Genomic DNA, 57671 nt, shown 5'->3' with positions numbered 1-57671 from the left:
AGCACGTAGTCGTAGTGGAAATCGAAAAAGCGGATCACGCCATCATCGCTGCCGTCGGCGGGGCGGGGCAGGTGTTGCGAGGCGACCATGTGGACCTCGTCGAAGTGATGCGATGCGAGATCGGCGAAATACTTGAGAGCATTCAGGCTGTGGCCATATTCCATGGCACAGACCGGGTCGATTATGAAAACGCGGGCCAAGGGTCGTCCTTAAAGTCTGGTGCGGGGCAGATGCTGCATTTTCAGGCAACACCGGTCACGCGTCGTGTTCAAATGACACCCCTGGCGGGATGCGGTGCTTAAATAATGATGTTCCGTGCCCTTTGGCATGGTCGCTATGGTGTTGTAAAACTTCATACACAGCCCCGTTCGGTCAACATCTGCAATGCGGCATAGTAGAATTGTGTATCAATCTCAATGTGCGGTTTGAGAGCAAGGCGGATTTTGTCCGTTACTTCGAGCGGGGGCGCCGGAGAGAACCAGGTGCCTGTATTTTCATCAGTTCTGTTGTCATGTGGCAGCGCAGGCGGCGGAGTCAGTCCGAGTGCCGTAAAAAGTGGCGGAATTGTGGCAGGATGCTCGAGCAGTGCCACGCCGCTGATCGCTTTGAGATGGGCGCAGGCGCGGGGCAGGGCGGTCGCGTCTTCGGCCAGCGGTCGGGCGCCGTCGGGGGCAGGGTGGCTTTCCCAGGATTTCAGCCCCAGCGCACCGGCCATTTGCCGGGTCTGCGCGTTGTCGATGCTGGGATGGGCGACCAGATCGGGATGGGCGAAAAAGACCTCTGCGTCATGGGCGCGGGCCAGCCGAATCAGGTTCATGTTGCGCTTTTGCGCGCGGGCCGCATTGGGATCAACCGAGCGCAGATAGCGGTAAAGCGACACGAGCCGTGCCGTCGGATCACGCAGCATGGTGACCACACGGACCGCGCGGCCCGGGATCAGGGCCAGCGTGGCGCTGTCGAAATGGCCCGAAAAGAATTGCGCCTGTGCCAGCATCGCCGTCGGCCAGTTGCCCAGCCCATTGCGCCGTTCGGGAAACAGCGGCACGTCCAGCGCGGCGGCCAGCGCCGTGTGCAGGCTGGTGCCGCCCGCCTTTGGGACGTGCTGAAACACCGTGACCGGGCGGTCCATGTCTGCCGGTGCGGCCAGCGCGCGGTTGTCCCGTGTGGCCAGCCGTTGGCGGAAGGTGTCGGTGCGCATCAGGTGCAGGCCCAAGGCCTCGATATCGGCAAAATTGCGATGCCGCTCCAGCAGCGGCTGGGGCAGATTCGTACGTCCCATCAGCAAGGCAAAGGCGCTGCGTATTTCGTTGTCTTTCAGCATCATGTCCTCTTGCATCGGGCCAAATCAGGGCCAGTTTCAACATATTCAGGTTGCAAAGTCTTGGCGTTTCGAGATCGGGCAGGTATTGACGAACGACCAAAAGCATAACATCGCGTACAACGGGAAGAGTAACAGGCACATAATGAGCGGATCTCCGATCAAGTTATCATCACCGGATCAGTTTGATCCCAAAACCATGCAACTGGTTTTTGTTCATATCCCGAAATCGGGCGGCACGTCGTTTCATGCGGCCCTCGAAGATATGTCGGGCGGTGGTTACCTGCATCTTGTCCCCGGTCAGAACGACCCCGAGGACATCAACACGTTGTGGGGCATCGGCGGGCATTTCAATTATGAATCGGCGCTGGTGCAGTCCACCAAGAAAGACCGCGTTTACGTGACCTTGTTGCGTGATCCGGTGGAACGGTTCGTGTCCTTCTTTCACCATGTGCAGGCGCGTCCCTATCACCACCTGGCGCAGGCCGACCCCGAGCTTTTGGAAATGGGGCCCGGCGATTTTGCGCGCCGGCTGGCGGCAATCGGCAACCGCGAGGTGTCGAACCTGCAGTGCAAGATGGTCACCGGACGCGGCGGCATCACCGGGATCAAGGCGGCGAACCACGCCCGCGCGCAGTTCACCATTTGCGCGCCCCTGACCAAACAGCCGCAGATCGTGGCATGGCTGGCCCGTGCGGCCGGAGCCGAAGAGGCCCCCGAAGTGCAGCGGCTGAACACCTCGAAGGCCAAGGCGCCGGTGGCGTTGAGCGACACGGACCGCGCCTTTGTCGAAGGGCTGAACGCTGACGATATGGTGCTGTTCGAGCGGGCCAGCGCCAAGGGCTGGGACGGGTTCGAAGACTAGTGTGGAACGTCGCGTACCTTTGACCTGAACCGGACCTTTGGTGTGGTTTTGGTCAAAGTCCGCTGTGCGGGACATTCCTGCTGTTTGAAAAGGAACGCGAAGCCGCGCATCGTCGGGCCGTGGTGCGGCGATCCGACCTCAGTGTCTGCCACTTAATAGCAGCCAAACACATCCTACCTGTCCGTCACACGCAACAGCAACCAAATCGCCGTGCCGGCGGACGGCCCGGCGATGCGCGGCGGCCTGCGGCCTTGTCTCAGACTTTCCGTGGCTCTTCTGCGAAGGTGGGGCCGGTGCCAGCCACCTTTTGGATGGCAGGCACCGGCGGCGGGTGGATCGTCTGCAGCCAGGTCTTTGAGGACCGTAATCAAGTGAGATCGCCCGCCGTCTTCGCATGAGGCCTGAACGGATACGCAGCAGCTCACAGGCTCTGCACGACAAGCAAAGGACATGACGAAGATGATCAACGATACCATCGGCATCGATATCTCGAAAGCGCATCTTGACGCGCACCGGCTCAGCACCGCAACCCACGCCCGGTTCGACAATACCGCGGCAGGCCTGCGCGCCTTCGAGCGCTGGTTGGGGCAGACATCGCCGGAGCGCGTGGTCTTCGAGCCCACCGGCCCCTACCACCGACGCTTCGAGAGCCATTTCTCCGGCCGCCTGCCGCTCGTCAAGGTGAACCCGCTGCAGGCCCGCCGCTTCGCGCAGGCCCACGGCACACGCGCCAAGACCGACGCGGTCGATGCCCGCATGCTCGCGCTCATGGGGCGCGCGCTGGAGCTGGTGCCGGACCAGCCCACCGACCCCAAACAGCGTGAACTCAAGGAGTTGCATGTCGCCCGCACCGGGCTGGTGCGGGATCGTACCGCGCTGATGAACCGCCTTGGCACGCAACAGCTCGACGTGACCCGCCGCCTGACCCGGGCACGCCTGCGCCAGGTCAACCACCAGATCGACAGGCTCAACGCCGAAATCGAACGGCGAAACCGCGATTGCCCGAAGCGCGCCAGGGCAATCGGCATTCTCACCTCGATCCCCGGGATCGGTGCCATCACCGCACGGGCGCTGCTCAGCGAATGCCCCGAGATCGGCACTCTGGGGTCAAAGCAGATCGCGGCGCTCGCAGGTCTCGCGCCGATCATCCGTCAGTCCGGTCAGTGGAGCGGAAAGGCCCACATCCAGGGCGGGCGCAGGCTCCTGCGCGAGAGCCTGTTCATGCCCGCCCTCGTCGCCATGAAGCGAAACCCCGATCTGAGCCAGAAATACGATGCCCTCAGAGCCGCCGTAAAACCCCACAAGGTCGCGCTCGCCGTCCTCATGCGAAAACACCTGATCCTCGCAAACACCCTCATAAGCGAAAACAGAGAATGGACACCAAAACACCCTTGACCAAGACGGATACTTGATTCCGCGCAGGTGGAATTCGGAAAAGACTCGAACCCCACCTTCGCCGCGATCGGCGGGCAGGTCCGGTTTTCCATTTCGGGTCAGTTGATGACGGGTAGGTCAATTTCGTCTGACGTCTGACGCATGGGCTGCCAGCTACCGCCAGCAGCCCCCGATGTTTTCGCCATCACGTGCGGGCGTAGACATCCTCGTAACGCACGATGTCGTCTTCGCCCAGATAGGTGCCGGTCTGCACCTCGATCAGCACCATCGGCACCTTGCCGGGGTTCTCCATGCGGTGAATAGCGCCCAGGGGGATATAGACCGACTGGTTCTCGCTCAGCAGCTTGACCTCTTCGTCCACGGTGACCCGCGCGGTGCCCGCCACGACGATCCAGTGTTCGGACCGGTGCACGTGGCTTTGCAGGCTCAGCGCCGCGCCGGGGTGCACGTGGATGCGCTTGACCTGGAAGCGATCGGACAGAATCAGCGTTTCGAACCAGCCCCACGGGCGGTGATCCACCGGCAGTTGCACCGCCTGTTTCGCGCCGCGTTTCTTCAGTGTTTCCACGGCCTTTTTGACGTTTTGCGATTCCGACAGATCGGCAACCATGACGGCGTCACGCATCGCCACGGCGACCACGTTTTTCAACCCGATGCCGACCAGCTCGATCTCGCTGGATTCCGACCGCAGCAGGGTGTTTTCACAGTCGAACACGGTGGTGTTTTCCGACCGCGCATTGCCGTTCTTGTCCTTGGTGCTTTCCTGCCAGACGGCTTCCCAGCTGCCCAGGTCCGACCATTGCTCGTCAAAGCTGACGACCGACACATTGGTGGCCTTTTCCATCACCGCATAGTCGATGGATTCCTCGGGGACACCGGCCCAGGCGGTCTCGTCCAGACGGGTGAAATCCAGATCGCTGACGGCGCCGGCCATCGCCGCCTCGACACCGGCAAGGATGTCGGGGGCATGGGTGCGGAATGCGTCGATCAGCACGTCGGCACGGGCCAGGAACACACCGGCATTCCACAGGTATTTCGGATCTGCCAGCAGCTCGACCGCGCGCTCGGCGTTGGGTTTCTCGATGAACCGCTCCAGCTTCATCACGCCCTCGTGGGTCTGGGCACCGCTTTGCAGCCAGCCAAAGCCGGTCTCGGGGCGGGTCGCCTTGATGCCGAAGGTGACGATATTGCCTTCTTCCGCCGAGGCGGCCCCTGCCATCACGGCCTTGCGAAAGGCCGCGCTGTTGGCCACCGCATGGTCCGAAGGCACCAGCAGCAACATGCCGCCCGGCGTGTCCTGCTGAACCTTCAGCGCGGCCAGAATGGCGGCAGGCGCGGTGTTGCGCCCGTCGGGTTCGATTACGATACCGCTGGCCTCGACGCCTGCCTCGTCCAGCTGTTCGGTCACGATAAACCGGAAGCTGTCATTGGTGACCACCAGCGGGTTGCCAAAGCCCTTGCCCAGGAACCGCCGCGCCGACGCCTGGAACAGGCTTTCGTCGCCGACCAGCTGGGCAAACTGCTTGGGAAAGGATTTGCGCGAAAGCGGCCAAAGCCGCGTGCCGGAGCCACCACACAGAAGGACAGGAGTAATCATGTTTTTCAATCCGTTTGCTTGTTATTCTTGCGGGGTCCCCCTCCACCACAATGGTTTAACGAGCGGGTCAAGCGGCGTAAACCACTTGTATGGACTCCGTGCCAGGATCAGGCAGAGCGATTTATTTTTTCAAGCATTTCTATATCCTGAGCAAAGCTATTTGTGATCAGGCTATCCAGCTCTTCATTGAAAAAACAGTGTCGTGCGATGCGTGGCAGATCGTCCAGAACATGTGGTTCCAGCGCGTGAGCATTCGGCAGTTTCATGCCGCCCGACGACCCACTGCCTGTCGAGTTGACTGCCTGACGTGGCAGGGTCACGCCAGTCCAGGCCTCGAGTGCGTCTATCGCTTCATTGATCCGGTCGAAATCGAACAGATGAGTGTATTCAATCCCGCGCAAATACAGAATTTGCGGACGCCAGTGCGGGTCTAGCGTGCGGGGATCAGCCGAAGTGACATAGCGGATGAAATCAGCAAATGAGACCGAGCGGTGAAAATCCGGGCGCGTCTGTTGCTGCACTGCAGCTACCACCGGGCCCGTGTGCATTTGGTTGCCACGCTCGTGCCGATTCAGCAGGAATTTTTCCGTCCATGCGCTCAGCAATCGAGCGTGCACATTGCGCAACACTGCGAATTTCATAAAATCAGGGGCATCCGCATAGGTGCGAGCCTGCTTCTTGGAATAATCGCTCAGCTGCAAACTTGTGTTCACATGGTCGGTCAGTAGATGGACATCTCGCAGGATGTAGTTCTGATCTTCCAGTCCCGAAAGCCGCACCATCTGCGCCTTGAGAAAAGAACAGCCATTCTTGCCGATCGGGCAATAAATTACCCGCGCCTGCGGGACCACAAAGACCTGCCGCAGCGGCCACTGCATGGTGTTTTTCCAGCTGCGGGGGCTGCTCTTGTATTCCTTTGACCCCATGATTGTCGAAAACAGTTGCGACATGTTGGCAAAGGGCGGACGTTTGTCCGCGGGCGGGGTGCGCCCCAGGAAAAACTGGTAGGCGCGGTCGATCTCGGCGGTGTCCAGCGTCATCTTTCTGCCTCCCGCGCTACCCGTCCCAGAATGTCGTCCAGCCGCTCGGAATAGCGCCGTGCGATGGCCTTGTCCGAGAAATGGCTCTGCACAAAATCAAAAGCCGCCTGTGCCTTTTGCGCGCGCAGGGCGTGATCGCCCCATGCCAGCCGCATCTGCTTTGCAGCAGAGGCCACGTCAGGTTCGGCCCATTTCTGGCCCGGCAGCACAAAGATATAATCGTCCTGCTCCAGCTCGACCTCTTCGTAATCCACCAAAAACGCCGTGTCGGGCGAACAGAAATCCATATTGCCGGAATAGCCCGTGGCCACCACCGGCACGCCCAGATGCATCGCCTCGATCATGCCAAAGCCCCAGCCTTCGGACTTGTGCAGCGAAATATAGCAATCACAGCCCGCCTTCAGCGCCAGCAAGTCGGCATAGGCCAGCGTTTCATTCAGCACCGTGATGCGCGGATCGGCGGCGACGGCAGCGTCGACCGCATCCCAGATGCGCGACTGGACCGGGTCCATGATCTTTTCGCGGTTCTGCGTCTTGATCACCAGCCGCACGGGGCCGATTCCCTCGAAGGCCTGTTTGAACGCCTTGAGCACGCCCAGCGGGTTCTTGCGCTGGACAAAGGAAAAGCTGTCGAAGGTGACCAGGAACACGAATGTGCCCGCATCCCAGCCAAAGCGCGCCAGCACGTCCTGCTTGGCGGTGCTGCGGTCGATGGGCGGCAGATCCTCGTAACACATGCCGACGTTGTGCACCGGCGTGTCGGTGTGCGGGCGGTAGATGTCGACGCCATAGTCGGTCGACACCCAGATCTCGTCCAGCATCTCCATCGCGAGGTAGTGACAGGCGGCGGGGCTGTCGAGCTCCCAGTAGAAATAGCCGATGTTATAGGCGTCCGAAAACACGTCCGGCGCATAGGCAAAGACCAGCGGGATCGATTCCGCGTTCAGGTGAATCAGGTTCACCTTTGCGCGTTTGTACTCGGACAGCCGGCCCACTTTGGAAAAACCTTCGGGCGCGGGGTTGTCCAGACCGAAGTTCACCGGGTTCACGCTGTAACCGGTCTGCGCCAGTATCTGCGCCGACAGCCGTGTCGCCTGTCCCAGCCCCGAGGCTTTTTCGAACGGGCCGATCAGTTGCACATCGACCTCTTCGATGTCGGGCGACAGGGCGGGCAGGCGGGCCGCCTCGATCCGGTGGCCGCGCGGGGTGAAGGTGGTGAATTCGAGCCGGTCCAAGTCAAACCCCTGCGCGCGCAGCACGGCGGCATAGCCGGTGCGGTCCAGATCGACCGTTGGCGCGCCGGGCAGGGCGGCCAGCGCGCGTGCCCAGCCCGCCGCATCCTCTGCCAGCAGGCCCGCCACTGCATTCCGCGGCAGATAGCGCAGGAAATCGGGCCGTTGCACCGCCAGCAGCATCAGTGCGGCCAGCAGGCTGCGCCGTCCGTCCTCGGTGCTGCGGTCCAGCAGCCCAAAGGCCGGGTTTTCCAGCACAAACCGTTCCATGAACAGGGTCAGCGGAACCGCGCTGTCTTCGGTGCCCGGCACAGGCGTTGCCAGAAAGTCGATATAGGGTGCGGTCACCAGACAGTCTTCGCAGTGCAGCGCGTGGACCTGATTGATGCTCCACCAATAGACCAGACCCAGCAGCCAGTTGCGGTTCTCGAATTCAAGGCTTTGCATGAACTGCGGCATCTTCACCAGGCTGGACCAGGTGGCGCGGCTGAGGTTGAACTGCACCCCGCCGATGGGCAGCGGCGTGTTCATATGCTCGATGGCCTCGGCGCTCAGCGGCACCCGCAGACCTTTGCGCATCGGGCTGTAGCCCATCAGGTACCAATGCATGAAATGCAGCGCTGCATCGGCATCGCCGCCGAAATCGAACTGGGTGTCCAGCTTGTAGCGATAGCGCGAATAATCGGCATAGCCGTTGACGATCTCGGGCAGGGGGCGGCCGTTGAACGCGCTGTGGTTGGCAAACATCGTCGCATGGGCGCGCAGGCTGGGGCGCGGGGCGTCCAGCACGGCGCGCGCGCCGCCGCGGTTGGCGACATTGGATTTCAGGCGCGCCAGTGTTTCGGTCGCATCACCAAGGCGGGCCGTGACATGGGCGGCGCGGTCTTGTTCCGACACCTGCATGCCCGACGCCGAAGTGGCGCGATCGACCCGCAACTCGCCGATGCGCCCAAGCGGCACGTCCATGACGCGCACTTCGGCCAGCCCGCCACGCGCTTGGATGGCATCGCGCAACATCGACGACAGGCCAAAGACAAAGCCGGCCCAGCCGTCGCCAAGACCTGCGGAATGCAGGTCTGAACGGTACAGGTTCACCGGGGTTTCGGCCAGAAGTTCGCCGCCCGCATAGAGGCCGACGCGCGCAGGCTTTCCGCTGCGCAGCATCACCCAGCCATGCAAGGTTCCGTCATGAATGCCATCCACGTGGCCCCGGATCCCCAGGGCCAGACGTTGAACAAGTTTCCGAAGCGGGGGGACGCCGGTTTTAGCCAAGCGCGTCAAAATCGGACTTGGCCATCATCTGCGCCAGACCGCGCACATCGACCGTCGCCTTCCAGCCGAAAGCTTTCTCGGCCTTGGTCGGGTCGCCCAGCAGCAGATCGACCTCGGCGGGACGGAAGAACTTTTCGGAGATCACGACAACGGTCTTGCCGGTCTTGCGGTCGGTTGCGGTCTCGTTGACGCCTTCGCCGGTGAATTCTAAATCCATGCCCAGAGCTTCGGCGGCAAAGATGATGAAATCGCGGATCGTGGTGGTGACACCGGTGGCCAGAACGTAATCGTCGGCCTTGTCCTGCTGCAGCATGTGCCACATGCCTTCGACGTAATCGCCGGCAAAGCCCCAGTCGCGCTTGGCGTCCAGGTTGCCCAGCACCAGCTGGTCATCCGAGCCGTGAGCGATCTTGGCCAGCGCCAGGGTGATCTTGCGCGTCACGAATTCCTTGCCGCGCAGCGGGCTCTCGTGGTTGAACAGGATGCCGCACGAGGCGTGCATGTCAAAGCTTTCGCGGTAGTTGGTGGTGATGTAGTGGCCATAGACCTTGGCCACGCCATAGGGCGAGCGCGGGTAGAAACGTGTGGTTTCCGACTGCGGCACTTCCTGCACCAGACCGTACATTTCCGAGGTCGAGGCCTGATAGAACCGTGTCTCGGGCGAGAAGGTGCGCAGGCTGTCGAGAATGCGCACAACGCCCACACCGTTCACGTCCGCCGCATAGGCGGGCAGTTCCCAGCTGGATCCGACAAAGCTTTGCGCGGCCAGATTGTAGAATTCGTCGTAATCATTGCCGCGAATGATGCGGTTGATGTTGTTCACCTCGGCCAGATCGAACTCGTGCAGTTCAACATCTTTCTCGATGCCAAGCTGTTCCAGGCGCGGTGTTTCGGGTTGGCTGATGCGGCGTACACCACCGTGAACCTCATAGCCTTTTTCCAAGAGGAGTTTGGACAGATAGGCGCCGTCCTGGCCCGTGATGCCGGTGATAAATGCTTTTTTCATCAAGAGATAACCTTGTCCAAACTGCGTCTACATTTGCGGGGTTGATAGCGGCGAACCACCCCTACTTCAATCCCTGAATCCCCCTCAAGGGGCCTGTCGGCGGGCAGGTGGCGGTGCTGTGCCTATCAGATTAGCACACTGTCTTGAGTCAGCAGCGAAAGGTCGGTGTCAGCCAGCACGATATGCACGCCCGAATGGGTGAATACCACGTCATCACCCTGTTGGGTGAAGGCCGCCAGCGCCTGCGCGGTCGAGGTAAAGCCGAAACCGTCCAGTTCCAGCCAGTCCCAGGCCTCGAAGTCGTGCACGGTGGTGGTGCCGTTGTCTGCGGCCTCAAAGACGAACTTGTCCGCACCGGCGCCGCCATAAAGCGCATTGGTGCCGCGCCCGCCGTTCAGGGTGTCGTCGACACCAAGCCCGCGCATGTAGGCCACCACATCGTCTGCAGTGTTGTTGATGAATTCAACCGATTGGGCAAAGCCGCGCACGACCTGCTGCCGACTCAGCGTACCGCTGTCCAGCGCATCGACCCAACCCTGTGCGCCCGCGCCGGGAGTGCGGCCCAGCACGTTGTCATAGAGCAGCGTTACAAAAGCTTCGTTGTCGGTGGCGCCATAGGTGCGCTGGAACTCGATCGAGGCGACGAAGCCGGTGACCACGTCCAGATAGGCCCGCCCCGAACCCAGCTGTCCCATCCAAGTGGCCAGTCCACCCGCATCCGGGGCGCGGTCCAGTGTTGCCTGATACAAGCGGAACACATCATCGGTCCAGGCCGCTTCTGAGTGCGCCTCGATAAAGTCGCTGGCGGCCCTGCGTGTGCCTGCGATAAATTCAAGGCTGTTAGAAAAGCCCAGGACCACCTCGGCGCGGGTCAGCGCGCCGCTGTCCAGCGCATCAACCCAGCCTTGTGCGCCCGCACCGGGATCGCGGCCCAGCACGTTGTTGAACAACAGCGTCACAAAAGCCGTGCTGTCGGCGGCGCCATATGTGTGCTTGAATTCGGCCGAGGCGAAGAACCCATCCGCCACGTTCTCAAGTGTGTAGCTGCCTTCGACGATTTTCCACGTCCAGCTGTAATGCCCCACCGCGTTGGGACCACGGCCCAGTGTCGCTTGATACAACCGGTAGACTTCTGCAGAAACATCTGTCTGGCCGACGTCGAACGCATCGCCGAACAGCCGGTCGTTGCCTTGTCCGCCGCTCAGCGTGTCGGCGCCGTCCATGCCAAAGAGGATGTCGTTCCCGCGCGCGCCCACCAGGTGGTTGGCGCCTGCATTGCCGGTGATCCGGTCATCGCCGTCACCAGCCACCATGTTTTCGATCTGGCCTGCGCCCAGGGTAACCCAGTCGGTGCCATCCACGCGCAGCACGCCCGATTGCACCAGTTCCACCGATATATCGCCGGTGATCGCGGCCATGTTGATCCAGTCCGCGCCGCCGTCGGTGTCGTCCAGTGCGCGACGGTCGGATTCAAGCCCTGCAAGGGTCAGGAAATCATCGGTAAAGTCCCAGCGCGTGTCGGTGCTGGCGACGTTGCCCACAAACTCGATGTTGAAGCTGTCCAGCCGGCCCGAATAGCTGGACCCGGTATCGGTGAAACGCACGGTCCAGTCGCCAACAGATGACTGTCCCAGGTAGTTGCGCAGCCCGAAGGTCCAGTCATCCGAGAAGTAAATGGGGGTGTTGCCGATAGTGCCCTCGGGAATGTCCCCGTCAAAGATCAGGCTTTCGGTGCCGTCAGGGGCGATCAGGGTGATTTCAACCTGGCGGTTTTCGGCATGATACCAGTCCACGGTCAGGTAGATATGTTCAATGTCCATATCTTCGGTGACCGTGATCGTGCTTTCGACACTTTCATAGTCATAGACATATTTCACCGGATCGTTGTCATAATAGGTGCGCGAGATCTCGTTGCTGCTGGTACGCGCGCCGTCCTGCATCAGACTCCAGAATTCGGCCATGCGCACGGCGGCAAAGGCGTCGATGCTGCCAAAGCCGTAAGACTGGTGAAAGGTCATGCCGCCACCGTTCCAGGTGCCGCTGTCGGTCCAGTCCCAGCGCCCGACCTCGTCGCCAAAGCCGACTGCACTGCCATAGCGCGATCCGGTGTGCGCCGCCGACACCGCCAGAATGTTCTGAACATCGCGCCAGCCCAGCCCGTCATTGGCCTGCAACATCAGCGCCACGACACCCGACACCACCGGCGTGGCCGCCGAGGTGCCACCGAACTGGCTGGTCATGCCCAGATCCTGCAGGGGATCAAAAATTTCAAAGGCCGCTTCGTTGTTGCCGTTGTAGCCGTCGCCCCCCGACCGGTCGGTGGTATAGGCCGCGGCGCCCGCCGAGACCAACAGGTTGTGGCCGTAGTTGGAATAATCCTGCACCCGCCCGAACCGGTCCAGCGCCGACGGTGATCACCGTGTGGGCGCTGTTCAGCCCTTCGCCCTGGGCATTGGCGGCCTCGTTGCCTGCCGCCTTGACCGCGATCGATCCCAGCCCGCCGCGACCGACGTCAATCCCGTTTTGGAAATCGCGGGATTCCCAGTACAGTTGCGAGTTATAGTCGCCAATGTCGCCGTAATCGAGAAAATCCGACCCGTAGCCCCAGCTGTGGTTTGTTACGTCAAAGGCCGAGATATAGGCCAGATCGGCGTAATCATTGATGAAATCCATGCCCGTGATCTGTGCGCCCCAGGCCACGCCCACGCCACCGGTGTCATTGTTGGAGGCCGCGATGATGCCCGCCACCGACGTGCCGTGACCGTCGTATGTGGTGTTCGGCTCGCCGTCGTCGGCGTAATATTCCAGGCTCTCATTGTAATTGTCGCGCAGGTCCACGTGGTCCTGTTCGACCCCGTCGTCAAAGATGCCCACATTCACGCCGGTGCCGTCAAATTCGGCCCAGATGGTTTCGATGTCGCCCAACAGATCGAAATGCCATTGCGAGGAATAATACGGGTCATTGGGGGGTCATGGCAGAGGCCCTTGAATTGGAACAGGAAAGAATCTTACCTCCCTTACAGCGTGTATCGCGCGCGGGGCAATTGCGCCCATACGGCACCGTTTCCGATATTCGGGAAACCGTGGCATTGATGTCTCAAAATCAATTAAATTAACATAATCTTGCTTATAAGATCACTCACAACAACATGGGCACATTCTAAACTGGGTTGCGAAATTTCCCCTATCTTGCTGGAAAGCAAGGAGAACGGAAGATGGCGCATACAGAGCTTAACCTGCGTGAACGTCGCGCGATAGAAGATATGTTGAATGCGAAGATGTCTGTACGTGAGATTGCTGCAGAGATCGGCAGGCATGTTTCCACGGTGTATCGCGAGATCAAACGCAATCACTACGACGATAAAGAGTTGCCAAAACTGAACGGATACTACGGTGTTGTCGCTCAACGCGCAGCAACCCAAAGACGCGCGCGGCGACGCAAACTGGTGCGGCTGGTTGGTTTGCGCAAAGCTGTGATCAAGCAGCTCAAAGAAGGTTGGTCTCCAGAACAGATCGCGGGTCGTTTGCAGTTTGAAGATCAAGCAGTGCGCGTCAGCCACGAGACGATCTACGCGTATGTTTACGGTCCTGATGGCCAATCCAGAGAACTTGCCCGTTATCTGCCGAACCGCCGGAAAAAACGGCGACCACACCACTCGCGCAGGCCCCGTGGCCTTGTATTCCCGCCGGATCGATCCATCCATGAACGTCCTGATTACGTTGATACCCGAGAGACTTTTGGCGAATGGGAGGGTGATCTGATGATCTTCGAACGCGCTCAGGGCAAGATGAACGTCGCTTCGCTGGTCGAGCGCAAAACCCGATTTGCCGTGCTGTTCCGCAACAACGACCGCAGCACAACGCATCTGATGAACCGGCTCATGGGCCTGATGGAACCCCTGCCCCAACCAGCCCGTAAATCGATCACGTTTGACCGTGGGATCGAGTTTAGAAGCTGGCGCAAGTTGAAGCCTGGCATCGGCACTGAGGCATGGTTTTGTGATCCGCAGGCACCTTGGCAAAAGGGTTCTGTCGAGAACCTGAACAAGCGGGCGCGGCGCTACCTACCCCGCGATGCGCCTGTGGCCGCGCTCTCAAATCGAGATATGAAGTCGATTTGTGACCGCTTGAACGGCACGCCAAGAAAGTGCCTGGGATGGCGCACACCAACCGAAGCCTTCAGGGAAGAACTGATGAAACTGAGATAGCGGAAACCGTCGCAACGGCCCTTGAGATTCCATCAGCATCTGTGCCGTGACCACGTCCAGATCGACGTTCAGAAAGGTCACCGTGACCCCTTGATCGTCGAACACCACGTCATCACCGACCTGCTGGAAATGGGTCAGCGCGCTGCCTTTGCCGCCATAGCCGAAGCCCTGCAATTCGATCCTGTCCCAGGCCTCCAGGTCCACCACCCTGTGATTGCCCCCGTCAAAGGCCGCAAAGACAAAGGTGTCGGACAACACCCCGCCATAAAGCACGTCCTCGCCCGCGCCTCCGATCAACCGGTCGTTTTCGCCCAAGCCCCGCAGATAGGCGGTCAGCGCGTCGCCGGTGCTGCGGATGAATTCGCCCGACTGGGCAAAGCCGCGCACCACCTCTTCGCGGCTGCGGGTGCCCTCGCGCAGATGGGTCAGCCAGCTGTCCATGCCCGCGCTGTCTGGGTCGCGGTCCAGCACGTTGTTGTACAAGAGCGTCACGAACTGGCGGTCGGTGGCATCGCCATAGGTGCGCTGGAATTCGCGCGAGCCGACAAAGCCCGCCGCCACCTCCGTATAGGTCCAGTCGCCCGCCATCCGCCCCGACCAGTCCAGCAGCCCGGCCATTTCGGGATCACGGCCCAGCGTCGCGCGGTACAACCGGTAGACATCATCGACCATCGCCGCCTGATAGCCAGCAAAGCTCATGTCGATGCTGTCCAGCGCCGTGCCAGCCTTGAACTCGGAGGATTTCGAAAACCCCCGCACCACTTCGGCGCGGCTGCGGGTGCCGGCCTTAAGATGTCCGGTCCAGAAGGCCAGCCCGCCCGCATCCGGGGCACGGTCCAGCACGTTGCCATACAGCAGCGTGACGAATTCCGCGTCGGTGGTGGCGCCATAGGTGCGCTGGAATTCGGCCGATCCGATAAAGCCCGAAATCACATCCATCAACCCATGCGATCCGTCGGCCAGCGCGTTGGTCCACTGTTTGTGCCCGCCCCGGTCGGGGTCACGGTCCAGCGTCGCGCGGTACAGCCGGAACACCTGGCCCGCCGGATCGTCAAAGCTGGCGCGCACCGCCTCGCCGCGCAGCAGGTCGTTGCCGGTGCCGCCCTGCAACACATCCGCCGCCGCCGTGCCGATCAGGGTCTGGGCCTCTTGCAGCACGGGGCCGGTGTCCACGTGCCACAGCCCCATCAGGTTGGTCAGTTGGAAATCGGACCGGTCCAGCGGCTGTCCGTCATGGCTGAACAGGCGCAGTTCCTCGCCCTGAAAGATGATCTTGATGCCATTGGGGGTGCTCTGGAACTTGAACGCATCCAGAGAATAGGCGCGCCCCATGCCCGACAGGTCGATGGTGTCCACGCCCACCTGAAAATCGGTGATGATGTCACGGCGGCCATCGGCCTCGAAGACAAACAGATCCGCCCCCGCACCGCCGGTCAGCCGGTCCTCGCCCTTGCCGTCGATCAGGATATCGTCGCCGCCCTTGCCGTCCAGCACGTTGGCCGCGCCGTTGCCTTGCAGGATGTCATCGCCATTGGTGCCGGTCAGGTCATTGGCGCTGCCGGTGGCTTTTTGCACCGTGCCCATATCGCCCAGATCGACCGACAGTTCGCTGACCCGCAGCCCGCCCTCGCCCGAGGCAAAGATGCGCAGCACCCCGTCCTGCACCAGCAGGCTCAGGCCCGTGACATTCTCCAGCGCCATCTGGGAGCTGTCGGCGATGGTGTCCAGATGCACCAGCCGCCCGTCCGGCAGCAGCGTCAGCAGCGACAGCCCGTCATCGGCCCCGCCCGCCACGATGAACACCCGGCCCTCCACCGCGACCACTTCCATCTGTGTCAACGACTGGAACCGCGTGTTCAGGTCGTCGTTGACCTGATCGACCAGCGCCAGCGTGCCCGCCGCCTGCACCTGCATCACCGTGATCGACGAGGTTCCCGCCGCCGCCATCAGCACAAAGGTCGCGCCACCCGCCTGCACCACCTCGACCGCGGTGGGATTGGACACCGGCAGCCCGCCGGCCGCGTCCAGACGGTGCGCCAGCGTCACCTGACCGCCCGCGGCGACCTGCAACAGGTTCACCGCATTGTCCTGCGCCGACAGGGTCACCAGCCAGGTCGCGCCATGCGCCGTGACCTGCGCCATGTCCGCCACGTCGCGCGTGCCGATGGCGCCGCCCAGGTCCAGCGTCGCCTCGAACCGCCAGCTGTCATCGGCGCGTTCTTCCCAGCAGGTGATGCCCTCCGCGTCCTGCCCTGCGGTGAACACCAGCACCTTGCCGCCCGCCGCCTCGACACGTTCCAGGCAGGAAATCCGGCCCGTCGCCCCCGGCAGGCTGATGCTTTCGGCCACGCGGCCGTTGGAATTGAGAATATGCGCGGTCACGGGCGCGCCTTGCGGACCAAAGGACAGCAAGGCCAGCGATCCGTCATGCACGCCCAGCTGCAACCGCCCCGGCGCGGTCAGCCCGCCCGCGTCGCCCACGAAGACCCGGTGCATCAACGAAAAATTCCCGTCGGGGTTGCGGATCTCGATCCACTGGCCATCCGCGCTGATCGTGGCGACGCGCGGCCCCTTGTTGCAAGTGTAGGATACAAGATCGCTGATGCCCGACACAAATGCATCAGACCCGCCGGCACCCGTGCCGACATGTGTAAGATAAGCCACCCCCGGCCCCCTTTATGACAGACAGGCCCACCCCTGAGCCGTGCCATTGGTCTAGACCCTCGCCGTTAACGCAGGCCGAACCAACGGTGGCGGAATTGGGGCGCTTGCGTAAAATTCGACAGGTGTAAACGCAGGGGGGTTACGTTCATGTCTTGGCAACCATGATCGCTTGCGCCACCTATGGGGGATGACCGCCCTGCCCGCCTTTACCGTTCTGATGGCCACCCGCAACGGGGCCGCGCATCTGCCTGCGCAGCTGGCCAGCCTTGCCGCGCAAAGCCATGCCGATTGGCGGCTGTGGGTGTCGGACGACGGTTCGACCGATGCCACCCGCACGCTGGTGCAGGATTTTGCCCGCGACCACGACGTGCGGTGGATCGAGGGGCCGCAACGCGGGGCGGCGGCGAATTTCATGCATCTTTTGTGCCACCCCGACCTGCCAGGCGGCCCTGTGGCGCTGTCGGATCAGGACGACATCTGGCTGCCCGACAAGCTGGCCCGTGCAAGCGCCGCACTGGCGCGCACCGATGCACCGGTGCTGTACGGGGCCGGCAGCCTGCATATCGACGAGGACGGCACGCCTCGCGGAACCTCGCCCGACTGGCCACGCGGACCCAGCTTTGAAAACGCGCTGGTGCAGAACGTGGTGTCGGGCCATTCCACCGCGCTGAATGCCGCGGCACTGGACATCGTGCGCCGTGCAGGGGTGCCACAGGGCATCGCCTTTCACGACTGGTGGCTTTACCAGCTGATGACCGGAGCGGGTGCACAGGTGGTGCTGGACGCCCATCCGGTGCTGCACTACCGCCAGCACGCAGGCAACGTCATGGGCAGCTTTCGCGGTCCGCTGGCACGGCTGCGGCGACTGGGGCTGATGCTGGACGGCACATTCGGCGGCTGGATGGCGGCAAACCGTGCCGCGCTGGTCGCCACGGGCGCGCTGACCCCTGCGGCTGAAGCTCTGCTAGAGACTGTTTTCAACGCACCACCCGGTCCTGCACGCAACCGCGCCCTGCGCCGGGCGGGCGTGCATCGCCAAAGCCGCGCGGACACCGCTGCGCTTTATGCGGTGGCGGCTTTGGGGCGGATTTAGGCGTCGTATCAGTCGGCCCGCCGGTCAAGACCCCGCCCCCACTTGCCCCAGCCGGTCGGCGATCAGGCCCAGCGGGTGGCGCATCGGTTCACCGGCGAGCCGCTCTGTCTGGCAGCGGCAGGAAAACCCGGTGGCCACGGCCTCTTGCGACTGTGCGAGCGGTCCGGCCCACGACAGATCGAACAGCTTGCGGGACATCTGCTGATGCCGCTTTTTGTGGCCGAACATCCCCGCCATGCCGCAGCATCCGGTTGCGGGCGTGTCGATCTGCAGACCCAGCGCCGCGAACACGTCCTCCCAGTGCTTGCGCCCCGGTGCTTTAAGTGCAATGGGTGAACAGGCTCAGTCGCCCACCCGAAATCTGCGGCAGCGTGACCCCGCGCCGGATCTCTGCTGCGAGAAATTCCTGCGGCAAGAGCACCTCGGGCACGTCCAGCCCCGCCTTGCGATAGTCCTGCCGCAAGGCCATGACAAAGGCCGGGTCGAGACCGATCATCGGCGCACCGCTGGCCGCCCCGGCCTTGAGAGCCGCCACGAGCCGCGCCGCCATCCTGGCAAATCCTGCAGGGTCGCCGAGGTCGCCCGCCACCTTGCCGACGGGCAGCATCTCGACAAAGAGCGGCGCATAGCCGAGCGCCCTGAGACCTTGATAGACATCCCGCTGTGTTGCGCCGTCAAAGAGCGCCGAAAACCAATCCATCCACACAAGAACCGTACCCTCCTGCAGCGGGCGCTGTCCAAGCTCGGACACCGCGATCCGGGCCGACCGTGGCAGAGGGCGCGCCATTTCATCGGGCAAATCCGCAACGCCCAGCACGGCCTCTGATGCGCGGCGCGCAAGCGGCCACAAGGGGCGCATCAACGGCGCCGACCGCAGCATCAGGGGGCTCAGACGTTCGGCCAGCAGCATCGCGCGGTCAATCAGCGGGCGGGTCTTGCGGGCGTAGACATCGGCATAGAAGGCCGCGCGCATCGCCGGAATGTCCACCTGCACCGGGCAGGTCGAGGCGCAGGCCTTGCAGCCAAGGCAGGTGTCGAGCGTCCCGATCAGGTCCGCCTCGTCAACCGTCGTCACGCCGGTGCGCCGGTCCTGATGCCACGCCCGCAGCGCGTCGGCGCGCCCCTTGGGGGAATGCCGCACGTCTGCTGTCGCCTTGAACGACGGGCACATCGGAACGCGCGCCGCATAGCTGAGGCATTGGGCATTGCCGTTGCAGGCGAAGGCCTTTTCCAACGGGTCGCCTTCGGGTGCATTGAACGGGCGGAATGGGGTTGTGGCGATCCCCATGACCGGCGCGCCTGCGGTGACCAGCTTGCCGGGATTGAAACGCCCCGAAGGATCAAATGCGGCCTTCACCCCCTGCAGCGCGGCATAGGCCTCGGGCCCGATCCAGCCCTCGAGATAGGCACCGCGCACCCCCTTGCCGTGCTCGCCCCAGAAGATGCCGCCGTGGCGGTTCACGAGGTCAAAGATCTCGTCGGAAACCTGCACCAGCCGCGCGCGACCCTCCTGTGTATCAATGTCGATGGCCGGGCGGATGTGCAGACAGCCGACATCCACATGGCCGTAAATGCCAAAGCTGAGCCCGTGCCGGGTGAGAATGTCGAGAAAACCGTCGAGGAATTCCGGCAATGTCTCGGGCGGGACCACGCAATCCTCGACAAAGGCGATGGGACGCGCGCGGCCCTTGGTCTTTCCAAGCAGACCGACACCGGCCGAGCGGACCGCCCAGAGGTCCCAAATTTCATCGCTGCCTGCCGCGACATGCACCGCCCGGATGCCGGGCAAGCCCTGCAACCGCGCCTCGCAGGCGGCAAGGCGTGCCTCGAGTTCCACCGCGTCGTCTCCATTGAATTCGACGAAGGCATAGGCCAGCGTCTCGCCGCCTTTCGGGCGCAGGGTTTCGGGCAGACGGCCAAGCAGACCGGCCTCTTCGGCCAGCGCCTGCACCCGCTCGTCCATCACTTCGATGGCGGTCGGGTTGTCCTGCAGCAGCGGCATGGCGGCGGCCAGCGCGTTGCGGAAGCTGGCAAAGCCCGCGACCACGAGGCGCTTTGCCTTTGGCAACGGGCGGAGCTTTACCCGGATGCGGGTGATCGGCCCAAGCGTGCCTTCGGACCCGGGGAAAAGCCGCCACCACTGAAAACCGCCCTCCTCGGGGCAGGCGCGCTCGAGATCATAGCCGGTAAAGCGGCGGTTGAGCCGCGGTGTGTTCGCGACAAAGGCGGCACGCCCTGCCCGCGCCGCGGTTTCCGCTGCCTTGAGCATCGGCTGAGCCCAGTCCGGCGCGTCGGAAAGGCTGCTGATGCGCCCCTGTCCCCGCGCGATTTCGACACCCAGAAGATTGTCCGAGGTCTTGCCGTAAATCCGCGAGCCTTTGCCGGAGGCATCCGTCGAGACCATACCGCCGACAACGCAACGGGTTGAGGTCGAAGTCTCGGGCGCAAAGAATACTCCCTTGGGCCGCAGTTGCGCATTCAGATCGTCAAGCACGATGCCCGGTTCCACATCGGCCCATTCTTCATCGGGATCGACCTCCAGCAACCGGTGCATATGACGCCGCATGTCGAGGATAATGCCACGGTTCAGGCTCTGGCCATTGGTCCCGGTGCCACCGCCGCGCGCGGTCACCGGGACAGCGGCAAACTCGGGGCGTTCCAGCACCGACATGCAGGTGACCACATCCCGGGCATCGCGCGGAGCGACGATGAGATCGGGCAGGATGCGATAGACCGAGTTGTCCGTGGACATGGCCGCCCTCAGGGCACTGTCACGCTCCACCTCGCCGCGAAAGCCCGCGTCCTTCAGCGCGCGGGGAAGTCGATTGATGGCGTCGGAAAGGCTGAGGTCGGTGGTGGTCATCTGGATCTCCTGTCTGGCGGCATATTGACCGAAGGTCTAAATTCTTTGAAATTGAAATATATGAAGATAGATTCAGAAAATACGAACTTTAACCTGCGCCATCCATGCAATCTGGGCCGAGGGCAGCTTTGTCCGGGCCGCTGACAGGCTTGGCGTTGTGCCCTCGGCGCTGACCGAGACGGTGCGGCAGATCGAGCAGATCGCCGGTGGCGCGCTCTTTGACCGCCGCAGCCGTCCACCGGCCCCGACACCGCTCGGGCTGGACTTTCTGAACGAGACCGCGCCGCTGCTCAAGGCGCTCGACTTCTCGCTTGCCCGTCTGCGCGATCATGCGCGCGGGCTCCGCGGTGTGCTGCGGATCGGGGCCGCGCCCTCGGCGATCACCCCGCTCCTTGCGCCTGCCATCGCTGCCTTTCGCGCGGAACATCCCGAGGTGATGCTGACGCTGCATGACGACGTGGCGGAAACGCTGGCCGAGATGGTCGCGGACGGTCGGCTTGATCTTGCCATCGCCGGCCGCGCCCGCACTGGTCCAGACCGAGATCGCCGCCGATCCCTTCGGCCTTGCCTGCGCGGCGGACCACGCGCTTGCACGCAGCGCACGGGTGCATCTGGCGGACATCGACCCGCGGCAGCTTATCCATCTGGGCACCGGAACGGGGTCTTCGCGGTTGCTTGCCACCCATCCCGGCCTGCCCGAGACGCTGAAGTCCGGCCCGTTGCGTTGCCATTCGACCATCGCGCAGCTTTGCCTTGTGCGGGCGGGCCTTGGCGTTGCGTTGCTGCCGCGCAATGCGGTGCTGTTGTTCAATGATCCGCAGATCACATTTTTGCCCGTTGCCAATCTTATCCTCGAACGAAAGCTGTATTGCGTGCGCGCGGCGCACCGGACTGCAAGTCCGGTGGCGGTCAAGTTTGAACAACACTTCCGGAACCAGCTTGCTTCCATGGAGCAACGTCCATGAATTTCCGAGGTCGTCGGATCATCGCGCTTTCCCGGCCAAGGCGCACGCGGCATAGACGACCGGTCTAATTATGGATATCCTTGGCAGCATGAAAAGCGAATCGAAATCGACCTCTGCAAGCGATCACATCCTCTCCTCCGCCCATGCGATCATGAGCGAGAAGGGGTTTTCCGGTGTTGGTCTTACCGAGTTGCTCAAGGTGGCCAATGTCCCCAAGGGGTCCTTTTACCACTACTTCGCGTCAAAAGAGGCGTTCGGGACGGCCCTGCTGGCGCGGTACTTCGAAGTCTATCTGGCTGCCATGGACGACATCTTTGCCAGAGAGGGCCAGTCGGGGGCCGAGCGGCTCATGACCTATTGGTCGAAATGGCTGGCCAATCAAGCGGCGGACGATCCGCAGAGAAAATGCCTCGTCGTCAAGCTTGCCGCCGAGGTGTCCGATCTGTCGGAAGAAATGCGCGCCATCCTTGTGGATGGAACCGCGCGGGTCACGGCCCGTCTGGCCGAGGCCATCGAGGCCGGTATCGCAGATGGCTCGCTGCGGATTTCGGACGACCCGGCCGCACTGGCCGCGCAGCAGTACCAGATGTGGCTTGGCGCCAGCCTGATGGCAAAGATCACCAGGGACGACACGCCTTTGCAGACCGCGATGGACGTCACCAAACGCCAGCTTCTTTGACCGGCCTGGGTATTGCCATGTGTGGACGGTCCCTGTTTAGCAAGGTTTTTTTGACGTCATGATCATCGCGGGTTGCGGTCATGTGTCCGGCCTTTTCGCGCGGCACCGTTGGCCGCTGGCCCTGATGAAGTCCGCCTGCCAGATCCCTATCAAGTTGTCGGACTTCGTCTGTCCTGGCAATACCTCGGGGTGTTCTGGCTGCGGCTTGCTTTGATCATCATCACGTCTTTTGCCCTTGCATCACAGTGTGCTGCGTAAACAATGCAGCGCTGTTCACTGTTTATGAGGCTCGATAGGTTCCTCCTCTCGCCAAGAGTGCCCATATGATCCGAGCGGTTTTGTTGGCCATTGCGACACTGATCAGTCGAGAGGCCTTGCGTTCTAGCAGGCTGCGGAGCCAATTCGCGGTTCGCGTTTGCGTATCAGCAACACGCCTCAGAATAGCTGTGGCCCCAACCACGAGGAGTTTACGCAAATATCCGTCACCCATTTTGGTAATACGTCCCAATCGCTCTTTGCCGCCGGATGAATTTTGTCGGGGAACCAACCCGAGAAAGGCTGCAAATTGGCGTCCGGATCGGAAGAGCGAGGGGTCCGTAACCGAAGCAGCCATCGCTGTCGCGGTCAGCACTCCAACTCCCGGAATGGTCGATAATCGCTGGCTGGTTTCACTCGAGCGATGCCATGCAAGGATCTTGCGATCAAGTGCGCTGATTTCTTGTGTCAGACTGGTGAGTTGGCCGGCCAGACTCAGCAAAGCAGATCGGGCGACCTCTGTGATGCCGCCATTGCTGTCCTCTTCGAGTTGCTGGATCAACCCGAGAACATTCTGAGGCCTCTGTGGCGCAATGATCCCCAGCTCAGCCATATGCGCGCGCAGTGCATTTATCAGCATTGTGCGCTGCCGTACGAGAAGGTCACGGACCCGGTGCAGCATCATGGCCGCCTGCTGATCGACACTTTTTATGGCCACAAAGTGCATATTCGGGCGCGTAACAGCCTCGTAAATAGCCTCCGCATCAGCCGCATCATTCTTTTGCCGCTTAACGTAGGGTTTTACATAGGCCGGGGGAATGAGCCGCACATCGTGGCCTAGTGCCGTGATCTCACGGGCCCAATGGTGCGACGTCGCACAAGCCTCCATGCCGATCAGGCAAGGGGGCAATTTAGCCAAGGTATCTAGGACTGCACTCCGGCGAAGCTTCTTCTGCAGAACGGTCTGGCCTGCCGCATCGACACCGTGAAATTGAAAAACTGACTTTGCAATGTCGATTCCTATCGTTGTAATTTCCATCTGGGCGGTTCCTTTCAGAGCCGGTTCAAACACCAGCACTTTAGCACATTGCGATGCCGGTGGGTGGAACCGTCCACCTCATCAAGTTGTCGACAGCAGATTGTGCTTCCCTGTGAAAGGCGTGGATCACGCAGTCATCTCAGCGGTGTAATCGGCCCAGAGGCTGAACGCATCGTGGCGGTATGAGGTTGCTATGAGTTGATAGCGCCGGGGACGGAAAATGAGGTTGATCTGGTCGTGCGCAAATAGAAACCTCTGTGCCTGCCGGTGAGACTTGAACCGACCCATTATTTTCTCTCGTTTGCGGGTTGGCCGACGCGAAACTTCTATCGCGTTGCTTGGGCCTTTGCGGGCTCGGTGGTCAGCGTTCGGAGCCTGTGTTTTGACCGGGTTGATATAGCTGTGCAATTTGTCGGTTATGACCACCCCCGGCGCCGACGCTCAGATCCGGCGCGGTTTCGCCATGTTGGCCTGATGCACTTCGATCGCCTCGTCCAGATCGTCGTAATAGGTCAGCTTGCCATCTTCCAGCACCGCGCCTGCGTCACACATCTGACGCACCTGCCCCATCGAGTGACTGACCATCAGCGCCCCCGAGTTGCGCATTCGGTCGGCAAACAGCCGCGCGCTCTTGGCCTTGAACGATGCATCGCCCACCGCCGTCACCTCGTCGATCAGATAGGTGTCAAAGGCGATGCCCATCGAGGTGCCAAAGGTCAGCCGCGATTTCATCCCCGAGGAATAGGATTTGATCGGCATGTGAAAATGCTGCCCCACCTCGGCAAAATCCTGCACGAAATCCACCAGCTCGTCAGTGTCCACCCCATAGATGCGCGCGATAAAGCGCACGTTCTGCGCCCCGGTCAGCTCGTTGTGAAATGACCCTGCAAACCCCACCGGCCACGAGATCGTGCCGTCCGAAACGATCCGCCCCGATGTGGGGTCCATGGTGCCCGCGACCATGCGCAGCAGGCTGGACTTGCCCGCCCCGTTGCGCCCCATCAGCGCCACGGCGCGCCCGGTGGGAAAGGTGGCGTTCAGGTTGTTGGCCACCACGGTGCGGCGGCCCTCCAGCGTATAGATCTTGGTCAGGTTCTCGAAACGGATCATCTCCGGCCGCCTACTTCCGGTCCCGCAGCGCATAGCCCAGCAGCGTGAGGATGCCCCAGGCCAGGAACAAGAACAGCGTGGTCAGGGCCAACAGGATGCCGCGTTCGGGAAAGCGCGAGGTTTCCGCACGGGTCGGCAACACATGCGCCGCCAGATAGCGGCTCTTGCGGCGCGCTTCGGCCTGGCTGGCGTCAAAGGCGGCCAGCGCCGAAATATAGGTGCGTTCGGCAAATTCGCGGTCCACCACCAGACGTTCATATTCGCTGACAAGATTGGCAAAGACCTCGCCCACCTGCGCGTCGCCGCCCAGACCCATTTTCTGCCGTTCGGCGGCAATCCGGTCCTGGATCACCTCGACCCGGCGCTGCGCCTGTGTCAGCCGCGGGTCGTTGTCGCGGGTGGTGTCGCGCAGGATATCAAGGTCGATCAGCGACTCGGCCAGCTGCCCTTGCAAGGTGCCCAGCAGACCGGCCTGCACCTGCGTGTCCTGCGAGGGGTCGACCATCTGGTTCGCATTGCGGAATCGGGTGATCGCCTCGCGGGCCAGCTTCAGCCGCTCGACGGCAGTTTCCAGCTCTTCGCGGGCATAGCGGATCGCATCTTCGCGGGCGATGGCGCTGAGGTTGTTGATCATCTCGCTGGAGCGGTCGAACAGCGCCTCGGAAATGGCAGTGGCGTCATCGGGATCAAAGGCCAGCGCGCGCACATCGATCAGCCCGGCACCGCTGTCATAGGTGATCGTCACCATCCGTTCCCAATAGGCCATCAGATCCTCGATCGAGCCGCCGGGATTCAGCCGGAACCACGGATCATCCGGGGCCTTGCCCCAGATCGCCCACAGGTCGATCTCGTCATTGATGTCGGCCACCAGCCGCTGACTTTGCAGAAACTCGTACAGGATGTCTGTGTCAGATGAACTTGACCCGGACAGCGCAGTGATCCCGCCCAGGATTTCCACGGCCGACCCGACCTCTTCCTTGCGCACCGAAAAGCCCACGCTCGAGGCATATTGATCTGCCGCGCGCGTCCACAGATAGGCGGCAACAATGCCCGCAGGCAGGGCCACACAGATCAGGAACGACAGCAGCACGACCCAATGGCGGCGCTTGGCGCGGGCGGCGGCCACCGGCGGGCGCGGCGCGGGACCGGCAGCGGCGGATTTCGCAGGCTGCGCCGCATCGGGCTGGACCGCAGCGGGGGCGGGGCTGGGCGCTTGTGCCGGCTTTACGGCCTTGGCCTCTGCCTTGGCTTCGGCCTTGGCGGCTTTCTTCTTGGCGTGTTTCTCGGCCTTGGCGGCGCGGGCGGCCTTCATCTCGGGCGAGCGTGGCGGACCCTGCGGTGGGCGAACTCCCGCCGGCTCCAGACCCGTCGCCGGTGGCTCTGCGCCGTCCGACCCCACCGCGGGTGCCGGGTCTGTCTTGGTCCGTACCGCGGGCCCCGCCCCGATCCGGCGCGGCTTTTGCGCAGCCTCGTGGTCCGGGCGCGCCGCCGTTTGCGGGTCGTTTGCGTCAGAAGAAGCCTTGTCAGCGCCATCGGTAAGGCGGGCAGATCGGTCGGATTCAGATTTCGTGGAGTCGGACACGCGGCCCCCCTGCGGGATGATTGTGACTTGGTTGCGATTGGTACATAATATCTGTGTCGAACACCAGAACCGATGCGCCCGGTTCCGCTCTGTCCTCTTCCGTCTCCAGCCATGCAAGGCCACCATGACAACGCTGACCGACCCCACGCCGCCGCAGACCCCGAAAAAGCCGCGCAACAAGACCCTGCGCGCCTTTCCCACCCTGCGCACCGTCGTGGCGCTGATGCTGCGCGAGATGTCCACCACCTATGGCCGCAGCCCGGGCGGCTATCTCTGGGCGATCCTCGAACCGGTGGGCGGCATCGCGATGATGACCCTGGTGTTCTCGCTGGCCTTCCGGTCGCCGGCACTGGGGGTCAACTTTCCGATCTTCTACGCCACCGGCATCGTGCCCTTCATGCTGTTCAACAACATGACCACGAAGCTGGCCCAGTCGCTGACCTTTTCCAAGGCGCTGCTGGCCTATCCCAATGTCACCTTTGCCGATGCGCTGATCGCGCGGTTCCTGGTCAACCTGATCACCCAGCTGATGGTCGGCTATGTCATCTTCATCGGCATCATGACGCTTTTCGAAACCCGCACCCGTCCCGATCTGGTCACCATCGTCGAATGCTACCTGATGGTATCGGTGCTGGCGGTGGGGGTTGGCACCATGAACTGCTACCTGTTCAACGCCTATCCCGCATGGCAACGGACATGGTCGATCCTGACCCGCCCGCTGTTCATCATCTCCTGTATCTTCTTTCTCTACGAAACCATTCCACAGCCCTATCGCGATTACCTGTGGTGGAACCCGATGGTGCACGTGGTCGGGCTGATGCGGCGCGGCTTTTACCCGTCCTACGACGCGCCCTATGTCAGCTTTGTCTATGTCTTTGCCCTGGGCGGCGGGCTGTTTCTGGCCGGGCTGCTGATGCTGCGCAAGCACCACAAGGACATTCTCTACAACTAGGGAAACGCCTGATCAGAGACTGTTTATGCCCGCCTCGCGCAGCACCTGTGCGCGGTAGGCCTGTGCAAACTCGGCATTCAGCGCATCGGCCTGCTTTTTCACCGTCGGCACACGCGGCACCCAGTCGGGGGCCTCGACCCCGCAAAAGCCGAACAGGCGGCGGACATAGGTGGCCGGGTCATGCATCACCTGCTCGTAGCTGATCTGCATCCGCGGCAGCGCCGCGGCCTGTGCCAGCAGGCCAATCATCGTATTGGCCGCCTCATGGGACTGCAGGATGCTTTCGATCAGCTTGGGCTGAAAGGTCGGCGCAGCGCCGTTGCCGGTCTGGTGGCTGGTCCATTTTTCGGTCTGGCGCGCGATCGACAGCGACACCGCCTGGGCCAGCGCATCCTCGCGCAGGATATGCACCACCCGTACGCCGCGAAACATCGCCCCGATGTTCCAGCGCAGCAGCATGGCGATCTGGTCATAGGACCCCTTCAGCCCCAGCGCCTGCCCCCGCAGACAAATGCGCGCCTGCAATCCGGCGATATAGTCGGGAAAGCTGTCATAGCCGTGCTCGGCCGACTGGTTGGCCACAACATCGTGGTTCAGATATTCGCCAAAACCGGCCAATTGCCCGGTCTGGCGCAGATAATCCGCCAACAAATGCGACCCGCATCGGTTTGTAAAAGCCATCAGGATCAACGGCTTGTCGAACACCGGCGCGGTGCCTTCGAAACGGACGCGGCTGCCAAACTGGCGCTTGATCGTGGTTTCGTGCCGGCCGGGCGTGCGCAGGGATTTCAGATAGCTCATGTTACGTCCTCTTTGCGCGGCTCTAGCAGATGCGCGACCACCCTGTCGATATCCGCCCCCGGTTCAATCGGGTGCCCGTTGGCAGCATTCCGCACCGCGTCACCCTGCGCGCCCAGATCAAAGGCAAAGGTCGGAAGACCCGTCGCCAGCGCCTCGTGGGTGGTAAAGGAAAACGTCTCGGGCCAGATCGACGGCACCAGCCAGCAGGTGATGCCATAACGCGCCACCAGATCGGGGATCTCGGAGACGTAATAGGGGCCGTGCTCAATCCCGCCGCGCCCTAGCCGGTGCCCCGGCGCCATGCGCCCGATCACCACCATCTGTCCACGCTTCAGCCTGCGGCTGAGCGCGGTGACCACATCGGCCCCCTTGTGGGCGTTGATATTTCCCAGCACCCCGATCACCGGCGGCCCGTCGGGGGCAGTCACCGGCAGGACCGGATGCACCAGCTGGTGCGGGGCTACGGTGATATTGTGCAGATCGGGATAGGCGCTGCGCAACAGCCGCGCGGCAGCCTCTGAGAACACCTCAACAGTCTCTGATGCGGCCAGAAACGGCCCCCAGACCGCCTGCCAGTCGGCCAGCGACAGGCGGCTGCCGTCAGGACGGCGCAGCCGGTCGAAACGCCCCTCGGCCCCCGGCTGCGGCACGCCGCGAAACATCCCCTGCCCGTCCAGCAGCGTATAGGCGGGGCTGATCGGGAAATAATCGTGCAACAGCACCCGCATCCCCTGCCCCTTCGCAATCTCGCTCAGGAACGCGGGGATCTGCACTGGATCGGGATCACCCACCGCACAGGAATAGATCACCTCACGCTGTGGCAAAATCTGCAAAAGCCGCCGTGTCAGAGCCGAATCCTCGGTGCCACCGCGCACCACGCCATTGGGGGTATAGACCTCGATCTCCCAGCGATAGGCGCTGCCCACGCGCAGCACCACCGCGACCCCGTCTCCGGCAATGCGCCGCTGCAAATCCGCCTCGGCGCCGCCGCCCATGTCATGGGCCAGATAAATCCGCACCCTGCCCTGTTGCCCCGCCCAGGCCAGCGCCAGCGCCAGACGCGGCGCCAACAGCGGATCGCTGCCGATAAAGTCCTGCACATCCTGATCAAAGGTCGGATAGCGTTGCGACAAAATCGCGGAATTGGCCAGCAACAGTCTCTGTTTTTCCTCTGACCCGAACGAAGTGCCGCCGCGATGTTCCACGAACAGCGCAGGCTGCGTCAGATGCCGCGCCCCCATGGCCAAAGCGCGTCTGCACCAATCCACCTCTTCGCCGTAACCCCGGCCAAAGTCTGTATCGAACAACCCGACCCGCTCCAGCCAGTCCGCCGCCAGCGCCATGCAGAACCCCACGCCAGTGGGCAGGTCCGCCTCTTCGGTCGGCGCGGCCAGCGTGCGGGCCACCGCGTCGATGGCATCCCCCTGCCCCTGTGCCAGATCCAGCCGCTGACACAGCACCGGCACCGACATCAGCTCGGCATCGTTGGACATCGGCGTGACCGAGGCCACCGCAGGATCGGCCAGCGGCGCGATCAACCGGCTGGCCCAGCCCTGCGGCACGAAGGCATCCGAATTCAGCAACACCACCGGATTGCCGTATTCCATCGCCAGCGTCAGCCCGCGATTGACCGACCCGATAAAGCCCAGGTTCCGCTCATTCTCCAACAGCGTGACATCATCCCTGTCCGCCGCCCAGTCGCGCAGCCAGGGCCGCACCTGCGGATCGGGCGAGGCGTCCTCGATCAGGATCAGCCGCCACGGCAGATCGGTGTGCCGCTCCACCCGCTCCAGCGCCTCTTGCAGCATGTCAAAGGCGTTGTAGACCGGCAAAACGATGGTGATCCCGCTCTGTGGGTCGGGCGCTGTCCCGGTCGCAAAAAGCGGCGTTTGCAGTTCCAGCGCCGTGGTGGTCGGGGCAAGCCCGAACAGGTTGCGCACGGTGATCCGCGCCGCCGGATCGCGGTCGCGGAACCAGCGCAAGGCAGGCGGCACCGCCCGCACGCCGGTGGTGACAAAGGGCGCCAGCAGCGCAGTGCGCGCGGCGGTGTTCTTCCAGGCGGCAAAGGGGCCAAATGGCAGGGTTATGGTGTCTTCCCCCCGCCGCAGGACTACCGTGCCCCGCGCCCCCGGCACAAATGGCAACTCGGCCCGCAACAGGTCGTCGCGCCTGCGGGCCTGCCGCGTCGCCTTGCCCAGGCTGACCTGCGCGGCCTCGGCATCGCTGTCGATCTCGACAATCATGCGCCCCGCCTGCAGCCGCATCTGCACCGGCCCGTGCCGTTGGCGCAGACGGGTGTGCTTCGCGGCATAGCGGTGAAACAGCGGAATCAACCGGCCCAGCATGACCGCCCCTTGCGCCAGATGTCTGGACCTGCGTTCAGAACGCCACCGGCGTCGGCCTCAGACATAACGGTCAGCACATCCCACAGATTCAAGCCGCACCCCTGTGGCCACGCCCATAGCATTGGGGGCCGCGTCGTTGTTGAAATACAGCCGTTTCAGGGCAGGACGGTTTGCGCACATTTGCTTGCTCGACTTATGTTCGCTGTTTTTTGGCAGGATACAGCAAACCCCCGCAGATGAAAGCAGGATGCACGACTTCCGATCCGCACGCGCAAAGATTGACCCATCGACAGGATTCGTCGCATCGGGCGGCAAACGCCGCCCTCATTGCCTTTGCGAGTCAGCAGCCAGCGCGGCAAGCCTGTAGAACCCGTGCGCCATCTTGGTAAAAGGCGTCAGCAGGAACAGGGCCAGAACCGAACCCAGATGCAGCGCCAGCAAGACAGGCATCGCAGCCGTCTGGCCAAGACCATAAAGAACAAGCCCAGACAGACCGACAAAGCCCAACAGCCCGACAAAAGCGATCTCTCCACCAAAAGCCCCCTGCGCACACAGCGAAGTGTCGGCGCGCAGTTTCAGCCGGACCATCTCGACGCAGCCCACCACCAGCAGCAGCCCGCCGGAAACACCCAACAGCTTGGGCAGGGACCACAACGGATAGGGTGCTGGCATGTTCAGCACATAGTGCATCACGGTCGCCACGCTGGTCGATGCAAAGCACAGCAAGAAGCCGTACATAACCGCCTGATGCGCCATCCTGCGCCCCTGTGAAAACCGGTCCTCGTCCTCGAAATTGCACCCGTCCCCGTGGCCGCCCTTGAGGTTTCTCATGTTGGCCGCCTGACCGAAGGCCCGAACAAGATGCACCGCTTTCAGCCGCTGCGCCCCGACCTGACGCCAGTAACGGCGCAGACTGATTGCGATGCTGAACAGCGGGAACAGAAAGGCGGGCAAAAAGATTGCCACCATGGCGTTGTGCGAAAGCACCGCATAAAACCCTTCGCCGCCCTGGGTTGCCAGCGCCCGCACCGCCCAGAACAAAAGCGCAAAGCCGATGACCGCAGCCAGGGCGATCATGACACCGCTCTTTTGAAAGGCTTTCCCCGCCGCGCGTGGAAACGCCAGGTCTTCCCAGCTGTCCTGCCGGACATTGGCCAGCGCCTGCGGCAGGTTCAGGTTGAACTCATGTGGGGCGGTGTATTGGCAGGCGTAATAACAGCCCCGACAATTGTGGCAGAGGTTCGCCAGTTGCGTCAGGTCGCCATCGGAAAAGGCACGTTCCGCATGAAGCGCCGGAAAGACCGAACAATAGCCTTCGCAGTAGCGGCAGGCGTTGCAGATTTCCGCCTGACGTCTGGCCTCCTGAAGAAGATCAGTTTGCATGGGCTGCGGCCTCCTTGCCTGCGATACGTCCAAAGACGGTGCCAATGGTCATGCCGAAACCGGCAAGATACCCCTGCCCGAGGATCGAACCCGCCATCGTCTCTCCGGCGGCCCACAGGTTCCTGATAGGGCGGTCGCCGATGGCGCATTGCGCGTTTTCGTCGACCTTCAGCCCGAGATAGGTAAAGGTGACGCCCGTCCTCAGCGAATAGCCGTAAAAGGGCGGCTCGGTGATTGGCCGCGCCCAGTTTGTCTTGGGCGGGGTCAGACCCGTGGTCGCCACGCCGTCCAGTTCGGTGGGGTGAAAACCCGACGTGTCTCCGCAGGCGGCATTGAACGTGGCAACGGTCTCAGCCAGCGCCTCGGCGGGCAGGTCCAGCTTACCGGCCAGTTCCTCCAGCGTGTCGGCCTTGATCGGTGGAAAGACCGAGGGCATGAACAGGTTCAGCGATTTCGCGTCAATGATGACATAGCCCACCTGATCGGGCTGCGCGGCCACCAGCCGGCCCCAGATCGCATAGCGCTTGGGCCACACGTCTTCGCCCTCATCATAAAACCGCTCCGCGTCCTTGTTGACCACGATCGAGAAAGGCACGCAGTCCAGCCGCGTGACGATACCGCCGTCGAATTTCGGCGCGCGCCCGTCGATGGCGACCGCATGACATTGCGTCGGGTCGCCTACCTGCGCGATGTCCTGCGCCAGCAGGTCCGCCAGCACGACGCCGCGGTTATAGGGGGTGCCCCGGATCAGGAAATTCCTGGCCGCCGGTCCCCAGGCTCGGGCCAGCCAGTCGGTGTCCGCCTGGAAGCCCCCCGAAGCGACAACGACAGATTTGGGTGTGACACGATGTGTCTGGCCATCGCGGATATAGTCGACATAGTTGATGCGATCCTCGTCCAGCTCAAGGTGCGTCACCAGCGCCTCGTAAACCACTTCGACGCCCAGACGTTCGGCCGTGCGGTAATAGGCATTCACAAGGCCCTTGCCGCCACCAAGGAAAAACGCGTTGGTGCGCGCCAGCGAGAGTGTGCCGGACAGCGACGGCTGAAACCGGACCCCGTGTTCCTCCATCCAGGGTAGGCACGCCTCCGAGGTCCGTATCGCAAGGCGCGCCAGGCCTTCATGCGTCTTTCCCCCCGTCACCTTGAGCAGATCGGCGAGGTATTCTTCTTCGGTATAGCTGTCCACCAACGGGCCCAGCGGACCCTGATGCATACAGCGAAAATTGCGGGTGTGGCGGGAATTTCCCCCCCGATAGGGTTTGGGCGCGGCTTCGAGGATCAGAACCCGCGCGCCTGCCTCCGCGGCGGTGATGGCAGCACAAAGCGCTGCGTTGCCACCACCGATGACGACAACGTCGGGGTTGGTCCCGGCGGGTGTCACAACAGATCTCCGTCAAAGCCGGGCGCGCGGTCGGGCAGCGCGCGCAAGGCCCGCACACGCACCCGTTGCGCGGCCTCGATATGGGCGCGCATCACCGCCTCGGCCAGCGATCCGTCGCGCACCTTGATCGCGTCCAGCACGCCGAAATGTTCCTCCACCGCCTTCTCGGCGCGGTCCGGCTCGGTCAATGTCGTCGGGCCCAGGATCATCAGCGCCTTTTGCAGCGTGTGGATCGACTTTGCGAGAAAACGGTTCTTGGCGGCGTCCAGCAGGGCGGCATGAAACTGTCGGTTCAGCACAAAGGCCTCCGGGCCGTTGCCCGCCACGGCCATCTGCCTGTTCATGTCGATAAGCTCTTCGATCTCGATATCCGACGCCGCCCGCGCCGCCAGTCGCGCGGCGGTGCCTTCCAGGACGGCCCGCATTTCGTACAGCTCCATCACCTCCGCATAATCCAGCGTCCGTATCGTGGCGCCCTGACGCGGGACGTGGGTGACGATCCCGTCCGCTTCAAGCTGGCGGATCGCTTCGCGCACCGGGGTGCGGGACACGCCCAACCGCTCTGCCAGCTCTGTTTCACGCAGCCGGTCGCCGGGGTTCAGGCGCCCCTCGCGCAGTTCGGCCAACAGGCGGACATAGGCGGCATTGCCCTGTGATGTGCTGTCTTCATCCGTGGTCATAAAAGCTTCCCGACTACCTTGTATACATTTGGATACAAGAGTATTCAAGGTGAGGTCAAGAGAGTCGGGAGTCGGTTTTGCGCAAACATTTTTTGAATCAATCCCTGCACCAGCGCGGCCTGACCATCGCATTGGCGGCATTGGGGTCGGCGCTGTTCTGGCTGCTGGACCTGCCCTTGCCGTTCCTGTTCGGACCGATGGCCTTTTGTCTCGCGGGGGCCTTGGCGCATTTTCCGCTCAGGGGGTTCGGGCAGGTCTCCGTGGCGGCCCGAACCATCCTCGGCGTCGCCGTGGGCGCCTCGATCACGCCGCAGGTCATTGCCGAACTGCCCCGGATGGCGGCATCCGTTGCCCTGATCCCCCTCTTCATCGCGCTGATCGCACTGGTCGGCGTGCCGTTCTTCCGCAAGCTCTGGGGATTCGATGCTCCCACGGCCTATTACGCCGCCATGCCCGGCGGCCTGCAGGACATGGTGATCTTTGGCACCGAGGCGGGGGCAAACCCGCGCACGCTGTCGCTGGTCCATGGCACGCGGGTGCTGATCATCGTGACCGTCGCCCCCTTTATCCTCAGCCATTTCTACGGCGTCGGCCTGACCAACCCGATCGGCGCGCCGCTCAGCGACCTGCCCCTGCATGAGCTGCTGATCATGGTGGCCGCGGCCTGGATCGGCTGGAAAGGCGGAGAGCGCATCGGCCTCTTTGGGGCGTCGATCCTGGGCCCGATGATTCTCACCGCGATCCTGTCCCTGACCGACGTGATCCACGCCCGCCCTCCGGCCGAAGCGATCCTGGTTGCCCAGTTTTTCATCGGCAGCGCCATCGGCGTCCAGTTTCTGGGCGTGACATGGGGCGAACTGACCCGCGTTGTGGCCGCTGGCGTCACCTATGTGCTGGTGCTGGCGGTGCTTTCGGCGGTCTTTGCCGGCATCGTCACGGCCTTGGGCCTGGGAAACCCGGTCGCGGCCTTCCTTGCTTTTGCCCCCGGTGGGCAGGCTGAAATGACGGTTCTGGCCATCGTGACCGGCGCGGACCTCGGCTTTGTCATCACGCACCACCTGACGCGGATCGTCATCGTCATCGTTGGCGCACCGGTGCTGGCCGCGGTTATCGCCCGTAGACGGAGGGGTTGACCATGTGGATCGGCGCGCCCGCTGCATAGGCGTTCACCTGCTCGAAGATATCAGCGAACTGCTTGTCGAATTCGTCTTCGGTCACGAAACCGATATGCGGCGTTGCAATCAGGTTTGGATGCGACAGCAGCGGATCAGCCGGATCCAGCAGCGGCTCGGTGTCGAAGACGTCAATCGCCGCCATGCCGGGGTGACCTTTGTTCAGGCCGTCCAGCAATGCCCCCGGCGCGATCAATCCCGCGCGCGACGTGTTCACAAGAACCGAACGGGCCGACATCTGCGCCAGGTCCCGGGCGCTGACAATGCCCCGCGTCGCAGGTGTCAGGCGCAGGTGCAGCGACACGACATCGCTCTGTGCGAAAAAGGCGGCCCGGCTGTCTGCCACCTGCCTGCCATCGGCGGCGGCCTTTGCCCGCCCTGCGTCCGAACCCCACCACTGAACTTGCATCCCGAAGGCGCGGGCATAGTCCGCCACCACCTGACCGATGCGCCCGTAGCCATAAAGCCCAAGCGTGCGGCCCCGCAATGTGCGCCCCACGCCCATCTGCCAGTTTCCGGCCTTGGCGCTGGCCATCTGCTGCGGCAGTTGGCGCATGGCCGCAAGGATCAGGGCAAAGGTCAGCTCGGCCGCAGCAAAATTCGCCCCGTCCGCGCCTGTGCTCGAACACAAAAGAACGCCCTGATCGGTGCACGCCTCCACATCAACATGCGGCCAGACCCCGCGCTGCGAAATCAATTGCAGCTTTGGCAGCCGTTCCAGCAATCCCCGCGAAACCCTTGTCCGCTCACGAAACAGCACGACGCATTCCGCCTCGGACAGGCGCGCGGCCAGGGCGTCCTCGTCCGGTTCGTGATCGGTCCAGACCGTGACATCATGCCCCTCCAAAAGCCGGAAACAGGGCAGGCTTCGCAGCGTGTCGAACCAGTCATCAAGAATGTGAACCTTCATGCGCCGCATCCCGCTAACCTAGAGCCGATAGCGCCTTGATCGCCCGGCTGACCCGCTCATGCAATATCTTCAGGTCGCCATTGTCTATCGTGTCACAGTCAATGCGCTGTGACAGATCCTTGCGGATATCTTCCAGTTCACGCCGCAGGTGGCTGATTTTTTCGTAATCGCTCATTCGATATTCCTAGTGAGACAACAAAACGGGGATGTCGATCTGTGACAGGACATCCGAAGTGACACCGCCAAGCAGGTCTTCGCGGAACTTGGAATGTTCAAACGCGCCGAGCACCAGGAGCGACGGCCGGTTCCTCTTGCACCAATTGACAAGAGTTGTCGCAACGGGTTGCGATTTGGGCCACTCGTGATGAATGGCCTCGACCCCGTGACGGGCAAGATGCGTCAGCAGATCGTCAATCGGCCAGCCCGAGCGCGGTCCGACGGTCAGGACATCAACCCGCCCGGCCTCTTCAAACAGTCGCAGGCTGTCCGACAATGCACGGGCCGCTGAACGGCCACCGTCCCAGGCCAGCGCGGCGTGGTTCAACCCGCCGCCGCCGTCATAGTCCGCGGGCACCACCGTCACCGGACGCCCCGACAACAGCGCAATCCGGTCCGGGTGCAGTGTAACATGCGCGTCGTCCGTATCCGCATGGCTGCCGACAATCAGCATGTCATAGTGGCGGGCCGCCTCGGACAACACAGAGTCCACGCGCCCCGTCACCTCTTTGAGCTGCAACGCATTGGTCAGCCTGAGCGCGGTCCGCTCTGCCTCGAATTTCGCCTCGATCTCACGCAGGATATCCGTGTTCGCGGCCTCAAGCAGCGCCAGCGCCTCTCTTGGAATCCAACGTGAACGCTTGTCGATCACCTCGTGCGAGCTATGGGCCAGCATCGCCGTGACATGCGCACCCAGCCGATCCGCAAGCGACGCCGCATATCGAAGCGCCGCGACAGAGCCGTCAGAGCCATTGAAGGCCACCAGAAGATTCATCATGGGCATGTCAGTGACCTTTCATGACTGAGGCGGGAACATAGAGGTGTCCGTCCGCCAGCTTGCGCGCCGTACGCAGCAGCCCGGCGGAATTGAGCGTGAACCGGTCGGTCAAATCGAAATCCACCAACACTTCGATGGTGCCCGACGCGTGCTCCAGAACCACATTGGCCGGACCTTTTATGGGTCGTTCCAGCAGGCCATCGGCCACGGTGCCAGGGGTCAGCGCGCAGGATGCGAGGCATTGCGACCCGGTGACCGCCATCGAGGGATGGGTCGTCCACGGCATGAAATAGCGGGTGCAGATCGTTCCGCCCTCTCGCGCAGGGGCGAGCAGGCCGAACTTTGGTGTCACGGATTGCGAAACATCGCCCATGCCCATTGCCGCCCCCGCCTTCAGCCGCACCGCTTCCATCCGCGCAAAGAAATCGCGGTTTGCGTCCAGTTCCTCGACGGTTTCATAGCCGGTCAGACCAAAATCCCCGGCACGGGCAATAACCATCGGCATTGCGACGTCCATGCAGGTGACCTCGATCCCGTCGAATGTATCGCGCAGGTGTCCCGTCGGAAGGAAGGCACCTGTCGACGACCCGACCACGCCCATGAAGCTAAGCGAAATGGGCGCTGCCGCACCGGGAACGCCTGCGATTTCGGTGTCACCGTCATAGCGCAGGACGCCCCCCGGCGTCTGGACGCGTGCCACCACCCTTGCCCCGGTGTTGACGGCACGGATTTTCACCTCGGTCTCATCCCCCGTCGGGGTGATCAGACCCATTTCAATCGCGGCCGGGCCGACACCCGCCAGGATGTTGCCGCAGGTCGGCTTGAAGTCCACCAACCGGTCCGCGACCGAGACCTGGGCAAAGAAATAATCCACATCCGCCCAGTTGTCCTCGGAGGGTGAGAGCATGGCGACCTTGGTGGTCACCGCCACGCCCCCGCCGATGCCGTCGATGTTGATCGCATGGCCTGCACCGATGGCGGCCATCAGCACTTCGGCCAATGTCTCGCGGTCCCCGGGCAGGTCGGCCCGGTTGAAATAGGGACCGCGCGAAGTGCCACCACGCATGAAGATGAAGGGAATACCTGTCTGTGTCATAGCTTGTCCCTCGCGATCATTTCAGCGGCCAGGGCAGATCAACGGCGTCCTGCAACAGGCCCGGCGGAAAATCGCGGTTCAGAGAACCCGCCATGACGCACATCAGCGCGATACCGCAGGCTGTCAGGATCAGCGTTTTGGGCCACGGCGCCTGTGCCCGGACTCGCAGGAAGGTCACGAGGAAGCCGAACAGCGCCAGAATGAAACCCAGCACATAGGTCGCGGCGATCAGGCCGACGAACCAGGCAAGCGTGCTCCAGAGCCCATAGGGCGCATCCGCGTCTTCACCGGCCGATTCCTTGTCGGAAAAGATCGCGTCGTTCTCGTTCCGCAGGATCATCTGCATCAAAAGCACCAGCAAGGCGGCCAGCGTGACGCCTCCGATCACCAAGGGTACGATCTTGTCGGTCATGTTGAAATTGGGGATCAGGCTGGCGTTGATCAGCGCCGTCACGACATAGGCCGTGATGACCAGCAGAAAGACAACCGGCGCCCGTTTGGAACCGGACTGCACATCACCCTCGGCCATGATGGTCTTGGCCTGCCGCAGCCCCATGACAACGGACACCACGGTAACCACCAGCAGAACGATCACGATGGGCGAGAAGATATAGCTCAGACCTTCCTCAAAGGACTGGCGGAACCGGAAGGATGCGATCTGATAGGCCTGGTTCGAGAATTTCTCGACCGGGTCGGACAGCACGAAACCGATCAGGAAGGCAGGCCGCGACCAGTCAAAGCGCCGCAGGAAGATGCCGATAAGCCCGATGGCGAAAAGCGCGAGGATGTCCTCGAAGTTCTGCCCCGACTGGAACGCCGCAAAAGAGATCAGCATGAACAGGAATGGCGCAAGATAGGTAAAGCGGATGGTGGTCAGGCGGGCAATGCCACCCGAAATGCCAATGCACAGCAACGTGCCCACCACATTGGCCAGCGCCAGCAACCAGACGATGGAATAGGTGATGTCCAGATTGTCACGCAGCATCGACGGTCCGACCTCGATATCGCCGGACCCCAAAAGTGCTATGGCACCGATGAAAATCGCCATGGACCCCGAACCGGGAATACCAAAAAGCAGCGTCGGGACGAGCCCGCCACCCTCCTTGGCGTTGTTCGAGCTTTCCGGCCCGATCACGCCGCGGATTTCGCCTTTGCCAAAGTTTGATTTGTCCTTGGTGGTCTGCACCGCATGGCCATAGGCGATCCAGTCCACGACCGAACCACCCAGACCGGGAATCACGCCGACCAGCACGCCAATCAGCGAACAGCGCACGGACAACCACTTGTTGTCTATCCAGTCGCGCACACCGTCCATCCAGCCCGCACCGAGCGAGGCATCCTTCGAGATGGACCGGTCCTGCCGCAGCAGCGACACAATCTCAGGCACGGCAAAGATACCCAAGCCCACGATGACCAGCTGAAACCCATCCATGAGATAGGGGAAATCATAGCTCGCCATGCGCAGCGACCCGCCCGCATCGGCAACGCCAATGGTGCCGATCAACATGCCCAGGCCCGCTGCCGCAAGGCCTTTCAACGCAACCCGTCCGGCAAGAACCGCAACCATCGACAGGCCAAGGATCGAAATCATCAGCATTTCGGGCAGGCCGAAAGCCAGTACCAGCGGCCGCGCGACGACAATGAAAAGCGTCAGGAAACAGGCACCGACCAGCCCCCCGAAAAGTGAGGCCGTGAACGCCGCCGACAGGGCTCGTGCAGCTTGGCCCTTGCGGGCCAGCGGAAAGCCGTCAAGCACCGTCGCCTGGGAGGCGGAAGAGCCGGGAATGCCCATGAGCACGGAAGAAAACGTGTCCGACGTCGGAACCACGGCGACCATCCCGATCATCAGCGCCAACCCGTAAACCGGCTCCATGCCAAACATGAACGGCAGCAGCAGCGACAGACCAGCGATGCCGCCGAGGCCAGGAAAGACACCCACGGCAAGTCCCATGACGACGCCAAGGACAAGGTAGCCGAGGACGACAGGTTGCAAAATCAGAGCCCATGCGTCGGCAAGCGCCGGCAGGGCGGTCGCGAAGAGTTCCATCGCACCGTTCTTTCTGTTGAGTTTTCAGTAAGAAGGAAGTGAGCGGGACCCGACCTGAAAGGTAGGTCCCGCGGGGGCGTCGATCAGTTGATCGTTACGCCGTACGCTTCCTTGAGCCAGTTAATGACATAGGCCTTTGCGCCGTCCGAAACGGTGGTCGCTTCCTTGGTCGCTTTCGCAGCGCCTGCGCCAACGAACATCGGGTACTGTCCGACCTCATTCTTCGAGATCTTGGCAAAATCGGGATGCGACCGAACCGCCTCGAACGCAGCGACATAGGTGTCGGTCACCTCTTGCGATGTCCCCTTGGGCAGGAAAGCGATCTTTTGCGACGGGAAACCGGCAATAAAGAAGGCTTTCCAGGAATCCCAGGCCTCGCCGCTGGTTTCGCAACCCTCGGTCGCTTCGCAGACTTCCTTGAAAGTCGGGATGTCCGGGAAGGTCGGATCACGCACGATGTTGCCGTCCTCATCCAATGCGCCCCAGGTCATCATCGCGACGGCTTTTCCCTGTTCAACCAGATCTGCCGAGGCCCCGATATAGCTTGACGAGGTCTGGTAATCGATCGTCGCCTCGCCACGCTCGAACATCAGGCGTCCGTCACCGCGTCCCTTGATGCCAAAGACCGGCTCGACGTTCATGCCAAGCATTTTCCATGCCAGCAGCGGCACGATGTCCAGACGGGTCGCACCTTGCGAACCAAAGATAAAATCAATGTCCTTGAGGTTGTTGGCAGAACCGTCAAATTTCGCGCCATCCGTGGGGTTCAGATAGGCGACGCCGCCGGTGCCGGACGCCATGACGGGCACCCAGTCGGCATATTCATAACGCACGCGCGGATCATCCAGCAAGTAAGGAAACTGTGTGGACCCCGAGGTACCGAACAACAGCGTACCGTCCCCGTCTTCCTGCTCCTGGAACCAGTTGGCGCCCTTGGTCGATCCCGCGCCCGGCATGAATTTCACCACAACCGTGGGATTGCCTGGCAATTCCTTGGACAAAAGCGGCGCAAAGAAGTTCGCCCATTTCGCCGAACCACCGGTTTCCGAGAACGGAATGACCCATTCGACTGTCTTGCCGGACAGATCGACTTCGGCCAGCGTCGGCCCTGTCATGAGGGCGATTGCGGCAGCCGAGGCTGCGAGTGTCTTGATGGTCATTGGTATCCTCCCCGAGACCTTTTCACGCCAGCCATTCGATCGGCGCGATAGATGTTACTTATCAAAGGGACTGATTCCCTCCTCCAACCATGGCAACATGCCGTTCCAACCTTGCGTGAAACTTGCGCAATATGACAAAGAAGTAATCATGCGCATTGCAGTGATCGAAGATAACGAGGCCCTCGCGCACGGAATTGCATTCCGCCTGCGGGACCGGGGGCATTCTGTCGATCTGTTGCGCGACGGGGCCGAAGCTGACGCGTTTCTCGCACAAGAAGGTGCGGACCTCGTCGTTCTGGACCTGAACCTGCCCGGCCTCGACGGGATCGAAGTGCTGCGCGCCATGCGCCGCCGTGGCGACGGAACGCCTGTGATCCTGCTGACCGCGCGGTCGGAAACGGCGGAACGGGTGGCGGGGCTGGACGCCGGTGCGGACGATTACCTGACCAAGCCGTTTGAAATGGACGAACTCGAGGCGCGGCTGCGCGCCATGGCGCGGCGCAAGAACCTCGACTTCACGGAACGTGACAATCTGGGCCCGCTGGTCTTCGACAGGACCGGACGCCAGATCCTGCTGGACGAACAGCCGCTCGATATTCCGCGCAAGGAAATCGCCACGCTGGAATGCCTGCTGGAACGGCGCGGGCGACTTGTGTCTAAGTCGCAGCTGATTAACCATGTCTATGGCATCGGGTCGGACGCCGACGACAGCGCCATTGAGCCGCATGTGTCGCGCCTGCGCAAGCGGCTCGAACCCTTCGGAATACGGATCAAGACGGCACGGGGGCTTGGCTACATGTTGGAAATCGATGCCGTATAACCGGCGCAGAAAGGTCGCACGAAAGGCCATCTCGCTTCGACTGCGGTTGTTCCTTGTCATTCTGCCACCGCTGCTTGTCGTTTCGGTCCTGCTTGGCCTCTGGCGCTACGAAGTCGCACAGCAAACATCAGAAGAACTGTTTGACCGCAGCCTGCTGGCCGCTGCTTTGGCGATATCACGGGACATCACGATTTCCGACGGGGATGCACTGTCGCCCAGCACCCGCAATTTCATCTCGGACGCGGGCGGAGGCGAGATTTTCTACCACGTCACCGGACCCGGCGGATACTACGTGACCGGCTATGCCTATCCGCCACGCGCCGCCGAAGTCCCGGACCGCGATGAGCCAAGCTATTACGTGGCCGATTACCGGGGCGAAGAGATGCGGGTCCTGCGCATGGTCGAAAGCCGCACCATCGACAACCTGTCCGGCGATACGATCGTTACCGTCTGGCAGCGGGTCAGCGACCGACAGGCCTTTGCCCAAGAACTGGCCTTGCGGGCCTTTGCACTCGTGGCCGGGCTGATGGCCGCGCTGGCCCTGGTGATCTGGTTCGGGGTCCAGATCGGTCTGCGCCCGCTGAACGACCTGCAAGAGGCCATTCACCAACGATCACCCGATGACCTGGGTCGCATTCGCCGCCCCGTGCCCGAAGAGGTTGCAGGTGTGGTGTCCACCCTGAATCGCCTGCTCGGCCAGATGCGCGACAGCATCGAGGCGCACCAGGCATTTATCTCGGATGCCGCGCACCAGTTGCGCAACCCGACCGCCGCGCTGCTGGCTCTGGCCGAAACCCTGCCCGACGTCCGGGACGAAACAGAACGCAATGCCCGGCAAAACGAACTGATCGCCGCCGCCCGCGCTTCGGCGCGCTTGACCGACCAGTTGCTGCAGCTCGAAAGGCTGCGCTACGGCAACAACGGTCCGGTGACGCGCTTCGATCTGAACCAGGTCGTCAAGGAAGTCTGCGAGGCGATGGTCCCCACCGTCCTGACCCGCGATTTGGATTTCACCCTGGACCGCTTTGACGGCCCCCTGATGATGGACGGCGATCCGCTGCTGATCGGCGAGGCGTTGACCAACCTTGTCGAGAACGCCTTGCGCCACGGCGGGGACGGGATGACGCAGATCACGGTGCAGACCAAGCGCACGGAAAACACGATTGTCGTCATGGTCGAGGATGACGGTCTCGGCATTCCGCTCGATCAGGCAGAAACCGCCTTTCGCCGGTTCTCGCAATTGCGCAACGGTGAAGGGGCCGGCCTGGGGCTGGCCTTTGCCCAGCAGGTCGTGTCCCGGCACAATGGACGTGTCCGTCTGGTCGAAATCGGCAAAGGCACGCTTGTCCGCCTTGACCTGCCTGCAGCGGCGGAAGATCCGGCCTGAACTTGCAATCAAGAAACGGTCTTGCTCCCCCGTGAATGGTTGGGGTTTCCGGTGCTGGTGCCCCTAAACAGGTTCGAAGGGGTTCTCGATCGACACACCCGTTAGCGCGAAATCTCTGACATTGCCCGTGACGATCACCGCCCCGTGCCGAAGCCCTGTCGCCGCGATCATCAGGTCTGCGCCGGCATGTCCGATCTTGACGGAAAGCTGACCCCAAATACGCGCATCTTCAGCATCAAAGGAAAGCAGCCTGTCCGAGAACAAGGTCACCGTACGATCAAGCCAGACACGCAGATCATGTGCAAAATCCGGGTCCCGTGTTTCCTGCTGGCGGATGCCACGCTCTATCTCGCCAAGGGTGATAACGCTGAGGAACAGGTCCTGCTCAGGCTTCCCGCGCAACCACGCCTCCACCTTGGGCGCCCGGTCAGGCCGACGCACTGCTGATATGACGTTGGTGTCGAGAATATACATCAAAAGTTCACATCCCGCAGCGCGGCCTGGGCCCGTGGTATGTCTTCCCCCGGAAATGCCATCAGGTGATCGGCAAAGCTTTCCCGTCTCTGAACAGCACTTTCGACCAGCCGATGGTATTCTTCAGCCGACAGTATCACCACCGCAGGCTTGCCCCGTCGGGTGACCTCTTGCGGCGTGCCGGCAAGAGCCGCGTCAACAACCGCGCTGAACTTGTTCTTTGCATCTTGAAGGGTCCACATGACTTTGCTTCCTGTCTAGCTACATAGCTAGATGTGTGGCGCCTGCGCCTGTTTGTCAAGGTCCACAGACCCGACGGCACAGCTCGCAGATCACGCCCGACGTGACCTGCCGCGACAGTTGCGTGCAAACGCGATCGCGGACACCGCCTTAGCTGGCGCTGACCTGCGGCGGCTCGACCACAATACCCGCATCTTCCAGTTGCTCGCGATCCGGAAGATCGCGCAGGCTGTCCAGACCGAAGGCGACCAGAAACTGCTCGGTCGTGACGAATGTATAAGGCGCCCCGCGTCGCGGTGCGCGGGGGCCGGTGCCGATCAGATTTCGGGCATACAAGCGACCGATCAGATCGCGGTTGATGTCCTTGCCAAAAATATCTTTCAGCCCGTCGCGGCTGATAGGCTGATGATAGGCAATGGCTGCCAGCACCGCGACGTCAAAGTCGCTCAGGTCCAGCAATTGCCCCCCAACATCCGCAGCCGCGCGGATCGCGGGCGCAAAGGCAACCCGTGTTCGGAACATCCATCCCCCCGCGACCTGGGTAATTTCAAATGCCCTACCTTCCAGATCGACGGAAAGGTCCTCGATCAACAGGTCGACCGACACCGCCTGCCCCACCACACGCGCCAGATCCTCGCGCGGCACAGGAGAGGAACTGGCGAAAAGCACCGCCTCGATCCTGCGCATCCATTCACGCCAGCGCAGGTCCGGCGGCAATTCGGTCAACTCGCGGTCAAACTCAGGCGCTGGTCGATCCTCGGCCATCGTTACACCCCGTACAGCCGGAAAGTGTCGCGCCCGGTCAACTCATGCACCGCACCAAGGTCCACCAGCCGGTCGCAAAGCCGCCGCGCCGCGCGATCTGGCAATGGCAGGGCTGAAGGGGCGACAGCGTCACGGGTCAGGAACATCTCGACCGCATCCCCGGCCCCTTTCGCCCGCAGCTTTGGCGCGACCGCTTTCATGTGCGCGGCACGACGCGACAGGTCGGCAGCCTCTCGCGTTGTCTTGACAACCGCAGCGACAAACGCCCGGTGACAGCGCCTGCGCAGGTCTTCTCCACGCGTTGCCAGATCGGCGCGCGTCAGCCCGCACGCCAAAAGCGGCACCACGTAATCCCACCCAAGCATCTGCGCCAAAGCGGCATCCGCGAGGATCAGCGCCGTGACCTCCGCGCGCGGTGTCTCTTGCAGAACAGCCTCCAGCACCATCGCCGCGCGGGTCACCGGTCCTCCCTGCCCTGCATCAAGCCATGCTCCGATCTGCCCGGGTTCGACCGACGGCAAAGCCCGGTGCAATCCCCTGATCGAAACCGGCCGCTCGACCGCGCGCCGCCAACCCAGATAGGTCTCGCCCGCAGGGCCGGGCAAATCACCCGGACGCATCAGGTGAATGGCATCACGCAGTTCTTTTGCCCGTTCGGAACGCCCGGAGAAAGAAAGACAAATCTCTGCCGCGTGCAGCGCGAGGCGTTCCCGCAACAAGGCTTGAGGGACGTCATTACGTCTTAACACATCATGCAGGTGACCGAGCGCGGCACCTGACAAAAACGCTACTTCTTCGATTGTTTCTGCACGCGCAGAGGTGATCCAAAGCGGCAGATAGCCTATAGTATCAAGGCCGGAGAGGTGCGGGGCGCAAGCGGATTTCATAATCCGAGCCTATACCGCAACGGCGCTTACCACCAGAAAATTGCGGCCAGAGCGCCCCACCTTATATTTCCTCTTTATGTCTGATAATTCGAGCGTCGGTCGCAATGGACGCGGTCAAATCCGCTACGGTTTTCAGCGGCAAAGCCCCAGCCCTGCGCGTATCGGTCTCGCCACGAAACCTCTGGGTTTCTCCAACAGGTTCAGCAATTCGACCAATTGCACAGGAGTGTTCAGTTGAGATGTCTCTTGTTTTCTAGTGACTGATCCCGTTCCTGTATCTCTGCCCAAGAACAACATTTCCATCTATGCGAACGCATTACGCCCCACTCGTTCACGCCGGAAATATTACGTCTGACTGTAAATTTCCGTGCAGAAGAACCGGGGCTGCGGACAAAAAGTGGGACTATCTTTGAAACTGCCCCGGCAATCCGGCACGCCCATCGTTCCGAGTGCCCGAGCAGGGACCTCGGACGGGCGACCGTCTCGCGCTTCGCGGCAGGCATAACCACTTTATCGAAACCAGCTCCTTCATCGCCGCCGTGTCCGGCATCTGCTCGGCCAGCAGCGTCTCAAGCCTGGCGTTTTCATCCCCAAGCACCTTCATCCGCTTCTCTTGCGACACCATCAAGCGACCGAAGGCAGAGGAAAAATCCCGTGGCAGGACGAACCAAGCGTAAAGGCCGCAAGTCAGTCACAACCTCGCGCGGGGCTCCGCATCAATTGACAAGCTTACCGGCATATTCCACCAAGCGTTTGGCTTGAAATGCCACCGATTTCTTCCCGGTCTCGTCCAACGCGCCAGGCGTGCAGGAATAACCATATGGGTTGCCACCGTCTTCGAACTTGATGGGGTCGGCGTATCCGGGTGGAACGATGATGGCACCCCAGTGCATTGCGGTGACGTAAACAGATTGGATGGTTGCTTCTTGTCCGCCATTCGTGTTTTGCGCTGAGGTCGTCGCGGTAATGACCTTGTTTGCCAAAGCACCCGACTGCCACAATGGACCGAGCGTATCTACGAATGCGCGGAACTGGCTGGCTGACACGCCAAACCGGGTTGGCACAGACACGAAATAGCCATCCGCCCACTCCATGTCATCGGGCGTAGCCTCGGGAATATCTTGCATTTTTTCCAGCTGGTCCCGCCATGCTTCCTGACCGTTAATAACCTCCGCTGGTGCAGTTTCCTTGCAGCGGCGCAGCCTCACCTCAGCGCCAGCGGCCTCGGCAGCACGGGCGGCTTCCTGCGCCACGCCATGATTTGTGCCATACGTCGAATAGAACAATACAGTGATCTTCGGAGCCATGATGGTTTCCTCTCTTTGTTACCTCTTGGCAAACGGGTGGTGAAGACAATGGTTCCATAATCCAAGGGCGCGGTGATGACCGTGTTGTTCCCAGCGTCCGAAAAGGCGTGCTTTGTCACAGGGACGGAGATCATCGTTGACGGCTGGATGAGCGTGCGCTGCGCGCTGACCTGACCCAAACGGACACCGCGACATGGCGCGGAGCCCGTTTTGCCATTCACTTTTGCAGCCTTTGACCAACTTCTACTCAGTTTCATGGTCAAAAATATACAAAGACACTGCCCCTATCGTTGTCGCACATGCGACGTTCCGCTCTGAGGAGGAGAGCCCATGACATTTTCATTCAAACACTCTTTACGCGCGGCAGCTACCGCTTGCCTGATGACCGCATCAACTCGCTGACCCAATTCACAGGCAGTCCCACGCAACAGTAAAATCTATGGGGGGGGGGGGGGGGGCCGCCGCTTACACCTGACCTCAACTCATAGCGGGATTTCACTCCGGTTGCCTTCAAGGGTCCACGTCATCGGATCGAGCGTGCGGCCCTCGGCAATCACTTTTCCATCCCGGCGGAATTGCACGGTGCCATAGGTCGCATCCTCAACCACCAGGCAGCCGTCCGTCGTTTCAGCCAGTTCAAGCAGGTGGTCGTCCGAAAATCCGGCCAAGTCATCCGTTTGACCCAAACGGACGACCCAGATGCCCTGCCGCCCCGCAAGGCGAAGCTCATGACCTGCGGACCCGCCTTGCGACATAAGTTGCAAAGGTCCGGATGCCTGAATGACCATGGCACCGCGCCCGCTTCGGGCCAAGGCTCTGTTTCCGTCAACGCGCCATTCGTCGAATACAGGCGTCGGAAACCACGCGTGGGTGAAATTCGGCTGGGGCGCGACACCATCAAAGCGCACGACTGCCAGATCCCGGTATTGCTGCACGCGGGGCACACTCGCCGAACCGCCCCAGAAAGACGGTCGCCCAAAGCCGGACTGAACGATTTCACCTGGATGGTTGATGAACAGACTTGCAGAGGCTTCCCGTCCGATCCGCGCCTGGATCAGGGTTTCCTGATAGCCCCAGTCCTGCCAGCGGTAGAGCGCGGCGCTCCCCATCGCGGTCTCCGAGGTTTTGTAGTGGTAAAGTTTGCAGAAGGCGTTTTCACCCTGCCAGAACGTCCACTCCTGCGCCGTATCCTCGCGCTCCCAATTGGCGATCTCGGCGAGGTCGGGAAATTCGAGCCCGTGATCCCGCAACGCCAGAGCCACCTGCGCGAGGCAATTTACGTGGGCGCCGTACTGCCCCTGCCCCCAGAGAAGTCGCGCCAGCCCTGTCAACTCGAGCGTGTCGGCAACGCAGAGCGAATGCTCATAGCTGCGCCCCTGCGCCCCGGTGATGACGCCGTGATGCGCGGAATGCGCGACCATGGTGACCAGCTGGACGATGGCGGCACCCGCGCGTTTGCGGATCTCTGCATCCGGCGCAAGCGCAAACAGCGCGGTCATGCCTTTCAGGTCAATCGGGAAATACGTCGCCGAATTGAACTCGGCCATTTCAGCTTTTTCAAAGTGATCGAACCACTCCACCAGCCGCTTGTAGCCGACACGACTTTGTTCCCGTCCAGACCGACCAGACCTGCGGAAATGCGCCTCTGGCAGCAGGTCGCCCGCGAGATACGCAGAAGTGTGAAACAGAAGCGCGTGATTTTCAGAAAAATACCACTGAACGTCGTTTCCAGGCTCGTCCATCCAGAAACGGAAGTCGAGGGTCGCCGCGTCGATCCGAGCCACCAGCGCGGCGGGAAGTCGGTCGGCGTAAACGATCCGCGTCCACAGCAACGGAACCAGCGCAAAATCAGCGCAATCAAAGCAGTTTTCGATTCCCGGCAAGGCCGTCGTGATGATCTTCTCTGCGCGGGCCAAGGCGTCGGCGTCCCCGACTGCAGCGCATGCCAGGGCCGTCTCGGTGTCTGTCTCGGCGTGGCGCGCGATCCAGTTCAAAGCCTCGCTGATCCTGTCCTGCTGTCGCTCGGGCGCAGGCCCGGTGGCACTGCGCCAAGTGATCTCTGCCCCGAGACGCGCCTGCGCTGTAAACCGCCCGCAGGACAGCGAGAAATCGAAATAGCGGTAGTCCGCCGGAAACGCCGAGGAAGACGCGATCCGAACCTGCGTCGCGCCGCGCGGGATTTCGACGTCGACATCGTCATGGTCGTGCGACATGAAGTGTCCTGCGACCCGCACGCTGCCTTTCACATCTTCCGGGAAGGGCACTGGCAGTTGAAGATGGATATCCTGCCCATCATAGCATTTCCTGTCGAGAGACATGCCCTCGATGGCGGCCTCGACGCCTGCCACAAGGTCATCCGAAGCAGGGAACGTGTGACTGGCCGCCGCGGACGGACCATCCAGCCAGGTCAGCGCGATCCGGATCACGGCATCCCGCTCCGCGAGGTCTTCGAACTGCACCGCGATCTCGTTGTGGCCTTCTGTCAATTCGGCGTCGAATTCGACATCGTCCATCGCGTTGCGGGTGGCTGGCGAGAGCCACGCAACAGCACGTCCATTGACATAGGCGCGCGCGGCACCGCAAATCCCCAGGCGCAGCCGGGCGGTTCCGCTGTGCTCTGCCTTTACCGCCGTGCGCGCCCAGCCCCGGACCTTTGTGGCCCGGAACCAGAAGCCTGACAAATCGACAAAGGGCGACCCGAAGGGCAACACATTGCGCGCCTCTGCCCAGTCCGGAAGATCCTGCTCGGCAAGTTCCTTGCCGCGGCGTTCTTCGATATAAGCCGTGCGGCAGGGGTAAGTGTGCGGGATGAAGTTCTTGTCCTTGGTCAGGAAGAAGGTGGAATCCATCTCCCCTTCCATGGGCATGTCCGCAACGTTGTATTCGGCTTCATCCAGCCGAGTCACCTGCCAATAAGGAATAGGGGCGCCCGTCGTCAGCATGGTTCAGCGCAGCTCCGAAATCTTGACCGGATCGACGTCCGTATAGGCCTGGTTTTCGCCGGTCATGCCCCAGACAAAGCCATAAGGCCCGGTGCCGGTGCCCATGTGAATGGACCAAGCCGGTGACATGACGATATCACCCGCGCCGACCACCAGATGGCGCGTGTTGTCGGGGCGCCCCATGAAGTGCATGACGCGGTCCTCGGGGGACATGTCGAAATAGCAATATGCTTCCATGCGACGCTCATGAAGATGCGGCGGCATCGTGTTCCACATCGACCCCTTGGCCGGATCCGTGATGCCCATCAAAAGCAGGCAGGACGGGGAAACCTCGGGATGGATGTACATCGCCAGCGACCGGACGTTGCCTTTTTCAGCGTCGCCCATTTTCAGCACCTTGGCCTCGGACCGGGTGATCAGGCGCGTGGGAATGTCCGCCCCGGCGGGGACCGAGTTCATGTAGAACCAGGCCGGATTTTCGGCGTCGTCGCTTTGCATGGTCACGGTCTTGCTGCCGCGACCGATATAGAGGACATCGCGATTGCCAAGGTCGTAGCGGGTGCCGTCGACTTCGATCCAGCCGACCCCGCCAAGATTTGCGATGCCCATCTCGCGGGCCTCGAAGAATGTTTCGGTTCCGACGTCTTCACCGCCGCCAAACGACAGCGGAGCGCCTGTTGGCACGGCACCGCCCACGATCATGCGGTCGAAGTGGGTGTAGGCGAACCCGATCTTGCCCGGGGCAAACATCCCCTCCACCATGAAATTTTCGCGCAGCCGATCCGTGTTCATCGCATCGATCTGATCCGGTCCAGCCCCGTATTTTTGCAGCATTCCCATGGAAAGCCTCCTTCCGACGTTCAGGCGCGCGGACCTCGGCCCGCGTCGTTGCGTTTGGGTGGGACAGCGACACGCCGCGACGAAGGCGGCCCAAGGCCGGATACGACGCGTCATCCTCCCGTAAGCGCGCCCTCCCGCGCTTCGTCACCGAACCTTCCATTAGGAAAACATTTGTGCAATATGTAAATCTATTTCACAGTGGATCATGCATTCCACACCCTCCCAACAGCGAGGCGCCCATTATGGCCGGTTCCAGCCGCCCCCGGATCAGCGACATTGCACAAAAGCTTGGAGTCTCCACAGCGACCGTTTCACGCGCCCTGAGCGGCAATGGCTACGTTCGGGAATCCCTTGCGGCAAAGATCCGCTCCGCCGCCATCGAGATGAACTATGCATTGCCGGGCATGGCCCCGGGAAAGAAGGCGTTGCTGGTGTCCTCGCAAGAGGCGATGATCGACTTCAAGCGCAGCCAGTTCACAATGTACGTGCTGGAAGGCCTGCAAGAGCGGGCCGACGCGCGGGACATCGACCTGGAAACCCACATCTGCCAGGGGGACAAGGCGATGGAGCAACTGCGCGTCGCCGCCGCGTCGGAAGAGGTCATCGGGTTGTTGCTGGTTTCGGTGGACGATCATGTTCTGGACTTCGTACGCGGGCTCAACATCCCCGCTGTTCTGGTTAATGGCGACGATCCGGAAATGTGCCTGAGTTCCGTGACACCCTGCAATCGCTCTGCCGCGACGCTAGCGAGCCGTCACCTGATGCGCCTCGGACACGAGCGCATCGCCTTTCTCAGCCGCCCCGGCAGGCGCACCATCACGCGCCGCCTTGAGGGCTGGCGCGATGCGCTCGGACCTATGGCAGAGGGGGTTCTGGAACTCGACGTCGAAGACTGGACCGCCGAAGCCGCGGCAGCCCGGATCAATCAAGCCCTGGATGAGGGCCAGCAGTTCACAGCGATTGTTGCAGCGGCGGACATTCTCGCGGCGGGGGCAATTCAGGCACTGCAATCGCGTGGCCTGCGAGTCCCTGACGATATCTCCGTGGTCGGGATCGATGGCTTGCCGCAAGGGCAATACATGTCGCCCGCCCTGACGTCGGTGCGCATCCCCATGCAGGCTGTCGGAAGCCTTTCGCTCGATCTTCTGGTGGAAACCGTAAAGCTGCGCGCGGCGGGCGTGCCCATGCCCTCTCGAAGGATCGAGCTGGCCTGTGAATTGCTGCACCGCGCGAGCGCGGGACCGGCCGCCGGGCGCTGAAACCTCAGCGCGCCAGCCACCCGCCATCGACGTTCAGCACCGCGCCGGACACGTAATCGCTTGCGGGCGCGGCGAAGAATACCGCCGTTTCGGCAATGTCTTCCGGGCGTCCCCAACGTCCGGCGGGGATACGGCCCAGTATCTCGCTGGAGCGTTCCGGGTCGTCACGCAGCGCCTCGGTATTGTTGGTGGCAATATATCCGGGTGCGATGGCGTTCACGTTGATGCCGCTCTTGGTCCATTCGTTCGCCAACAGTTTGGTCATCCCCGCAACCCCATGCTTGGAGGTCGTATAGGACGGCACCCGAATGCCGCCCTGAAATGACAGCAGCGAGGCGATATTCACGATCTTGCCCCTGCCACCACGGGCAAACACCTCGCGGGCAAAGGCTTGGGATGTGAAAAACACCGCCTTTGCGTTGACGTTCATGACGTCATCCCAATCGGCCTCGGTGAAATCAACGGCATCCGCCCGCCGGATGATCCCGGCGTTGTTGACGAGAATGTCGATCTCGGCACCCTTGAACAGATCGACGCCCGCCATGGGATCGCTGAAGTCGACAAGGACCTCCTTCGCCTGCCCTCCGGCGGCGGTTATCGTGTCGACCGTTTCGGCACAGCTGCGCCGTCCGACGCAGGTTATGGCAGCGCCCGCGCGGGCAAGGGCGATGGCAATCGCCTGGCCGATCCCGGTATTCGCACCGGTGACAAGGGCGTGACGGTCAGTAAGAGAAAATGCAGACATCAAAGGTCTCCCATCATGGTTGCATGAGGCCAAGGAAGCGCGGGAGCGCCAGGGTGAACCACGGCACATAGGTCACCAGCGCCAGCGCAAAGCTCGTGGCGAGAAAGAAGGGCAGGATCGGACGGATCACCTGATCGATGCGCAGGCCTGCGACGGCACAGCCCACGAACAGCACGCTTCCGACCGGAGGCGTCATGGAGCCGACGCCAAGATTGAAGATCATCATGATCCCCAGGTGGACGGGATGTACCCCGATTTCCTGGGCGATGGGCAGGAAGATCGGCGTAAAGATCAGGACGGCAGGCGTCAGGTCCATGAAAAAGCCGATGATAAGCAAGCTGATGTTCATGATCAGCAGGATGACGATCGGGTTGTCGAAGGACAGGATGCCATCGGCGATAATGTCCGGGATGCCCGCAATCGTCATGACATAGGACATGATGCCGGACGCCGCGATCAGGAACAGGATCGAGCAGCTGGTCACGGCAGAGGACTTCAGTGCCTCAAGGTACTCGCGCCAATTGGCCATCCGGTAGAGCAGCGACAACAGGAAGGAATAAAGCACTGCAACCGCCGCGCCTTCTGTCGCGGTAAATGCGCCAATGGCGATGCCGCCAATGACCACGACAACCATCAACAGCGATGGCAGCGCAGCCCAGAAGGTGTGCAGCACCTCTCCGATGCCCGCGCGACCCTCGCTGCGATAGCCCCGTCGCCAGGCGATGATCGTAATCACGATCATCACTGAAAGCCCCATCAGCAGGCCGGGAATATAGCCCCCCATGAACAGCGCCGAAATCGACGTTCCGCCGGAAACCAGCGAAAACAGGATCAGCGGACCGGACGGCGGGATCAGGATGCCGGTGGGGGCCGAGGCAATGTTCACCGCTGCGGAAAAGCGACGATCATAGCCCTCCTTGGCCTGAAGCGGACCCATCACGCCACCAACCGCCGCAGCCGCGGCGATGGACGACCCGGAAATTGAACCGAACAACATGTTGGCGATGACATTGGTGTGCGCAAGCGCCCCCGGCATACGCCCCCCAAGCAGCTTGGCGAGATTAATCAGGCGAATGGCGATGCCGCCCTTGTTCATGATGTTCCCGGCCAGAACGAAGAACGGGATGGCCAGCAATGTGAAACTGTCGATCCCGGAGAACATCTTTTGTGCCCCGATGAAAAAGATCACGTCCGATGGCAGATAGACCATTCCGACCAGCAGGGAGGACACGCCAATCGCGATTGAGATCGGCGTGCCAAGTGTCAGCAACCCGAAGAACAGCGCGAAAAGCACGACAGCCGCCCCCGCCGGGTCGAGCATATAGTCGATCAGAAAATCCATCTCAGAATGTCTCCTCGGGCAGGTCGACCGGGCTTGCTCGACCGGTCGCGATCAGAAAAGTGTTGATCGCCTGCAATGCAATGATCAGCCCCGCAGAGACCGGAACAGCGAGATAGATCAGGCCCATCGACAGTTGCATGATCGGAGAAAGCTGTGTCATCGCCGATTGACTGGCCTGCCAGCCGCCCATCAGCATGACGAACCCTGCAAATGCGATGGTCACCAGCCCGTTGAAGATCCCAAGCGCCTTTTGCACCCCAGGCGGGCTAACATGCACCAGAAGCTCGAGAGACAGATGCTTTCGCGTACCAAAGCAGTAGGCCGTGCCAAGCAGCGCCATCCAGATCATCGTGAAACGCAGGGTTTCTTCGGTGAACAAAGCCGGTGTTGCCAGCACGTACCGCGTGAACACCTGCCACAGCATCAAGCAGACCATAATGACCAGCAGGGTGCAGATCAGAACAAGAAGCGTCCGCTCCAAGCCCCTTTTGAATAAAAGCATGGTTTGCCTCCTCTCCGGCGCACCTCATGTCAGGACACAGCTCTCCTCGCGCTTCCTCCCGCGGTGTGGTCCCGATGTAACCTTGGGATGTGAAACCTGCATGTGCAACATGAAAAATTATTGCACATACATCATTTCATCGACATGCTTTCGCAGTCAGTCCAGCGCGATCTCGCGACTTTGACGCTTTGACCACAGGCGCGAATTGGAAAAAGCCATTCCGTTAAAGGTGGCAAGCATAGCGCTTACGGGCGCGCATCCTGCGGGTCCCAGTATGAAAATTATTTACATCTAGCAATTTGTTTTCATGATCCGCATGCTGCCTACGTCTCCGGCATCGCGCCGAGTGACAACCGTGCCACCCACTGGAGGAGGTGGCGCTTTTCCCAGGGAGGACGACATGAAACTCAAAACACTTGCTCTTTCCGCCACCGCAGCGCTGGCACTGATTGCCGGCAGCGCGGATGCGACCACACGCCTGCGCCTCGCGAATTCGCTCTCCGAGGACCATCCCACAAGCACCGCCTTGCAACAGTTTGCGGATGAAGTGGAAGAAAAAACCGACGGTGAAGTCACCATTCGGGTTTTCCTCAATGGCGTTCTTGGCTCTGAACGCGAAGTGCTGGAACAGTTGCAGAACGGCGCCGTCGACATGACCCGCGTCAGCGCAGGCAACCTCGAGAACTTTGATCCAGTCTTCAAGGCCTTCACCCTGCCCTACATCTTCACCAGCGAAGACCAGTTCTATCGCGTGATGACCGGGCCGGTCGCCGATCAGGTCTATGCTGCGACCAAGGACAGCGGCTTCACCGGCCTGACATTCTTCGACAGCGGCGCGCGTTCGTTCTACACCAGCGACAAACCCATCGAGACCCCCGCCGACCTTGAAGGCCAGAAAATCCGGGTCATGAACTCCAACAGTTCGATTCGCATGGTCGAGATGATGGGCGGCACCCCGACCCCCATGCCCTATGCCGAAATCTACACCTCGCTTCAGCAAGGCGTCATTGACGGTGCCGAAAACAACGTCACGGCGCTGACCATCGGCCGCCACGGCGAAGTGGCCAAGTACTACAGCCAGGACGAACACCTGCGCGTCCCCGACTTCCTTGTGATCTCCAACGCGGCGATGGACAAGCTGACCGCAGAACAGCAGGCCATCGTAAAGCAGGCGGCCGTGAACGCCACCGAGGCATTTCGCGGCATTTGGGACAAGGCCGTTTCTGACGCCCGCACCCAAGCCGAAGAAATGGGTGTCACCTTCATAGAGCCGGACCAGGCGCCGTTCCGCGACAAAGTCATGCCTCTGCTCGATGAGTATCGCGATGATCCCGATTTCGGCGACGTTCTGAGCCAGATCCTCGCAACCGAGTAAGCCGAAAACCCCCGAAGAATAGAGTAGCGACATGATGACCGACACTGTGAACCTGCAAGACGAAATCCGGGAAAAGATCGCCCTGATTGTCTCCGGGCTGCGTAACCTCAGGGATGAGGGTCGTTTCAACGAACCGAATCTCGATGGCACAGCGGGAGACTACGTCAGCTTTGACAGTTGGGAATGGCCGCAGGGGGTTGGTCTCTATGGCATCGCGCAACTCTGGAAGCAAACCGGGGATGCCGAAGCGCGGGCGCTGCTGGAAGACTGGTATGACACTCAGTTTTCCCGCGGCTTGCCGAAAATGAACGTAAACACGACAGCGCCAATGCTGGCGCTGTCGATCCTCTGGTCGGAAACCCGCGATCCCAAATGGGAGCCCGCGATGCGCGATTGGGCGCAAAGGCTGCTCACAGAAGCCCCGCGCACCGTAAGCGGCGGTTTTCAGCACGACGTGTCGGACAAGATCAACGAAGGCGAACTTTGGGACGACACGCTGTTCATGTTGGCGCTGTTCCTTGCCAGCTACGGTCAGGCAAGCGGCCGCAGCGATCTAGTGGATGAGGCGACCTTTCAGTTCCTGGTGCACACCCATTATCTTGCCGAGCGCGAGACCGGGCTTTGGTTTCATGGCTGGACATTCGACGGGAACCACAACTTTGCACGCGCCCGCTGGGCCCGTGGCAACAGCTGGATTTCTGCTGGCGTGCTCGATCTCTTCGATCTGGCCGATCTCGACCAGGCGACCAAACGCTTTCTGTCCCATATCGTCACATCGCAGCTCGAAACGCTGCTGCGCTACCAGTGCGACAGCGGTGCCTGGCGCACCCTTGTCGATGACGAAACCTCTTACGAGGAAATCTCCGCGACGGCGGCCATCGGCTATGCGTTGCTCAAGGCCCATCGTCTGGGTCTTGGAGACGAACGCTGGCGTGCCGCCGGTCTCAGGGCGCTAAAGGCCGTCCTCACGCACATCGATAAGGACGGCGTCGTGCAACAGGTTTCGTATGGCACGCGCATGGGCCATGATCTTCAGTTTTATCGGGACATCCCGATACAGCCGACCGGATACGGCCAATCAATGGCTCTGCTCTGCCTGGTCGAGGCACTCAATCACGGACCGAAGTAGCACAGACGGATTTCGGCCCGGAAGCGTTTTGGTCCTGTCATTCTGCCCTGACTATCCTGATCTTTCGACACCCTACGGCTCTTCGAGGCGCAGGGCTCGGCCGTGGTGATCCAAGTCACCTCAATCCAAAGACATTTACCATTGCCCGAGCCGACCACGACCAAGGCGGCGCTTTTGACCTGCAGCAAGCTCCTGTCACAGCAAGTACCGCCCGATGGCGCGCGCTTGGTGCGGGTCTCTCCGGGCTGGATCGAAACGGAAACCTCCGCGGACCTGAATTCACCCCGCACAAAAGCATTGGTTGGCAGCTGCCTTTGGTGAAAATGTTTCTCGCCTGCGCGCAGCGACGTGGCGCTATGCCCTGCGAATCTAACCAAGGTCAGGTGTAGTTCTAAGACGGATGTAGAAGAAACCGCCGGTAGAAGCCCCTGCAGGCGACTGAAACTGCCATTGGTTACTTTGGGTTAGCGGCTATTGGACCAGATCGACGAATTAGCGTCCCGATACAGCAATATCGGCATTTAATTAATCTATTTCAATGACTTGCCTG

47 protein-coding genes and 3 pseudogenes (1 of these 50 cut by a window edge) are annotated in these 57671 nt (G+C 61.8%); 14 read left to right on the top strand and 36 right to left on the bottom strand.

The genetic code is table 11. From position 1 onward, the window contains the following. Together BUC08_RS20500 and BUC08_RS20495 are read right to left on the bottom strand one after the other, a co-directional pair. Positions 1-200, bottom strand: the beginning of a protein-coding gene (locus BUC08_RS20500) for a glycosyltransferase family protein (protein ID WP_037930648.1). The gene continues 1000 nt to the left of window position 1, outside the view; only the first 200 of its 1200 coding nucleotides appear in the window; the start codon lies at positions 198-200; its stop codon lies beyond the left edge, outside the window. Positions 201-352: 152 nt separating this feature from the next. Beyond that, on the bottom strand, positions 353-1321 hold the full coding sequence (locus tag BUC08_RS20495; RefSeq protein WP_037930651.1) for a sulfotransferase family 2 domain-containing protein: 969 nt from the start codon (positions 1319-1321) through the stop codon (positions 353-355). 196 nt (positions 1322-1517) lie between these two features. Between BUC08_RS20495 and BUC08_RS24695 the strand changes: the two genes are divergently transcribed. Beyond that, positions 1518-2183, top strand: a complete 666-nt coding sequence (locus BUC08_RS24695) for a sulfotransferase family 2 domain-containing protein (RefSeq protein ID WP_028957925.1) — start codon at positions 1518-1520, stop codon at positions 2181-2183. Between the two features lie 450 nt (positions 2184-2633). Continuing rightward, positions 2634-3578: an IS110 family RNA-guided transposase gene (locus BUC08_RS20485; protein WP_037930655.1), complete on the top strand. Its 945-nt coding sequence runs from the start codon at positions 2634-2636 to the stop codon at positions 3576-3578. Positions 3579-3762: 184 nt separating this feature from the next. Here the strand turns inward: BUC08_RS20485 and BUC08_RS20480 are convergent, their stop codons facing one another. From BUC08_RS20480 to BUC08_RS25160, 6 genes are all read right to left on the bottom strand, one after another. Next, entirely contained in the window at positions 3763-5175 is a 1413-nt protein-coding gene (locus BUC08_RS20480; protein WP_028957926.1) for a mannose-1-phosphate guanylyltransferase/mannose-6-phosphate isomerase, read from the bottom strand. Positions 5176-5282: 107 nt separating this feature from the next. Further along, positions 5283-6215, bottom strand: coding sequence for a sulfotransferase family 2 domain-containing protein (locus BUC08_RS20475; RefSeq protein ID WP_037930656.1), 933 nt, complete (start codon positions 6213-6215; stop codon positions 5283-5285). Beyond that, positions 6212-8650, bottom strand: a complete 2439-nt coding sequence (locus BUC08_RS20470) for a glycosyltransferase family 4 protein (protein WP_143186799.1) — start codon at positions 8648-8650, stop codon at positions 6212-6214. Before BUC08_RS20470 ends, BUC08_RS20475 begins: the two co-directional genes overlap by 4 nt. Before the next feature lie 61 nt (positions 8651-8711). Continuing rightward, positions 8712-9725 (bottom strand): GDP-mannose 4,6-dehydratase, encoded by a 1014-nt coding sequence (gene gmd / locus BUC08_RS20465; protein WP_037930657.1) that lies wholly within the window; start codon positions 9723-9725, stop codon positions 8712-8714. Positions 9726-9850: 125 nt separating this feature from the next. Then, positions 9851-12109, bottom strand: coding sequence for a DUF4214 domain-containing protein (locus BUC08_RS20460; protein ID WP_073194436.1), 2259 nt, complete (start codon positions 12107-12109; stop codon positions 9851-9853). Then, positions 11994-12650, bottom strand: coding sequence for a S8 family serine peptidase (locus tag BUC08_RS25160; RefSeq protein WP_037930668.1), 657 nt, complete (start codon positions 12648-12650; stop codon positions 11994-11996). Before BUC08_RS25160 ends, BUC08_RS20460 begins: the two co-directional genes overlap by 116 nt. 290 nt (positions 12651-12940) lie before the next feature. Between BUC08_RS25160 and BUC08_RS20450 the strand changes: the two genes are divergently transcribed. Beyond that, positions 12941-13933, top strand: a complete 993-nt coding sequence (locus BUC08_RS20450; RefSeq protein WP_073194433.1) for an IS30 family transposase — start codon at positions 12941-12943, stop codon at positions 13931-13933. Here the strand turns inward: BUC08_RS20450 and BUC08_RS20445 are convergent. Next, positions 13820-16597: a DUF4214 domain-containing protein gene (locus tag BUC08_RS20445; protein ID WP_051694653.1), complete on the bottom strand. Its 2778-nt coding sequence runs from the start codon at positions 16595-16597 to the stop codon at positions 13820-13822. The genes BUC08_RS20450 and BUC08_RS20445 overlap by 114 nt on opposite strands. A gap of 187 nt (positions 16598-16784) precedes the next feature. Between BUC08_RS20445 and BUC08_RS20440 the strand changes: the two genes are divergently transcribed. Continuing rightward, complete coding sequence (locus BUC08_RS20440) at positions 16785-17690, top strand: glycosyltransferase (RefSeq protein WP_037930674.1); 906 nt, start codon at positions 16785-16787, stop codon at positions 17688-17690. Positions 17691-17714: 24 nt separating this feature from the next. On the opposite strand, the gene BUC08_RS24855 is transcribed toward BUC08_RS20440, so the two are convergent. Together BUC08_RS24855 and BUC08_RS20435 are read right to left on the bottom strand one after the other, a co-directional pair. Continuing rightward, entirely contained in the window at positions 17715-17981 is a 267-nt protein-coding gene (locus BUC08_RS24855; protein ID WP_200796222.1) for a hypothetical protein, read from the bottom strand. A gap of 28 nt (positions 17982-18009) precedes the next feature. Further along, positions 18010-20553, bottom strand: a complete 2544-nt coding sequence (locus BUC08_RS20435; protein ID WP_200796221.1) for an FAD-binding and (Fe-S)-binding domain-containing protein — start codon at positions 20551-20553, stop codon at positions 18010-18012. Between the two features lie 157 nt (positions 20554-20710). On the opposite strand from BUC08_RS20435, the pseudogene BUC08_RS25245 reads away from it, so the two are divergent. Both BUC08_RS25245 and BUC08_RS20425 read left to right on the top strand, forming a co-directional pair. Further along, positions 20711-21518: pseudogene (locus BUC08_RS25245) on the top strand (LysR family transcriptional regulator). Between the two features lie 88 nt (positions 21519-21606). After that, entirely contained in the window at positions 21607-22197 is a 591-nt protein-coding gene (locus BUC08_RS20425; RefSeq protein ID WP_037930740.1) for a TetR/AcrR family transcriptional regulator, read from the top strand. Positions 22198-22477: 280 nt separating this feature from the next. Here the strand turns inward: BUC08_RS20425 and BUC08_RS20420 are convergent, their stop codons facing one another. The 4 genes and pseudogenes from BUC08_RS20420 to BUC08_RS20405 all read right to left on the bottom strand — a co-directional run bounded on the left by BUC08_RS20420 (position 22478) and on the right by BUC08_RS20405 (position 26183). After that, positions 22478-23491, bottom strand: coding sequence for an IS110 family RNA-guided transposase (locus BUC08_RS20420; protein ID WP_037930677.1), 1014 nt, complete (start codon positions 23489-23491; stop codon positions 22478-22480). A gap of 126 nt (positions 23492-23617) precedes the next feature. Then, positions 23618-23923: pseudogene (locus tag BUC08_RS20415) on the bottom strand (DDE-type integrase/transposase/recombinase); the annotation flags it as partial. A gap of 9 nt (positions 23924-23932) precedes the next feature. After that, positions 23933-24601, bottom strand: coding sequence for an ABC transporter ATP-binding protein (locus BUC08_RS20410; RefSeq protein WP_037930678.1), 669 nt, complete (start codon positions 24599-24601; stop codon positions 23933-23935). Between the two features lie 10 nt (positions 24602-24611). After that, positions 24612-26183, bottom strand: a complete 1572-nt coding sequence (locus BUC08_RS20405; protein ID WP_224769558.1) for a KpsE/RkpR family capsule polysaccharide export protein — start codon at positions 26181-26183, stop codon at positions 24612-24614. 124 nt (positions 26184-26307) lie between these two features. Here BUC08_RS20405 and BUC08_RS20400 point away from each other — a divergent pair, with 124 nt between their 5' ends. Then, positions 26308-27135, top strand: a complete 828-nt coding sequence (locus BUC08_RS20400) for an ABC transporter permease (RefSeq protein WP_081780684.1) — start codon at positions 26308-26310, stop codon at positions 27133-27135. Between the two features lie 12 nt (positions 27136-27147). On the opposite strand, the gene BUC08_RS20395 is transcribed toward BUC08_RS20400, so the two are convergent. From BUC08_RS20395 to BUC08_RS20375, 5 genes are all read right to left on the bottom strand, one after another. Next, entirely contained in the window at positions 27148-27936 is a 789-nt protein-coding gene (locus BUC08_RS20395) for a Stf0 family sulfotransferase (protein ID WP_037930680.1), read from the bottom strand. Then, complete coding sequence (locus tag BUC08_RS20390) at positions 27933-30281, bottom strand: glycosyltransferase family 2 protein (RefSeq protein WP_051694656.1); 2349 nt, start codon at positions 30279-30281, stop codon at positions 27933-27935. Before BUC08_RS20390 ends, BUC08_RS20395 begins: the two co-directional genes overlap by 4 nt. A gap of 324 nt (positions 30282-30605) precedes the next feature. Then, on the bottom strand, positions 30606-31664 hold the full coding sequence (gene tcuB, locus BUC08_RS20385; protein WP_037930683.1) for a tricarballylate utilization 4Fe-4S protein TcuB: 1059 nt from the start codon (positions 31662-31664) through the stop codon (positions 30606-30608). After that, a complete protein-coding gene (gene tcuA, locus BUC08_RS20380; protein WP_037930686.1) occupies positions 31654-33048 on the bottom strand; it encodes an FAD-dependent tricarballylate dehydrogenase TcuA in 1395 nt (464 codons plus the stop codon). The genes tcuB and tcuA overlap by 11 nt, the downstream gene beginning before the upstream one ends. After that, positions 33045-33728, bottom strand: coding sequence for a GntR family transcriptional regulator (locus BUC08_RS20375; protein ID WP_037930689.1), 684 nt, complete (start codon positions 33726-33728; stop codon positions 33045-33047). The genes tcuA and BUC08_RS20375 overlap by 4 nt, the downstream gene beginning before the upstream one ends. A 77-nt stretch (positions 33729-33805) precedes the next feature. Here BUC08_RS20375 and BUC08_RS20370 point away from each other — a divergent pair, with 77 nt between their 5' ends. After that, positions 33806-34861: an AbrB family transcriptional regulator gene (locus BUC08_RS20370; RefSeq protein ID WP_081855474.1), complete on the top strand. Its 1056-nt coding sequence runs from the start codon at positions 33806-33808 to the stop codon at positions 34859-34861. Here BUC08_RS20370 and BUC08_RS20365 read toward each other — a convergent pair. The 6 genes from BUC08_RS20365 to BUC08_RS20345 all read right to left on the bottom strand — a co-directional run bounded on the left by BUC08_RS20365 (position 34836) and on the right by BUC08_RS20345 (position 41107). Continuing rightward, positions 34836-35810 (bottom strand): D-2-hydroxyacid dehydrogenase family protein, encoded by a 975-nt coding sequence (locus tag BUC08_RS20365; protein ID WP_037930750.1) that lies wholly within the window; start codon positions 35808-35810, stop codon positions 34836-34838. The two genes, BUC08_RS20370 and BUC08_RS20365, sit on opposite strands and share 26 nt — an antisense overlap. Positions 35811-35823: 13 nt before the next feature. Next, positions 35824-35985 carry a hypothetical protein gene (locus tag BUC08_RS24840; RefSeq protein ID WP_169741857.1) on the bottom strand — a complete coding sequence of 54 codons (162 nt, stop codon included), beginning with the start codon at positions 35983-35985 and terminating at the stop codon, positions 35824-35826. A gap of 9 nt (positions 35986-35994) precedes the next feature. Continuing rightward, on the bottom strand, positions 35995-36810 hold the full coding sequence (locus BUC08_RS20360; protein ID WP_037930691.1) for a universal stress protein: 816 nt from the start codon (positions 36808-36810) through the stop codon (positions 35995-35997). Between the two features lies 1 nt (position 36811). Then, the gene (locus BUC08_RS20355) at positions 36812-37900 is read right to left on the bottom strand and encodes a 4-oxalomesaconate tautomerase (protein ID WP_037930694.1); all 1089 of its coding nucleotides are present in this window, start codon (positions 37898-37900) and stop codon (positions 36812-36814) included. A gap of 16 nt (positions 37901-37916) precedes the next feature. Further along, the gene (locus BUC08_RS20350; protein WP_037930697.1) at positions 37917-39947 is read right to left on the bottom strand and encodes a tripartite tricarboxylate transporter permease; all 2031 of its coding nucleotides are present in this window, start codon (positions 39945-39947) and stop codon (positions 37917-37919) included. Positions 39948-40030: 83 nt separating this feature from the next. After that, complete coding sequence (locus BUC08_RS20345; protein WP_037930700.1) at positions 40031-41107, bottom strand: type 2 periplasmic-binding domain-containing protein; 1077 nt, start codon at positions 41105-41107, stop codon at positions 40031-40033. A 148-nt stretch (positions 41108-41255) separates the two neighbouring features. Between BUC08_RS20345 and BUC08_RS20340 the strand changes: the two genes are divergently transcribed. Both BUC08_RS20340 and BUC08_RS20335 read left to right on the top strand, forming a co-directional pair. Then, positions 41256-41927, top strand: coding sequence for a response regulator transcription factor (locus tag BUC08_RS20340; protein ID WP_037930753.1), 672 nt, complete (start codon positions 41256-41258; stop codon positions 41925-41927). A 46-nt stretch (positions 41928-41973) separates the two neighbouring features. Beyond that, a complete protein-coding gene (locus tag BUC08_RS20335) occupies positions 41974-43314 on the top strand; it encodes a sensor histidine kinase (protein WP_234973782.1) in 1341 nt (446 codons plus the stop codon). Positions 43315-43377: 63 nt separating this feature from the next. Here the strand turns inward: BUC08_RS20335 and BUC08_RS20330 are convergent, their stop codons facing one another. The 7 genes from BUC08_RS20330 to kduI all read right to left on the bottom strand — a co-directional run bounded on the left by BUC08_RS20330 (position 43378) and on the right by kduI (position 50769). Beyond that, entirely contained in the window at positions 43378-43788 is a 411-nt protein-coding gene (locus BUC08_RS20330; RefSeq protein ID WP_037930703.1) for a type II toxin-antitoxin system VapC family toxin, read from the bottom strand. Then, positions 43788-44030 (bottom strand): type II toxin-antitoxin system Phd/YefM family antitoxin, encoded by a 243-nt coding sequence (locus BUC08_RS20325; RefSeq protein WP_037930707.1) that lies wholly within the window; start codon positions 44028-44030, stop codon positions 43788-43790. The genes BUC08_RS20330 and BUC08_RS20325 overlap by 1 nt, the downstream gene beginning before the upstream one ends. Positions 44031-44178: 148 nt before the next feature. Beyond that, positions 44179-44793, bottom strand: a complete 615-nt coding sequence (scpB, locus tag BUC08_RS20320) for an SMC-Scp complex subunit ScpB (protein ID WP_037930714.1) — start codon at positions 44791-44793, stop codon at positions 44179-44181. Positions 44794-44795: 2 nt separating this feature from the next. Beyond that, complete coding sequence (locus tag BUC08_RS20315) at positions 44796-45680, bottom strand: DUF1403 family protein (protein WP_037930718.1); 885 nt, start codon at positions 45678-45680, stop codon at positions 44796-44798. Between the two features lie 716 nt (positions 45681-46396). Next, complete coding sequence (locus BUC08_RS20305) at positions 46397-46987, bottom strand: NAD(P)H-dependent oxidoreductase (protein ID WP_037930722.1); 591 nt, start codon at positions 46985-46987, stop codon at positions 46397-46399. Between the two features lie 482 nt (positions 46988-47469). Further along, positions 47470-49929, bottom strand: coding sequence for a hypothetical protein (locus tag BUC08_RS20300; RefSeq protein WP_051694632.1), 2460 nt, complete (start codon positions 49927-49929; stop codon positions 47470-47472). Positions 49930-49932: 3 nt separating this feature from the next. Continuing rightward, a complete protein-coding gene (gene kduI, locus BUC08_RS20295; protein ID WP_051694633.1) occupies positions 49933-50769 on the bottom strand; it encodes a 5-dehydro-4-deoxy-D-glucuronate isomerase in 837 nt (278 codons plus the stop codon). Positions 50770-51011: 242 nt separating this feature from the next. Here kduI and BUC08_RS20290 point away from each other — a divergent pair, with 242 nt between their 5' ends. After that, positions 51012-52028: a LacI family DNA-binding transcriptional regulator gene (locus BUC08_RS20290; RefSeq protein ID WP_037930229.1), complete on the top strand. Its 1017-nt coding sequence runs from the start codon at positions 51012-51014 to the stop codon at positions 52026-52028. A gap of 4 nt (positions 52029-52032) precedes the next feature. Here the strand turns inward: BUC08_RS20290 and kduD are convergent, their stop codons facing one another. From kduD to BUC08_RS20275, 3 genes are read right to left on the bottom strand one after another with little or no spacing between them, the layout of a single operon-like run. Continuing rightward, complete coding sequence (kduD, locus tag BUC08_RS20285) at positions 52033-52773, bottom strand: 2-dehydro-3-deoxy-D-gluconate 5-dehydrogenase KduD (RefSeq protein WP_200796220.1); 741 nt, start codon at positions 52771-52773, stop codon at positions 52033-52035. 13 nt (positions 52774-52786) lie between these two features. Further along, entirely contained in the window at positions 52787-54115 is a 1329-nt protein-coding gene (locus tag BUC08_RS20280) for a TRAP transporter large permease (protein ID WP_224769559.1), read from the bottom strand. Position 54116: 1 nt separating this feature from the next. After that, positions 54117-54617 carry a TRAP transporter small permease gene (locus tag BUC08_RS20275; RefSeq protein WP_037930236.1) on the bottom strand — a complete coding sequence of 167 codons (501 nt, stop codon included), beginning with the start codon at positions 54615-54617 and terminating at the stop codon, positions 54117-54119. A 307-nt stretch (positions 54618-54924) separates the two neighbouring features. On the opposite strand from BUC08_RS20275, the gene BUC08_RS20270 reads away from it, so the two are divergent. The 3 genes and pseudogenes from BUC08_RS20270 to BUC08_RS24420 all read left to right on the top strand — a co-directional run. Then, the gene (locus tag BUC08_RS20270) at positions 54925-55992 is read left to right on the top strand and encodes a TRAP transporter substrate-binding protein (RefSeq protein ID WP_234973781.1); all 1068 of its coding nucleotides are present in this window, start codon (positions 54925-54927) and stop codon (positions 55990-55992) included. A gap of 31 nt (positions 55993-56023) precedes the next feature. Next, positions 56024-57121: a beta-galactosidase BglB gene (gene bglB / locus BUC08_RS20265; RefSeq protein ID WP_051694634.1), complete on the top strand. Its 1098-nt coding sequence runs from the start codon at positions 56024-56026 to the stop codon at positions 57119-57121. Between the two features lie 84 nt (positions 57122-57205). Then, positions 57206-57442: pseudogene (locus BUC08_RS24420) on the top strand (hypothetical protein); the annotation flags it as partial. Positions 57443-57671 lie beyond the last annotated feature (229 nt).

Origin of the sequence: Pseudosulfitobacter pseudonitzschiae (assembly GCF_900129395.1) — a bacterium.
Lineage (GTDB): Bacteria > Pseudomonadota > Alphaproteobacteria > Rhodobacterales > Rhodobacteraceae > Pseudosulfitobacter > Pseudosulfitobacter pseudonitzschiae.
This window is presented reverse-complemented; position numbering and strand designations above follow the sequence as displayed.

Excerpts from the sequence above, each read along its gene's own strand:
- BUC08_RS20495 (WP_037930651.1), bottom strand. The coding sequence starts at position 1,321 with ATGCTGAAAGACAACGAAATACGCAGCGCCTTTGCCTTGCTGATGGGA.
- BUC08_RS24695 (WP_028957925.1), top strand. The coding sequence starts at position 1,518 with ATGCAACTGGTTTTTGTTCATATCCCGAAATCGGGCGGCACGTCGTTT.
- BUC08_RS20485 (WP_037930655.1), top strand. The coding sequence starts at position 2,634 with ATGACGAAGATGATCAACGATACCATCGGCATCGATATCTCGAAAGCG.
- BUC08_RS20480 (WP_028957926.1), bottom strand. The coding sequence starts at position 5,175 with ATGATTACTCCTGTCCTTCTGTGTGGTGGCTCCGGCACGCGGCTTTGG.
- BUC08_RS20475 (WP_037930656.1), bottom strand. The coding sequence starts at position 6,215 with ATGACGCTGGACACCGCCGAGATCGACCGCGCCTACCAGTTTTTCCTG.
- gmd (WP_037930657.1), bottom strand. The coding sequence starts at position 9,725 with ATGAAAAAAGCATTTATCACCGGCATCACGGGCCAGGACGGCGCCTAT.
- BUC08_RS20450 (WP_073194433.1), top strand. The coding sequence starts at position 12,941 with ATGGCGCATACAGAGCTTAACCTGCGTGAACGTCGCGCGATAGAAGAT.
- BUC08_RS20440 (WP_037930674.1), top strand. The coding sequence starts at position 16,785 with ATGACCGCCCTGCCCGCCTTTACCGTTCTGATGGCCACCCGCAACGGG.
- BUC08_RS20435 (WP_200796221.1), bottom strand. The coding sequence starts at position 20,553 with ATGACCACCACCGACCTCAGCCTTTCCGACGCCATCAATCGACTTCCC.
- BUC08_RS20425 (WP_037930740.1), top strand. The coding sequence starts at position 21,607 with ATGAAAAGCGAATCGAAATCGACCTCTGCAAGCGATCACATCCTCTCC.
- BUC08_RS20420 (WP_037930677.1), bottom strand. The coding sequence starts at position 23,491 with ATGGAAATTACAACGATAGGAATCGACATTGCAAAGTCAGTTTTTCAA.
- BUC08_RS20410 (WP_037930678.1), bottom strand. The coding sequence starts at position 24,601 with ATGATCCGTTTCGAGAACCTGACCAAGATCTATACGCTGGAGGGCCGC.
- BUC08_RS20400 (WP_081780684.1), top strand. The coding sequence starts at position 26,308 with ATGACAACGCTGACCGACCCCACGCCGCCGCAGACCCCGAAAAAGCCG.
- BUC08_RS20395 (WP_037930680.1), bottom strand. The coding sequence starts at position 27,936 with ATGAGCTATCTGAAATCCCTGCGCACGCCCGGCCGGCACGAAACCACG.
- BUC08_RS20390 (WP_051694656.1), bottom strand. The coding sequence starts at position 30,281 with ATGCTGGGCCGGTTGATTCCGCTGTTTCACCGCTATGCCGCGAAGCAC.
- tcuB (WP_037930683.1), bottom strand. The coding sequence starts at position 31,664 with ATGCAAACTGATCTTCTTCAGGAGGCCAGACGTCAGGCGGAAATCTGC.
- BUC08_RS20375 (WP_037930689.1), bottom strand. The coding sequence starts at position 33,728 with ATGACCACGGATGAAGACAGCACATCACAGGGCAATGCCGCCTATGTC.
- BUC08_RS20365 (WP_037930750.1), bottom strand. The coding sequence starts at position 35,810 with ATGAAGGTTCACATTCTTGATGACTGGTTCGACACGCTGCGAAGCCTG.
- BUC08_RS24840 (WP_169741857.1), bottom strand. The coding sequence starts at position 35,985 with ATGAGCGATTACGAAAAAATCAGCCACCTGCGGCGTGAACTGGAAGAT.
- BUC08_RS20360 (WP_037930691.1), bottom strand. The coding sequence starts at position 36,810 with ATGCCCATGATGAATCTTCTGGTGGCCTTCAATGGCTCTGACGGCTCT.
- BUC08_RS20355 (WP_037930694.1), bottom strand. The coding sequence starts at position 37,900 with ATGACACAGACAGGTATTCCCTTCATCTTCATGCGTGGTGGCACTTCG.
- BUC08_RS20350 (WP_037930697.1), bottom strand. The coding sequence starts at position 39,947 with ATGGAACTCTTCGCGACCGCCCTGCCGGCGCTTGCCGACGCATGGGCT.
- BUC08_RS20345 (WP_037930700.1), bottom strand. The coding sequence starts at position 41,107 with ATGACCATCAAGACACTCGCAGCCTCGGCTGCCGCAATCGCCCTCATG.
- BUC08_RS20340 (WP_037930753.1), top strand. The coding sequence starts at position 41,256 with ATGCGCATTGCAGTGATCGAAGATAACGAGGCCCTCGCGCACGGAATT.
- BUC08_RS20330 (WP_037930703.1), bottom strand. The coding sequence starts at position 43,788 with ATGTATATTCTCGACACCAACGTCATATCAGCAGTGCGTCGGCCTGAC.
- BUC08_RS20325 (WP_037930707.1), bottom strand. The coding sequence starts at position 44,030 with ATGTGGACCCTTCAAGATGCAAAGAACAAGTTCAGCGCGGTTGTTGAC.
- scpB (WP_037930714.1), bottom strand. The coding sequence starts at position 44,793 with ATGGCCGAGGATCGACCAGCGCCTGAGTTTGACCGCGAGTTGACCGAA.
- BUC08_RS20315 (WP_037930718.1), bottom strand. The coding sequence starts at position 45,680 with ATGAAATCCGCTTGCGCCCCGCACCTCTCCGGCCTTGATACTATAGGC.
- BUC08_RS20305 (WP_037930722.1), bottom strand. The coding sequence starts at position 46,987 with ATGGCTCCGAAGATCACTGTATTGTTCTATTCGACGTATGGCACAAAT.
- BUC08_RS20300 (WP_051694632.1), bottom strand. The coding sequence starts at position 49,929 with ATGCTGACGACGGGCGCCCCTATTCCTTATTGGCAGGTGACTCGGCTG.
- kduI (WP_051694633.1), bottom strand. The coding sequence starts at position 50,769 with ATGGGAATGCTGCAAAAATACGGGGCTGGACCGGATCAGATCGATGCG.
- BUC08_RS20290 (WP_037930229.1), top strand. The coding sequence starts at position 51,012 with ATGGCCGGTTCCAGCCGCCCCCGGATCAGCGACATTGCACAAAAGCTT.
- kduD (WP_200796220.1), bottom strand. The coding sequence starts at position 52,773 with ATGTCTGCATTTTCTCTTACTGACCGTCACGCCCTTGTCACCGGTGCG.
- BUC08_RS20280 (WP_224769559.1), bottom strand. The coding sequence starts at position 54,115 with ATGGATTTTCTGATCGACTATATGCTCGACCCGGCGGGGGCGGCTGTC.
- BUC08_RS20275 (WP_037930236.1), bottom strand. The coding sequence starts at position 54,617 with ATGCTTTTATTCAAAAGGGGCTTGGAGCGGACGCTTCTTGTTCTGATC.
- BUC08_RS20270 (WP_234973781.1), top strand. The coding sequence starts at position 54,925 with ATGATCCGCATGCTGCCTACGTCTCCGGCATCGCGCCGAGTGACAACC.
- bglB (WP_051694634.1), top strand. The coding sequence starts at position 56,024 with ATGATGACCGACACTGTGAACCTGCAAGACGAAATCCGGGAAAAGATC.